The organism is Streptomyces sp. 7R007, assembly GCF_054850255.1.
This window is the reverse complement of the sequence record NZ_JBTWMV010000005.1, coordinates 57672-114818: the sequence shown is the minus strand read 5'-3', so window position 1 is coordinate 114818 and position 57147 is coordinate 57672. Positions and strand designations below refer to the sequence as shown.

48 protein-coding genes (1 of these 48 cut by a window edge) are annotated in these 57147 nt (G+C 72.1%); 23 read left to right on the top strand and 25 right to left on the bottom strand.

What is annotated here, in order from left to right; translation table 11 throughout:
• Positions 1-120: 120 nt before the first annotated feature.
• Positions 121-1239 (bottom strand): glycerate kinase, encoded by a 1119-nt coding sequence (locus tag ACYF6T_RS08835; protein WP_461695177.1) that lies wholly within the window; start codon positions 1237-1239, stop codon positions 121-123.
• Positions 1240-1450: 211 nt separating this feature from the next.
• Between ACYF6T_RS08835 and ACYF6T_RS08830 the strand changes: the two genes are divergently transcribed.
• Both ACYF6T_RS08830 and ACYF6T_RS08825 read left to right on the top strand, forming a co-directional pair.
• A complete protein-coding gene (locus tag ACYF6T_RS08830) occupies positions 1451-2524 on the top strand; it encodes an ADP-ribosylglycohydrolase family protein (RefSeq protein WP_461694895.1) in 1074 nt (357 codons plus the stop codon).
• 77 nt (positions 2525-2601) lie between these two features.
• A complete protein-coding gene (locus ACYF6T_RS08825; protein WP_461694894.1) occupies positions 2602-3099 on the top strand; it encodes an NUDIX domain-containing protein in 498 nt (165 codons plus the stop codon).
• Positions 3100-3125: 26 nt separating this feature from the next.
• On the opposite strand, the gene ACYF6T_RS08820 is transcribed toward ACYF6T_RS08825, so the two are convergent.
• Positions 3126-3908 (bottom strand): NPCBM/NEW2 domain-containing protein, encoded by a 783-nt coding sequence (locus ACYF6T_RS08820; protein WP_461694892.1) that lies wholly within the window; start codon positions 3906-3908, stop codon positions 3126-3128.
• A 161-nt stretch (positions 3909-4069) separates the two neighbouring features.
• Between ACYF6T_RS08820 and ACYF6T_RS08815 the strand changes: the two genes are divergently transcribed.
• Together ACYF6T_RS08815 and ACYF6T_RS08810 are read left to right on the top strand one after the other, a co-directional pair.
• Positions 4070-4840, top strand: coding sequence for an SIR2 family NAD-dependent protein deacylase (locus ACYF6T_RS08815; protein ID WP_461694890.1), 771 nt, complete (start codon positions 4070-4072; stop codon positions 4838-4840).
• Positions 4841-4921: 81 nt separating this feature from the next.
• On the top strand, positions 4922-7774 hold the full coding sequence (locus tag ACYF6T_RS08810; protein ID WP_461694889.1) for a COR domain-containing protein: 2853 nt from the start codon (positions 4922-4924) through the stop codon (positions 7772-7774).
• Positions 7775-7806: 32 nt separating this feature from the next.
• Here the strand turns inward: ACYF6T_RS08810 and ACYF6T_RS08805 are convergent, their stop codons facing one another.
• From ACYF6T_RS08805 to ACYF6T_RS08795, 3 genes are read right to left on the bottom strand one after another with little or no spacing between them, the layout of a single operon-like run.
• A complete protein-coding gene (locus ACYF6T_RS08805) occupies positions 7807-9285 on the bottom strand; it encodes an oxidoreductase (RefSeq protein WP_461695175.1) in 1479 nt (492 codons plus the stop codon).
• A gap of 41 nt (positions 9286-9326) precedes the next feature.
• Entirely contained in the window at positions 9327-9815 is a 489-nt protein-coding gene (locus ACYF6T_RS08800) for a methylated-DNA--[protein]-cysteine S-methyltransferase (RefSeq protein WP_461694888.1), read from the bottom strand.
• Between the two features lie 10 nt (positions 9816-9825).
• Positions 9826-11295, bottom strand: a complete 1470-nt coding sequence (locus ACYF6T_RS08795; RefSeq protein WP_461695174.1) for an AlkA N-terminal domain-containing protein — start codon at positions 11293-11295, stop codon at positions 9826-9828.
• A gap of 190 nt (positions 11296-11485) precedes the next feature.
• On the opposite strand from ACYF6T_RS08795, the gene ACYF6T_RS08790 reads away from it, so the two are divergent.
• Both ACYF6T_RS08790 and ACYF6T_RS08785 read left to right on the top strand, forming a co-directional pair.
• Positions 11486-11875, top strand: coding sequence for a BlaI/MecI/CopY family transcriptional regulator (locus ACYF6T_RS08790; protein ID WP_461694886.1), 390 nt, complete (start codon positions 11486-11488; stop codon positions 11873-11875).
• Positions 11876-11960: 85 nt separating this feature from the next.
• On the top strand, positions 11961-12872 hold the full coding sequence (locus ACYF6T_RS08785; protein WP_461694884.1) for a M56 family metallopeptidase: 912 nt from the start codon (positions 11961-11963) through the stop codon (positions 12870-12872).
• A gap of 410 nt (positions 12873-13282) precedes the next feature.
• Here ACYF6T_RS08785 and ACYF6T_RS08780 read toward each other — a convergent pair whose 3' ends face one another.
• On the bottom strand, positions 13283-14014 hold the full coding sequence (locus ACYF6T_RS08780; protein WP_461694882.1) for a GAF and ANTAR domain-containing protein: 732 nt from the start codon (positions 14012-14014) through the stop codon (positions 13283-13285).
• A gap of 162 nt (positions 14015-14176) precedes the next feature.
• Here ACYF6T_RS08780 and ACYF6T_RS08775 point away from each other — a divergent pair, with 162 nt between their 5' ends.
• Positions 14177-14545: a J domain-containing protein gene (locus ACYF6T_RS08775; protein WP_461694881.1), complete on the top strand. Its 369-nt coding sequence runs from the start codon at positions 14177-14179 to the stop codon at positions 14543-14545.
• Between the two features lie 44 nt (positions 14546-14589).
• On the opposite strand, the gene ACYF6T_RS08770 is transcribed toward ACYF6T_RS08775, so the two are convergent.
• Positions 14590-18453 (bottom strand): glycoside hydrolase family 2 TIM barrel-domain containing protein, encoded by a 3864-nt coding sequence (locus ACYF6T_RS08770; RefSeq protein WP_461694879.1) that lies wholly within the window; start codon positions 18451-18453, stop codon positions 14590-14592.
• A 305-nt stretch (positions 18454-18758) separates the two neighbouring features.
• Here ACYF6T_RS08770 and ACYF6T_RS08765 point away from each other — a divergent pair, with 305 nt between their 5' ends.
• Positions 18759-20603: a M1 family metallopeptidase gene (locus ACYF6T_RS08765; RefSeq protein WP_461694877.1), complete on the top strand. Its 1845-nt coding sequence runs from the start codon at positions 18759-18761 to the stop codon at positions 20601-20603.
• A 12-nt stretch (positions 20604-20615) separates the two neighbouring features.
• Here the strand turns inward: ACYF6T_RS08765 and ACYF6T_RS08760 are convergent, their stop codons facing one another.
• From ACYF6T_RS08760 to ACYF6T_RS08745, 4 genes are all read right to left on the bottom strand, one after another.
• Positions 20616-21125 carry an O-acetyl-ADP-ribose deacetylase gene (locus ACYF6T_RS08760; protein WP_461694875.1) on the bottom strand — a complete coding sequence of 170 codons (510 nt, stop codon included), beginning with the start codon at positions 21123-21125 and terminating at the stop codon, positions 20616-20618.
• Positions 21122-22531 carry a phytoene desaturase family protein gene (locus tag ACYF6T_RS08755; RefSeq protein WP_461695173.1) on the bottom strand — a complete coding sequence of 470 codons (1410 nt, stop codon included), beginning with the start codon at positions 22529-22531 and terminating at the stop codon, positions 21122-21124. The genes ACYF6T_RS08760 and ACYF6T_RS08755 overlap by 4 nt, the downstream gene beginning before the upstream one ends.
• Before the next feature lie 88 nt (positions 22532-22619).
• A complete protein-coding gene (locus tag ACYF6T_RS08750) occupies positions 22620-23468 on the bottom strand; it encodes an inositol monophosphatase family protein (RefSeq protein ID WP_461694873.1) in 849 nt (282 codons plus the stop codon).
• Between the two features lie 146 nt (positions 23469-23614).
• The gene (locus ACYF6T_RS08745) at positions 23615-25444 is read right to left on the bottom strand and encodes a gamma-glutamyltransferase family protein (RefSeq protein ID WP_461694872.1); all 1830 of its coding nucleotides are present in this window, start codon (positions 25442-25444) and stop codon (positions 23615-23617) included.
• Between the two features lie 222 nt (positions 25445-25666).
• On the opposite strand from ACYF6T_RS08745, the gene ACYF6T_RS08740 reads away from it, so the two are divergent.
• Positions 25667-26659 carry a phospholipase D-like domain-containing protein gene (locus ACYF6T_RS08740; RefSeq protein ID WP_461694870.1) on the top strand — a complete coding sequence of 331 codons (993 nt, stop codon included), beginning with the start codon at positions 25667-25669 and terminating at the stop codon, positions 26657-26659.
• Between the two features lie 18 nt (positions 26660-26677).
• On the opposite strand, the gene ACYF6T_RS08735 is transcribed toward ACYF6T_RS08740, so the two are convergent.
• Positions 26678-27340, bottom strand: coding sequence for a response regulator (locus tag ACYF6T_RS08735; RefSeq protein WP_461694869.1), 663 nt, complete (start codon positions 27338-27340; stop codon positions 26678-26680).
• On the bottom strand, positions 27337-28440 hold the full coding sequence (locus tag ACYF6T_RS08730) for a sensor histidine kinase (RefSeq protein ID WP_461694867.1): 1104 nt from the start codon (positions 28438-28440) through the stop codon (positions 27337-27339). The genes ACYF6T_RS08735 and ACYF6T_RS08730 overlap by 4 nt, the downstream gene beginning before the upstream one ends.
• Before the next feature lie 165 nt (positions 28441-28605).
• Between ACYF6T_RS08730 and ACYF6T_RS08725 the strand changes: the two genes are divergently transcribed.
• From ACYF6T_RS08725 to ACYF6T_RS08715, 3 genes are all read left to right on the top strand, one after another.
• Positions 28606-29607: a carboxymuconolactone decarboxylase family protein gene (locus ACYF6T_RS08725; RefSeq protein WP_461694866.1), complete on the top strand. Its 1002-nt coding sequence runs from the start codon at positions 28606-28608 to the stop codon at positions 29605-29607.
• Positions 29608-29631: 24 nt separating this feature from the next.
• Positions 29632-29850, top strand: coding sequence for a class I SAM-dependent methyltransferase (locus tag ACYF6T_RS08720; protein WP_461695172.1), 219 nt, complete (start codon positions 29632-29634; stop codon positions 29848-29850).
• Between the two features lie 196 nt (positions 29851-30046).
• Positions 30047-30706 carry a hypothetical protein gene (locus ACYF6T_RS08715; RefSeq protein WP_461694864.1) on the top strand — a complete coding sequence of 220 codons (660 nt, stop codon included), beginning with the start codon at positions 30047-30049 and terminating at the stop codon, positions 30704-30706.
• A gap of 21 nt (positions 30707-30727) precedes the next feature.
• Here ACYF6T_RS08715 and ACYF6T_RS08710 read toward each other — a convergent pair whose 3' ends face one another.
• The 9 genes from ACYF6T_RS08710 to ACYF6T_RS08670 form a co-directional block, all read right to left on the bottom strand.
• Positions 30728-32251 (bottom strand): NCS1 family nucleobase:cation symporter-1, encoded by a 1524-nt coding sequence (locus tag ACYF6T_RS08710; RefSeq protein WP_461694863.1) that lies wholly within the window; start codon positions 32249-32251, stop codon positions 30728-30730.
• Positions 32252-32363: 112 nt separating this feature from the next.
• Positions 32364-33386 carry a TIGR03842 family LLM class F420-dependent oxidoreductase gene (locus ACYF6T_RS08705; protein ID WP_461694862.1) on the bottom strand — a complete coding sequence of 341 codons (1023 nt, stop codon included), beginning with the start codon at positions 33384-33386 and terminating at the stop codon, positions 32364-32366.
• An 11-nt stretch (positions 33387-33397) separates the two neighbouring features.
• Positions 33398-34801: a dihydropyrimidinase gene (gene hydA, locus ACYF6T_RS08700; RefSeq protein WP_461694861.1), complete on the bottom strand. Its 1404-nt coding sequence runs from the start codon at positions 34799-34801 to the stop codon at positions 33398-33400.
• 31 nt (positions 34802-34832) lie between these two features.
• Positions 34833-35675, bottom strand: a complete 843-nt coding sequence (locus ACYF6T_RS08695; protein ID WP_461694860.1) for a nitrilase-related carbon-nitrogen hydrolase — start codon at positions 35673-35675, stop codon at positions 34833-34835.
• 155 nt (positions 35676-35830) lie between these two features.
• Positions 35831-37387, bottom strand: coding sequence for a PucR family transcriptional regulator (locus tag ACYF6T_RS08690; protein WP_461694858.1), 1557 nt, complete (start codon positions 37385-37387; stop codon positions 35831-35833).
• Positions 37388-37412: 25 nt separating this feature from the next.
• Complete coding sequence (locus tag ACYF6T_RS08685) at positions 37413-38696, bottom strand: aspartate aminotransferase family protein (RefSeq protein ID WP_461694856.1); 1284 nt, start codon at positions 38694-38696, stop codon at positions 37413-37415.
• Entirely contained in the window at positions 38693-39535 is an 843-nt protein-coding gene (locus tag ACYF6T_RS08680; protein ID WP_461694855.1) for a nitrilase-related carbon-nitrogen hydrolase, read from the bottom strand. The genes ACYF6T_RS08685 and ACYF6T_RS08680 overlap by 4 nt, the downstream gene beginning before the upstream one ends.
• A 191-nt stretch (positions 39536-39726) precedes the next feature.
• Positions 39727-41763 (bottom strand): hypothetical protein, encoded by a 2037-nt coding sequence (locus tag ACYF6T_RS08675; protein WP_461694854.1) that lies wholly within the window; start codon positions 41761-41763, stop codon positions 39727-39729.
• A 148-nt stretch (positions 41764-41911) separates the two neighbouring features.
• Positions 41912-42163 carry a helix-turn-helix domain-containing protein gene (locus ACYF6T_RS08670; protein ID WP_461694853.1) on the bottom strand — a complete coding sequence of 84 codons (252 nt, stop codon included), beginning with the start codon at positions 42161-42163 and terminating at the stop codon, positions 41912-41914.
• A 58-nt stretch (positions 42164-42221) separates the two neighbouring features.
• Here ACYF6T_RS08670 and map point away from each other — a divergent pair, with 58 nt between their 5' ends.
• The 4 genes from map (at position 42222) to ACYF6T_RS08650 (ending at position 46653) form a co-directional block, all read left to right on the top strand.
• On the top strand, positions 42222-43001 hold the full coding sequence (map, locus tag ACYF6T_RS08665) for a type I methionyl aminopeptidase (protein ID WP_461694852.1): 780 nt from the start codon (positions 42222-42224) through the stop codon (positions 42999-43001).
• Between the two features lie 318 nt (positions 43002-43319).
• Positions 43320-43565 carry a hypothetical protein gene (locus ACYF6T_RS08660; RefSeq protein ID WP_461694851.1) on the top strand — a complete coding sequence of 82 codons (246 nt, stop codon included), beginning with the start codon at positions 43320-43322 and terminating at the stop codon, positions 43563-43565.
• The gene (locus ACYF6T_RS08655) at positions 43532-44020 is read left to right on the top strand and encodes an ATP-binding cassette domain-containing protein (protein ID WP_461694849.1); all 489 of its coding nucleotides are present in this window, start codon (positions 43532-43534) and stop codon (positions 44018-44020) included. Before ACYF6T_RS08660 ends, ACYF6T_RS08655 begins: the two co-directional genes overlap by 34 nt.
• A 92-nt stretch (positions 44021-44112) precedes the next feature.
• Positions 44113-46653 carry an ATP-dependent Clp protease ATP-binding subunit gene (locus ACYF6T_RS08650; RefSeq protein ID WP_461694848.1) on the top strand — a complete coding sequence of 847 codons (2541 nt, stop codon included), beginning with the start codon at positions 44113-44115 and terminating at the stop codon, positions 46651-46653.
• Here the strand turns inward: ACYF6T_RS08650 and ggt are convergent, their stop codons facing one another.
• Positions 46654-48453: a gamma-glutamyltransferase gene (gene ggt / locus ACYF6T_RS08645; RefSeq protein ID WP_461694847.1), complete on the bottom strand. Its 1800-nt coding sequence runs from the start codon at positions 48451-48453 to the stop codon at positions 46654-46656.
• A gap of 141 nt (positions 48454-48594) precedes the next feature.
• Between ggt and ACYF6T_RS08640 the strand changes: the two genes are divergently transcribed.
• The gene (locus tag ACYF6T_RS08640; RefSeq protein WP_461694846.1) at positions 48595-49350 is read left to right on the top strand and encodes a hypothetical protein; all 756 of its coding nucleotides are present in this window, start codon (positions 48595-48597) and stop codon (positions 49348-49350) included.
• Positions 49351-49466: 116 nt separating this feature from the next.
• Entirely contained in the window at positions 49467-51035 is a 1569-nt protein-coding gene (locus ACYF6T_RS08635) for an alpha/beta fold hydrolase (RefSeq protein ID WP_461694844.1), read from the top strand.
• Positions 51036-51199: 164 nt separating this feature from the next.
• Here ACYF6T_RS08635 and ACYF6T_RS08630 read toward each other — a convergent pair whose 3' ends face one another.
• Together ACYF6T_RS08630 and ACYF6T_RS08625 are read right to left on the bottom strand one after the other, a co-directional pair.
• Positions 51200-51943 carry an amino acid ABC transporter ATP-binding protein gene (locus tag ACYF6T_RS08630; RefSeq protein WP_461694842.1) on the bottom strand — a complete coding sequence of 248 codons (744 nt, stop codon included), beginning with the start codon at positions 51941-51943 and terminating at the stop codon, positions 51200-51202.
• A gap of 126 nt (positions 51944-52069) precedes the next feature.
• On the bottom strand, positions 52070-52477 hold the full coding sequence (locus tag ACYF6T_RS08625; protein ID WP_461694841.1) for a DUF6278 family protein: 408 nt from the start codon (positions 52475-52477) through the stop codon (positions 52070-52072).
• A 110-nt stretch (positions 52478-52587) separates the two neighbouring features.
• On the opposite strand from ACYF6T_RS08625, the gene ACYF6T_RS08620 reads away from it, so the two are divergent.
• From ACYF6T_RS08620 to ACYF6T_RS08600, 5 genes are all read left to right on the top strand, one after another.
• Complete coding sequence (locus ACYF6T_RS08620) at positions 52588-53934, top strand: radical SAM protein (protein WP_461694840.1); 1347 nt, start codon at positions 52588-52590, stop codon at positions 53932-53934.
• Between the two features lie 102 nt (positions 53935-54036).
• Positions 54037-54195 (top strand): hypothetical protein, encoded by a 159-nt coding sequence (locus ACYF6T_RS08615; RefSeq protein WP_188290724.1) that lies wholly within the window; start codon positions 54037-54039, stop codon positions 54193-54195.
• Positions 54196-54392: 197 nt separating this feature from the next.
• Positions 54393-55865, top strand: a complete 1473-nt coding sequence (locus ACYF6T_RS08610) for a coproporphyrinogen-III oxidase family protein (protein WP_461694838.1) — start codon at positions 54393-54395, stop codon at positions 55863-55865.
• Between the two features lie 4 nt (positions 55866-55869).
• On the top strand, positions 55870-56583 hold the full coding sequence (locus ACYF6T_RS08605; protein ID WP_461694837.1) for an alpha/beta fold hydrolase: 714 nt from the start codon (positions 55870-55872) through the stop codon (positions 56581-56583).
• Positions 56584-56630: 47 nt separating this feature from the next.
• A protein-coding gene (locus ACYF6T_RS08600; RefSeq protein WP_461694836.1) for a class I SAM-dependent methyltransferase crosses the window boundary here: on the top strand, positions 56631-57147 show its 5' portion. 281 nt of this gene lie beyond the right edge of the window; the window shows 517 of its 798 coding nt (coding positions 1-517); the start codon lies at positions 56631-56633; its stop codon lies off the right edge, out of view.

Genomic DNA, 57147 nt, shown 5'->3' with positions numbered 1-57147 from the left:
CCGGCCGTCCCGGCGCCGCACGGTGACCGGCTGGCCCGGCGCCGCACGGTGCCCGGGTGTTCCGGCGGCGGGCGGTGGACGGCTGGCCACGCCGCCGGATGGTGATCGTGGTGTGGGGGTTCAGGTGAGGAAGTCGTGTGCGATTCGTTCCGCCACCCGTTCCAGGATGGGGCCCGCGTCCGCGATGCACTTGGCGACGTCCGGTTCGGCGTCGGTCAGCGGGTACGCCCGGCGGATGCCCGCCTGTCCCAGCGCCTGCGGCGGCAGCGCGAGGCGGCCGCAGACCGCGACGACCTCCTTGTCGGCGGCGCGGGCCGCGGCGGCGACGCCCGCGGGAGCCTTGCCGTGCAGGGTCTGCTCGTCCAGCGAGCCCTCGCCGGTGATCACCAGGTCCGCCCACTCCAGCGCGGGCGCGAAGCCCAGGACCTCCAGCATCACTTCGATGCCGGGGCGGAACCGCGCGCCCACCAGGAGCGCACCGAAGCCGATGCCGCCGGCGGCCCCCGCACCCGGCGCGGCGGCGTACTCGGCGGCCCGCGCGCCCAGGGACTCCTCCAGCACCTTGGCGTAGTGCGCGAGGGCGGCGTCCAGGGTCTCCACGTCGTCCGGCGTGGCGCCCTTCTGCGGGCCGTAGACCGCCGGTGCGCCCTTCGGACCGGTCAGCGGGTTGTCGACGTCGCTGGCCAGGACGAACTCCACCTGCCCCAGGCGCGGGTCCAGTCCCGACAGATCGGCCGAGGCCAGCTCGGCGAGCCCGCCGCCGCCCGGCGCCACCGGCTCCCCGTCGGCGTCCAGGAACCGGGCGCCCAGCGCGGAGAGCATGCCCGCGCCGCCGTCGGTGGTGGCGCTGCCGCCGACGCCGAAGACGATGGTGCGCGCCCCCGCGTCCAGGGCGGCCCGCAGCAGCTCTCCGGAGCCGTACGTGGACGCCGTGAGCGGCGCGAAGACGCCGGCCGGCAGCCGCTGCAGGCCGCTGGCCTCCGCCATCTCCACCACCGCGGTGCCGCCGCGCAGCGCGAACGCCGCCGTCACCTCGTGCCCGAGGGGCCCCGCGACCCGTACCTCCCGCCGCTCGAACCCGGCCGCGACCGCCGCCGCCACCGTCCCGTCGCCGCCGTCGGCCACCGGCAGGGACTCCACCTCCACGTCCGGCCGCACCCGGCGCAGCCCGGCCGTCACGCGCTCGGCGACCTGTACGGCCGTCAGCGACCCCTTGAACTTGTCCGCGGCGATGAGCACGCGCTGTGTCACCTGTATCCCCTTGCTCTCCGGGCCTCGCGCACGTCAAGGCCAGTCGCGCCGCTGTGACCTTAACCGGAGCACACCCCCGCCGTCATGCACCGCCCGGAGCCTGAGAGCGGCGTGGGAGCAACGTACGAGCGCCGTGCGAAGCGCCTGTGCGGACCACCGAAACCGCACACGCGCCCCCGGAATTGGGTAAACCGGAGCTATGACCCCTGTGGGTACCGAGCAAGAGCTCGCCGACCGCGTCCTCGGGGGCTGGCTGGGCCGGATCGCGGGCAACATGCTCGGCAAGCCGGTCGAGCAGGGCGACCTGTGGACGCGGGACCGGATCGACCGCTATCTGCGGCAGGCCGCCGCCCTGCCCCTGACCGACTACCTGCCCGAGCCGGCCGACGAGAGCGACGGCTTCGAGCTGCGGCCCGAGTGGCGCCAGTGCGTGCGCGGCCGCATCCACGGCAGCTGCCGGGACGACGACGTCGACTACGCGATCCTGGGCCTGGACCTGCTGGAGACCCACGGCTTCGGCTTCAGCACCGAGCAGGTCGGCGACCTGTGGCTGCTGAGGCTGCCGTATCTGCAGACGTTCACGGCCGAGCGGGCGGCGTACCGCAACCTCGCCAACGGGTTGAAGCCGCCGCTGACCGCCACGTACGACAACCCGTACCAGGAGTGGATCGGCGCGCTGATCCGCGCCGACATCTACGGCTGGACCTGTCCGGGCGCACCGCGCCGGGCCGCCGCCCTGGCCCGCCGGGACGCGGTGCTGTCGCACACCGGCAACGGCGTGTACGGGGCCATGTGGGCGGCGGCGCTGATCGCGGCGGCGTTCACGGCGCCGACGGTGCGGCACGCGGTGGACGAGGCGCTGGCCGTCATCCCCGCCTCCAGCCGGCTCGCCCGGATCGTGCGCCGGGTGGTCTCGCTCCACGACACGCGGATGACCTGGGAGGACACGCTCAGCACGGTCGCCGAGGAGACCGCCGGGCTCGGCTGGATCCACACCGTACCGAACGCGGCGGTGCTCACCGCCGGGCTGCTGTACGGCGACGGGGACTTCACCCGCACCATCACCCTCACCGTCCGCGGCGGTCTGGACACCGACTCCAACGGAGCGACGGCGGGTTCGGTGGCCGGGGTGCTGACGGGGGCCGAGGCGATCCCGCAGCAGTGGAAGGACCCGCTGGAGGACACGGTCCGCAGTGCGGTGTTCGGCTTCGACGGGGTACGGATCAGCGAACTGGCGGAACGGACCCTTCAGTTGGCGGCCTCCGAGAGTTGAGACGGTCTTGCGAAGCCCGGGCGTCGGCGCGTTCGAGCGTCCGAGGTGCGGGTGCGCGGACTGGTTACCCTTCCCCAATGACCACCACCCAAGACTTCGCCACGTACATCGCGGGCCTGCCCCGCGTCCTCGCCGGCGCCGCCGCGCTGCTGCGTGACGCCGAGGGCCGGGTCCTGCTCGTCGAGCCCAACTACCGCGAGGGCTGGGCGCTGCCGGGCGGCACGATCGAGTCCGACGACGGCGAGACCCCGCGGCAGGGGGCGCGCCGCGAGACGGCCGAGGAGATCGGCCTCGACCGCGAGATGGGCCGCCTCCTCGCGGTCGACTGGGTCCACGGCACGGGCCGCCCGCCCCTGGTGGCCTACCTCTACGACGGCGGCGTCCTCACCGACGCCGACCTCGCCGCCATCCACCTCCAGGAGGAGGAACTCCTCTCCTGGCGCCTGGTCCCCCGCGAGGACCTCCCCCACTACCTGCCGGGCGCCCTGGGCCGCCGCACCCAGGCAGCCCTGGACGTGCTGGCGGAGGGCACGGGGACGGCGGAACTGGAGAACGGCCACCGGGTGAACGCGTAGGCGTTCCCCGGTCGCAGGGCGCGCGGCTAACTCACCCGCGCGTCACCGGTCGTGCAGGGCCATGGCACCGGGTTTTCGACCCCTTTGGTCTGGGTCGCGATGATCGCCAGATGGACGACTCCGGAGATGTCCTTCGCCCCCGACTCGAAGTGGCTCCTTCTTGACGTGTCGGCCGAGAGCAACTCCCGGCCGTCGGCCAGGATCTGCCAATGGCACGCGGAGGGTCCGCCGTCCGTCTCCGGAGCGTCGTCCCTCAGTCCCAGCACCACGGAGAATTGCTTGTAGCGCCCCCCTAGATCATATTCCACCTTTTCGGTGGCCCCATCTCCGGAGTCCGTAGTCGCGAAATTCATTGCGTACGGATAGGTCACGCCGTCGATGTCCAGGGCACCCTTCTCGTCGAATGAGTTCTCGCCGCCCACGGGTTCCAGGTCATTGAGATAGGTGGAGGCCTCGCTCGCGGCGTAGGACGAGGCCGGAGGCGTTGACTCGACCGCCGGCGAGACCGCTTCCGCAGGCGACGACGTGCGTGACGCGACAACGGGGCCGTCGGCGTCCTTACTCGGCACCCCGTCTGCGGTCGCCTCCAGGCTGCCCTCACCGAAGAGATCCGAAGTGAACGGCACGACGATGCCGAGAGCCATCAAGAGGACTCCCGAGATGGACAGCATCCAGCGAGTTCGCGCCGACAGCGGGCCGGGCATCTTGATCAGCGCCGTTTCGGCTTCGCCGTTCGTGACGCCCACCAGAAAGAGATAGATCCCCAAAATCAAGAGCCCAACACCAGCTGTAACAAGCGCCCCGTTCATCACGACGCTCCCCCCTGTTGTCACCGGGAAGGCATCTTGACACGACAAGGACGACGATGTCCCAAGTTCAGCCAGGTTGATCTGTTCATGGCAGTGATGACGTCATGTCCATGTTTGGTATTCGTTCGCCCCGGGCGGCAAGGCGACCTACCCTCGGCACCATGACCAAGCCCCTCGTCGCCATTCTCAGTGGTGCCGGTGTCTCCACCGACTCCGGGATTCCCGACTACCGCGGGCCCAACGGGCTGTGGCGGAAGGATCCCGAGGCGGAGAAGCTGGTGACGTACGAGTACTACATGGGGGATCCGGAGATTCGGCGGCGGTCGTGGCAGATGCGGCGGGCGAACCGGACGCTGAACGCCGAGCCGAATGCCGCGCACGTGGCCGTGGCCGAGCTCGAGCGGTCCGGTGTACCCGTGCGGGTGATCACACAGAACGTGGACGGGCTGCACCAGCTCGCCGGGATGCCCGCCCGCAAGGTGCTCGAACTGCACGGCACCGCACGGCAGGTGGTGTGCACCGCGTGTCACGCCCGGGGGTCGATGGAGGACGCGCTCGCCCGTGTCGAGGCCGGGGAGGACGATCCGCCGTGCCTGGAGTGCGGAGGGATCCTGAAGTCGGCGACCGTGATGTTCGGGGAGCGGCTCGATCCCGTGGTGCTCGGCGAGGCGGTCGCCATCAGCAAGGCCTGTCAGGTGTTCGTCGCCGTCGGCAGCAGCCTGCAGGTGCAGCCGGCGGCCGGACTCGCCGGGGTGGCCGCCGACCACGGGGCACGGCTCGTCATCGTCAACGCCGAGCCGACACCGTACGACGAACTCGCCGACGAGGTGATCCGGGAGCCGATCGGTGACGCGGTCGGCCCGGCGTCGCCGCGCTGCCGGAGCATCTCCACCGGTTCCTCCCCGGACGCCCTGGTCGCATGGGGTTTCTGACCAACTCCCCTGCGTGAGAGCATGGTTGGCGACGATCCGGTGATCGGGTGCCGGGAGGCGCCTTGACGATGGGGGCAGCCGGTGTCCATCAGCGATCCCGACGCGGCGTCGCACCGCGTGGCACAGCCGACCAGATCAGGCGTACGGCTGCTGATCAGCGGCCGCACCACGTTCGAGCATCTGCTCGGCTCGTACCAACCGGGCCAGATCACCGAACTGGAGCTGGCCGATTACTCCGACCCCGAGCTTCCGGTCTGGCTCACCAGGCTGCCCCGCCTCGGCAGCCTGACCGTCCGCTACACCGGTGCCGAGCCGATCCGCTCGCTTCCGGCACCGCAGGCCCTGCACACCCTCACGCTCCAAGGGGTGAACGTCACGGCCCTGCCCCGGTTCGGCACGTGGGTGACCACCCTGCGCCGGCTCCATCTCGTCGGCACGGGCATCACGGCGTTCGGAAACAACATCACGGCTCTGGCGTCCCTGGAAGAACTGACCTTGGACGCGCCGTTGCTGACCAGCGTCACCTGGGAGATCGGTTTCCTGTCGAATCTCCGCAGCCTACGGATCAGCAGCCAGCGGCTGACCACCCTGCCCTCAGAACTCGGCCGCCTCCCCAACTCCCTGGACCTGTTCCTGGACTGTCCGAACCTCGCGGATCCCTTTCCGGCGCTTCTGGCGCGCGGAGTCTCGGACCTGCTGACCTATCTGCGCAGCCTGGAGTCCGACGCCCAGGAGCAGTACGAGGCGAAGGTCGTCCTGGTCGGCGAAGGCAACGTGGGCAAGTCGTGTCTCGTTTCCGCACTGCGTGGCGAGGAGTTCGTCGAAGGACGTCCCACGACGCACGGCATCGAGGTGTCCACGATCGACCTGCCCCACCCGGAGGCGGGCGACACGCTTCTGCGCCTGAACCTGTGGGACTTCGGTGGTCAGGAGGTCTACCGGATCGGCCACCAGTTCTTTTACAGCAGACGCTCTCTCTACGTCCTGGTGTGGCGTCCCCGCGAAGGGCAGGAGGAGAACGCCGTCGAGGGCTGGATACGACGGATCCGACTACGGGTGGGCAACGACGCGCGCATCCTCATCGTCTCCACCTACCGGGACACCGACGGCCGTCACCCGGAGTTGGACTATCCGGAGCTGCGCCGGCGCTTCGGCGAGATCCTGGTGGGGAACCTCGCCGTGGACAACCGTTCAGGTCACGGCGTCGAGGAACTGCGCCGGGCTATCGCCGCGCAGGCCGCCCAGTTGCCGCAGATGGGCCAACTGATCAGCCATGCCTGGCTGGCCGTACGGGAACAGCTGTACCAGCTGGCGGCGTCCACGCCCTATATCCCCCGGACCGAATACGACGACGTCTGCCGGGACCAGGGCCTCGACGGAGCCGAGACCGACACCCTGGCAACGCTGTTGCACGATCTCGGTCACATCATCCACTTCGGGCAGGAACACGGTCTCAGCGACGTCATGGTCCTGCAGCCGGAGTGGCTGACCAAGGCGATCGGATATGTCCTGGAGGACGGCGTCACCCGCACCAACGGGGGCATCCTCGACTACGCGCGACTACCGGACCTGTGGGGCGGCGGCGCGGGCCGCACGAGGTACCCCCGGCAGGTCTACCCGTACTTCCTGCGGCTGATGGAGATGTTCGACTTCTCCTACCGCCTGGACGACCAGGGTGCCGCGCTCGTCGCGCAGGTCGTCCCACACGATCGACCGGCGCTGCCCTGGGACGCCGATCGGCGCCCCGGCCCCGAAGAGCACGAAGCGTCTTTGCTGTGCACCTTCACCGAGCCCCCGGTCGGCCTGATGGCCTGGCTGACCGTGCGCAACCACCGCTACTGGACGGGCCCGAGCGGTGTGCACTGGCGTCGCGGCGCGTTCCTCACCTGCGCCGACTACGGGGCAACGGCCCTCGTCGAGTTGTCCTCCGACCTCGAACTGCGGCTGACCGTGCGCGGCCCGGCGCCCAACATGTTCTTCGCTCTGCTGAGGGATTCCGTGCAGCATCTGGTGAAGGAGCGCTGGAGCGGTCTCGGTCACGCCTTCCACATCCCCTGCCCGCACCGTTCGCGGTCCGGAACGCCGTGTCCCGGCCGTTTCCCGGTCGAGGCGCTGGAGCGGTTCTCGGCGCGCGGGAAGACCACCATCGACTGTTACGAGTGCGCCGAGACCCAGGACATCGTCACGCTCCTCACCGGTTTCTCCCCGGTGCCCGGGACGGCGACCGCCCTGCGCGAACTGGGGCAGAAGATCGACTCGTTGGAACGTGACAGCCGTGCCCGAGCCGAGGAGATCATCTCCGGCCAGGGCGAGCTGCGCCGAGAGCTCGAACGGGGCCTGTCGGAGGCGGCCTACCAGTTGCGTGCCGTGAAGAAACTGCTCTCGCGGGAACAGCAGGACTGCCCGAGTCTGTTCACTCTCGTCCCCTTGCGCAGCTGGAATCCGCTCGCCTCCCACTACCGCCTGACCTTGTGGTGCGAGGAGACCAGTCGCAGCCACCCCTGGGACCCGGCCAGTTACGATCTGCGTCTGCCCAAGGCGCTGGTGCGGGAGGCGCTGCCCTACTTCCGGTTGATCATCCCGCTCCTGGAGTTCGCCGTTCCGCTCACCGGTCGCTTGGCCGCGGAGGTGTTCCGAGAGGTGGACCAGAAGGCTGCCCAGGAACTCCTGGCCACGACCCGCGAGGTGCTCTCCCGTTTCGAGGCGAGCGACGACGCGGCCGCCGCTCTGGCCCAGCCGGAAGGCCCTGGCGGCGACGAGCCCCGGCGCGGCTACCGTACGGTGAGGTACCTCCTGCGAGAGGCCGACGGAGAGCGCTTCCCGCCCTTCGGAGGCATGGAGTGGCGCACCAACTCCGCCGGCGACCGGCTGTGGCTGTGTCCGGGCCACCTCCGAAGCTACGACCCCGGGCTCCCCGTACTGGGCACGTCATAAGCGATTCGGAGCCTGGCGGCTGTCGGGGCTGTTCAGTTCCGGTTCAGTGTGCGGGTCACGCCCGACAGGACCGCTGTCGTCAGGATCCAGCCCGTCGCGATGAAGGCGTAGGACAGCCAGGCGAGCGTGCCCGGGGGCCAGTACCAGGAGTCGCGTTGGCCCAGACCGCCGATGGGGATCAGGAGGTCGAGGGTGTAGACGAAGGGCTGGAAGGGGGGCACCTTGCCGGGGTCCGTGGGGTGGGGTGTGTGCGTGGCGAAGACCGCGGTGCCGACGAGGGTCAGCGCGGCCAGCCACAGGCCGGCCAGCCAGGGGCGGTAGCCGTAGCCGACGGTGGCGTCCAGCAGGTGGCCCCAGAGGCGGGCGGCCGGGCCCAGGGTGCGTCTGCGGCGGCGCTGTCGGGCCAGCAGGACGCGCCGGGCGTCGTCGTCGTGGCCGAGCTGCCGGTACCAGCTCGCCAGTTGTTCGTACGGCTGTGAGGCGTAGCCGGGATCCCGGTCCAGCCACGCCAGCCGTGCGGCCGCGGAGTCCACCCCGTCGACGTCGCGGTCGTGCAGCGAGCCGTAGGTGAAACCCCTCAGTCGGACGGTGCCGGGCCAGCAGGACGCCCGGTCCTCCAGCGAGGCCACATGGGCGTGTTGCAGGTCGACCGGGCTCGACGGCGGTTCGGCGGGGGTGAAGACGAGGGCGCCCGCCTGCATCCGCGCGAAGTCGACCGCCGTGCCCTCCGCCGCCAAGAAGCTGCCGTCGAACGTCAGTTGGTCCGCGATCCGGGCGTCCTGCAGACGGACGGCGCCCTCGACCGTGAAGCCGTCGGCCAGGTTCAGCGTGCGAACGCTCACGTGGTTGGCCAGCAGCGCGTCGGCGCGGCGGTGGTGCAGCCGCGCCCTCTCCATGTGCAGTCCGCCGGCCAGCTGCGCGCCCAGCAGGCGTATCCCGCCGTGGAAGGTGGTTCCGCGGCAGAAGAACCCTCCTTCCACCACGAGCCCGCCGCCGAAGACGGCCCAGTCCCCCGGGTTGCTGACCGTCGCGCCGCTGAGCAGGAGTTCACCGGCCACTCGCGCGTTGATCAGGGACAGCCTCCCCTGCACGACCGCGCTTCTGAGGAAGAGCGTTCCCTCCACGCGCGCCCGGGAGAGGTCGAGACCCGGGACCCTGCTGCCCTCGAAGACGACCGTGCGGGTCACGGTCCCGTTGAGGTCGACCGGCTCTTCCCACCAGCACTGCTCGAACCGCAGCTCATGCGGTATCTCCACGCCGCCCAGGTCGAGCCGGCCGGTGATGCGGGCGCCCGCGAGGCGCAGTGCGGGGGCGGCGCCGGGACGGGCCGGGTGGCCGCCGAGGAGGAGCGTGGTGACGACGTCGGCTCGGATCGTGCGGTCGGCGCCCCAGTCGGCCCCGTGCTCCACGTCGGCGTCCGCGCCTTCCGGGCGGAGGTCGACGCGGCGCCCCGTGGGGTAGGCGTCCCACAACTGGCGTTCCGCTGCCATCAGTTCGTCGTACGAGTACACGGCGGAAGCGTAACCGGCGGTGTCGGCGACGGCGGTGCAGGTCACATCGGGAACAGGGACGCTCCGTTCTCGAAGGCCAGCAGGCGGCGCTTGCGGTCGAGGCCGCCGCCGTAGCCGGTGAGGCTTCCGTCGGCGCCGACCACGCGGTGGCAGGGGACGATGATGCCGATGGGGTTGCGGCCGTTGGCGAGGCCGACCGCGCGCGAGGCGGCGGGGTTGCCGAGGGCGCCCGCGAGTTCGCCGTACGAGGTCGTCTCGCCGTAGGGGATCTCGCGCAGCAAGCTCCACACCCTGCGCTGGAACGGGGTGCCGTTCAGGCGCAGTTCGAGGCTGAACTCCTTCAACTCGCCCGCGAAGTAGGCCGCCAGCTGCTCCTCCGCCTCGGCGAAGAAACCGTCGTCCCGGCCTCCGAAGGTCTCCTGCGGTGGGCGGTGGCGCTGGTCGGTCATGTAGAGGCCGCACAGGACCCCGTCCTCGGCGACGAGGGTGAGGGGGCCGTAGGGGCTGTCGGTCACGGTGTGGTTCTTCACGTCGACGTCCTCACACGGGAAGGAAGTTGATCGGGTGGCTGTCGGTCGCCCAGAGGTACTGGACGGCGTACGCCCGCCAGGGGCGCCAGGCCGCGGCGCGGGTGGTGAGGGCCGCGGGGGTGGCGGGCAGGCCCAACTCCCGTGCCGCGCGGCGGATGCCGAGGTCGGTGGGGAGGAAGGCGTCGGGGTCGCCGAGGGCGCGCATCGCGATGACGTCGACCGTCCAGGGGCCGAAGCCGGGGAGGGCGAGGAGGCGGGTCCGGGTTTCGGCCCAGTCGCTGTCCGGTCCCAAGCGGAGGGATCCGTCGGCCAGTTGGCGGACCAGGGTGGTGAACGTGGTGCGGCGGGTGCGGGGCATCGCCAGGGTGTCGGGGTCGAGGGCCGCCAGCGCCTCGGGGGTCGGGAAGAGATGCGTGAGGCCGCCTTCCGGGTCGTCGACCGCCTCACCGTGCGCCAGGACCAGCCGTGCGGCGTGGGTGCGGGCGGCGGCCGTGGAGACCTGCTGTCCGAGCACCGCGCGGACGGCGAACTCCGCCTCGTCCACGGTGCGCGGCACGCGCCGGCCGGGGGCCTTGTCGACCAGGGGCGCGAGCAGCGGGTCCGTGCGCAGCTGGTCGTCGATGGCGACCGGGTCGGCGTCGAGGTCGAGCATGCGGCGGCAGCGGCTGATGGCGACGGGCAGGTCACGCAGGTCGCTGAGGGTGAGCCGGCAGGCGACGTGGTCGGAGGCGGGGGTGAGCGCCGCGATTGCGTGGCCGTAGGGCAGGCGGAGGGTGCGGCGGAAGGCGCCCTCGCGCCACTCCTCCACACCCGGCACCGCGGTCGCCGCGAGGTGGCCGAAGAGGTTGTCAGGGTTGAGGGGGGTGCGGAAGGGGAGGCGGAGCGTGAGGGCGCCGGCGGTGGGGCGGGACTGCCGCTTGGGCAGGCGGGCGCGCAGGTCGCTCGGGGCGAGGGCGAAGACCTCGCGCACGGTGTCGTTGAAGGTGCGGATCGAGGAGAAGCCGGCGGCGAAGGCGATCTCGGCCATCGGCAGCGCGGTCGTCTCGATCAACAGGCGGGCGGTCTGGGCGCGTTGGGCGCGGGCGAGGGCGAGCGGTCCGGCGCCGAGTTCGGCGCGGAGCTGGCGTTCGACCTGCCGGGTGCTGTAGCCGAGGCGGGCGGCGAGGCCGGGGACGCCTTCGCGGTCCACGACGCCGTCGGCGATCAGCCGCATCGCGCGGGCCACGAGGTCGGCGCGCTGGTTCCACTCCGGGGAGCCGGGGCTGGTGTCCGGGCGGCAGCGCTTGCAGGCCCGGAAACCCGCCTGCTGACAGGCCGCCGCGCTCGGGTAGAAGGTCATGTTCTCCGGCTTGGGCGGCACCACCGGGCAGCTGGGCCGGCAGTAGATGCGGGTGGTCAGGACCGCGGTGAAGAACCAGCCGTCGAAGCGCGCGTCCTTGGACTGGACGGCGCGCACACAGCGCTCCTTGTCGGTGTGCATCGCGTGGTGCGTCCCGTTCTGCATGCGTCCAGCATCGGGGACGCGGGCGGCTCGGGCTGGCGAGAATCCGACATCAACCCGGCGTGTGCTGGGCCTGCGGGGATCACGGGCCGTTCGGGGCGGTGACCCGGTATCGTCGAAGATGCCGTCTACCGCACTGTAGACGGCAGGCGAGGCGAGGAGCGTTCCCATGCCCGAGGGGCAGCAGGACCGGCGGCCGGCGGGCGAGCTGGAGGCGAGTGTGCTGGCCGCGCTGTGGGCCGCCGACGGGCCGCTGACGCCCGGTGCCGTCCAGGCGGAGCTGGGCGGCGGGCTCGCCCGGACCACGGTGACGACGATCCTGACCCGGCTGCACGCCAAGGGCGTGGTGACCCGCGCCCGCTCGGGCCGCGGTTACGCCTACGCGCCGGCCCAGGACTCCCCCGGGCTCACCGCCCGCCGGATGCACGCCGAGCTGGACAAGGACGAGGACCGCGGCACCGTCCTGGCCCGCTTCGTCTCCGAACTGAGCCCGGAGGACGAGCGGCTCCTGCGCAGCCTCCTGGACGGCGACCCGACGCCAGGGGACGACACGCGGTGAGGTCCGCGGGCAGGAACGCCCCGTCCATGGCCGTACGACCGCTGCCGGCGTCCGGCGAAGGCCCCGCACTCCTCGGAGGTGCCCCGTGATCTACGCCGTGTGGGTTCCCCTTCTCATGCCGCTCGTCGCCGTGCCGCTGGCCCGGCGCGGGGCGGAGCAGGTGCCGCCGCGGGTGGCCGCGTGGGGACTGGCGGTGCTCGGGGTGGTGCTCGGGCTGTTCAGTACGGCCGCGCTGGCGCTGCTCGCCTTCGCCGGCGCGCTGCGGGTGCCGTTCGTCGCGGCGCTCGGCCACCTCTCCGCGCACCTGTCCGGCGACGCCTCGCCCGCCGCGGTGCCGGCCGCCCTCGCGCTGGCCGGGCTCGGCGTCCTCGTGCCGTACCGGCTGCGGCGTCAGGTGCGGGAAGTGCGGGCCGCCCAGCGGGAGTTCGGCACGGTCGCCGGAGACCTGGCCGTACGGCACGACGACCGTCCCGACGCCTACGCCCTGCCGGGGCGGCCGGGCCGCATCGTCGTGACCACGGCCATGCTGCGCGCCCTCGACCCGGCGGAACGCGAGGTGCTGTTCGCCCACGAGCGGGCGCACCTCGCCGGCCGTCACCATCTCTTCCTCGCGGCCGGCGAGCTCGCCGTCACCCTGCATCCGGCGCTGCGCGGGCTGCGCGCGCCCCTCGCGTACGCCCTGGAGCGCTGGGCCGACGAGTGCGCGGCGCGGGTCACGGGGGACCGTGCGCTCACCGCCCGCGCCGTGGCCCGTGCCGCACTCGCCGCCCACGCGGCGCAGCCGGGCCCGCGCCCGCGCCTGTCCCTCACCGCCACGGCGGGCCCCGTCCCGCGCCGGGTCAGCGCCCTCCTGAACGGCACCCGGCCCCGCGCCCGCCTCCTCCCCCGCGTCCTGGCCTGCCTCCTCCTGACCTGCGCGGTCCTGTCAGCAACGGGCACCGCAGAAGCGGCGACCGACCTGCACGAGGGAATCGAGCTCGCCCAGGGAGAGGGCTAGGCGTATTGCCCTGGGACTGTTGGGGACGCGGCTGGCGGGTGGTTTGCCCGCGAGCGCGGTGTGTCCGCGGTGGTGATTGTGGGTGTGCAGCCAGCCGAGACCTGCATCACTGTCCACAACCTCCCCGGACAGAACAGCCAGGCCCCCGAAACCGACCGAGACCTCCGACGGCCGCCACCTGGGACCGCCGACATCCGGGACCGCCGCCACCTGGCACCACGATCCCCGGACCGCCGGCCCCTCCCACCGGCCAATCCCCCGCTCACCGATCCCCGCTCCCGCTGCCTCCCGACCTCTCCGCCCCCGGCCTCCCGAACCCCCGGTCTCCGGTCCCCGGCCCTGCGCCCCCGGTCCCTCGCGCCCTCGTTCACTCGCACCCCCATTCCCTCGCGCCGTCGCTCGTCGGCCCGTCACGGGCGGCGTTGTAGGGGTGGGCGGGGTTGGGGTTCCCGGCCGCCCATGTCCGTGAGCAGGTGGGCGCAGACGTCACGCAGCTTGGTGTTGGTCTGCTGGGACAGGTCGCGCAGGATGGCGAGCGCCTGGTCGGCGTCGCACTGGCGGCGGCCCATGACCACGCCGATCGCCTGGTCGATCACGGCCCTGGACTGCAGCGCGGCCTGCAGGTCGTGGGTGAACTCCTCCGCGTCGGAGAGCCGTTGCGCCAGCGCGATGCCGCCGCCGGCCTGCGCCGCGAACTGCGTCAGCCGCCGTTCGTCCGCTTCGGAGAAGGCGTCGGTGTCACTGGCGTAGAAGTTCAGCGCGCCGACGGTGTGCGCGCCCACGGGAACGGGCAGCGACAGCGCCGAACGGACGCCCAGGGAGACCGCGTAGGAGGGGTAGGACGCCCATCTGGTCTCGCCCGGCATGTCCGGCGCGTACACGACCTCCCCCGTGCGCAGCGCCTGCAGACAGGGCCCGTCGTCCTGTCCGTACTGTCTCTCGTCCAGCTTGTCGGCGGTGCCGCCGGTGCTGACGACCGTCAGCGGCCGGCTGCCGCGCTGCAGGGTCACCCCGCAGCCGTCGGCGTGCGAGACCTCGACGGCGTCCTCGACCAGGTGCCGGAGGAACTCGCGCAGGGAGGAGGTCTCCAGCAACCAGTCCACCACCGGGATCGCCTTGCTGCCCGAGTCGCGTCCGGGCACTGCATCCACCTCCTGCCGACAGGGATCGTTTCGGACATCGTTCCTTTTTCCCCGTGTTGCCGTATGAATGGCAGGGCCGGTCGTGACGCCCCCCTCACGGGCAGACTTGACAGCAGCGCACTCAAGTCTTAGTCAGTGTTCCGACGCGAGGAGGTGGCGGCGATGCACGCTGGGGACGTCCCGGGTGCCGCGCGGGACCTGTACGCGGTGCTGGGCGCGCGGCCGTCGGCATCGGCGGCGGAGATCACCGCGGCGTTTCGCCGCCGGGCCCGCGAGCTGCGGCCCGACAGCCGCGTGGACGCCGTGACGGCGGAGCGGTTCGTGCAGGTCAAGGCCGCCTACGACGTGCTGCGCGACCCGGCGGCGCGGGCGCGGTACGACCGTGAGCGCACCCCGCCCGCCCCGGCTCCCGCGCCGGCAGTCGCCCGCCGGGCCGGCGGCATCGTGGTCCTCGGCTCCGGCGCCCCGGCCGGCCCGGCCGCCCCGCTGCGGGCGGGGCCGGTCCGCGTCGAGCCTCTCGACGACCGCTGAAGGTGACGGGTCGGCGCCGGAGCCCGGCGCCGACCCATCCAGCCCTACTCCTGCGCGAACCCCGTCGCCGTCGGACGGCGGGCGGCCCGCGTGGCCCCGGTGACGTCGGTGAGGGGCCGCAGCCGGTAGGTGTAGGCGTAGTCGCGGTCGGCGAAGAGCTTGTACTCGTCGTGCGTGTGGGCGCCCCAGCTGTTGTCGCCGCCCACGCCCATCTGCCGGTGGTTCAGCCGCAGGACGACCTCCTCGCGCGGGGTGAGCTGGTAGTCGTGCCGGGCCCCGAGGGAGAGGTCCTCCGGAGTGAAGTGCGAGGCGTTGACCTCCAGCAGCGGTTCGCCGGACACCAGCAGGCCCCGGCCGCGGCGGTCGGTGAGGGCGGCCCAGCGGACGTCGGTCTTGTTGCCGTTCTCCTGCGGGCGGATGTAGGGCGTCCACTGCCCGGAGACGGTCCCGGAGTACAGGCCGACGTCGGTGCCGTCGTTGCGGTCCCAGTGGTTCTCCTCGGGGCCGCGCCCGTAGTAGTGCAGGTGCTCCAGCCGGGCGGGCAGGAACAGCAGGCTGCCGACCTCCGGGATGTACGGCAGGCTCGACGCGCCCGGGTGCAGGGTGTGGTCGACCTTGATCTCGGCGTTGCCGAAGACCGTGTAGGTGGTGGTGTACGACGAGCGCACGGTCGTCGGCAGCGTGCCGGCCACCTTGATCTCGACGGCCTTGTCGCGCAGGGCGCGCACGGTGACGCCGGTGACCTCGCGGCGGGCGCCGGCGTCGCGCCAGGTCTGGTTGCGGGTGTGCTGGCCGTTGCCGTGGTCGTTGTCGGTGGGCGCCCGCCAGAAGTTCGGCGCGGGGCCGGAGGTGATCAGGGCCATGCCCCGGGCCTCGTAGGAGGTGATGGTGCCGCTGTCCTTGGCGACGGTGACGGTGAAGTGCTCGCCGGTCACGGTGACGGCGGTGTCGTCCTCGTCGTACGTCAACGCCGGGACGTCCTCCAGCGGTTGGGGCGTGACGGCCGGGCTGCCGGTGTCCAACGCGAGCTGCGCCCTGGCCACCTCGAAGCCTGCGTCGGCCCACGGCGTGGGTTCCTTGGTGGTGAAGGACAGCTCCAGGAAGTACTCAGCGCCGGGCGCCGGGTCCGACGGCAGCCGTACGGGAACGTCGATCCGCTTGCTGGTGAGGGGCGCGAGGTCGAGCTGATCGCGCGTCAGCTTGCCGCGCTGGACGGGCTTTCCGTCGGCTACCAGCCGCCAGCTGCCGTCGAACTCCCGCAGGTTGGTGAAGAGGTACTCGTTGGTGAGGGTCACCGATCCCGAGGAACCGGTGGCGTTGATCGCCTGGTAGATCCGCTTGATCTCCGCCGCCTTGCCGGTGTGGCCGCGGTCGGCGGTGACGATGCCGTCGGAGCAGAAGTTCCCGTCGTTGGGGTTGTCGGCCCAGTCGCCGCCGTACGCCAAGTACGTCTTCTCGTCGGGTCGTTGCCGCGTCACGCCGACGCTCGCCGCGTCGAACCAGAACCGCACGCCGTCGTCGCCGGGGCCGCGGTCGTCGGAGGCGAGTTCGGCGGCGCTCAGGGCGCGGGCGTAGACGCGGGCCCGGCGGATGGTGCCGCTGAACTCCCGGGTGATGTTGTCGACGTCGGTGGCGAGGGCGAGCGGCGCGGTGTTGCGGCTCGGCACCCGGGTGGTGGTGCGGGTGGCTCTGACCGTGCCGTCGACGTACAGCGTCAGCGTGCCCGCCTGCGCGTCGAAGACGCCGGCGATGTGGTGCTCGGTGCCCGTCCAGTCGTCGGGCAGGCCCCAGGAGGCCGTGATCCACTGGCCGCCGCCGTAGATGAAGAACTCCAGTGTCCTGTCGGTCTGTTTGAGGGCGTACTGGGTGTCGCCCTTGGCGAGGATCGGCTGGTGGTAGCCGAGGACGTGCGGGGTGACCCAGGCCTCCAGGGTGAGGGAGCCGGTGAGGTCGAGGCTGTCGTCGCGGGCGAAGACCGTGGCACCGAAGACGCCCTTGCCGCGGTCGAACGAGCCGCCGGGGGCGAGGAGTTCGCCGTCCAGCGCGGCGGGCCCCTCCTCGGTGAACCGTGTCCTCACCGGGGTGGCCTCGGTGAGCGCCTGGTCGACGAAGTCCCAGATCCAGCCGCCCTGGAGGACGTCGTGGCGGCGGACGAGGTCCCAGTACGTCTTGAAGTTGCCGTTGGAGTTCCCCATCGCGTGGCAGTACTCGATCATGACGTACGGCCGGGTGTCGGTGGTGTCCTTGGCGCGGGCCTCCACGGTGGCCGGAGACTCGTACATCGCCGAGCGGATGTCGCTGATCGTGGGCCTGTCGTCGCCCTCGTACTGGATGACGCGGGTGGGGTCGTAGGAGCGGATCCAGTCGTGCATGGCGACGAAGGTGCTGCCGCCGCCCGCCTCGTTGCCGAGCGACCAGATGACGACCGAGGCGTGGTTCTTGTCGCGGTGGACCATGTTCTTGGCGCGCTGCACACAGGCCGCGGTCCACTCCGCGTGGTCGCCGGGGTACTGGCCGCGGATGCCGTGCGTCTCCAGGTTGGTCTCGTCGACCAGGTAGAGGCCGTACTCGTCGGCGAGTTCGAGCCAGAGCGGGTTGTTCGGGTAGTGCGAGGTGCGGACGGAGTTCATGTTCATCCGCTTGATGATCTCGATGTCCCTGACCATGTCGGCGCGGGTGAGGGAGGTGCCGCGGTCGGGGTGCATCTCGTGGCGGTTGGTGCCGCGGAGGGAGACCGGCTTGCCGTTGATGCGCATCAGGCCGTCCTTGAGGGCGAACTCGCGCAGGCCGACCCGGTGGGAAAGGGTTTCGATCACCTTTCCGGCGGGGTCGCGCAGGCGCAGGACGGCGGTGTAGAGGTTCGGGTGCTCGGCCGACCACAGCCGGGGGGCGGGCACGGCCTTGGCGGCCTGTACGGTCGCCTCGGCGCCGGAGTCCAGCTCGACGGCCTGCTGCAGGGGGCGGGACCACACCGGGTGCCCGCCGGCGTCGTAGAGCTGGGTCTCGACGGTGTAGCGGCCCGCGTTGCCGCCCTCGTAGTCGCGCACGCTCGCGGTCACCGACAGGCCGGCGGAGGTGTGGTCGTCGCCGAGCGGGGTGTCGAGCTTGAAGTCGCGCAGGTGCACGGGGGGCGTGGAGTACAGGTAGACCGAGCGGAAGATGCCGCTCAGCCGGATCATGTCCTGGTCCTCCATCCAGTCGCCGTCGGAGAAGCGGTATACCTCGACGGCGATGTGGTTGGTGCCGGGCCGGAGCCGGTCGGTGATGTCGTACTCGGCCGGCGTGTAGGAGTCCTCGTGGTAGCCGGCCAGTTCGCCGTTGATCCACACGTAGTGGGCGGACTTGACGCCCTCGAAGTGCAGGAACGTGCGGCGCCCGGCCCAGGCGCGGGGCACGGTGAAGGTGCGTCTGTACTGCCCGACGGGGTTGAAGCGGGTCGGCGCGGCCGGCGGCTGGGCCTCCTCGCCCAGGCCGTTGGCGCCCCACCACGGGTAGGTGATGTTGACGTAGATCGGGCGGTCGTAGCCGTGCACCTGCCACGGGGAGGGGACGGGGATGGTGTCCCAGTCGCTGTCGTCGACGTCGGTGCGGTAGAAGTCCGTGTCCCGGTCCTCGGGGCGGTCGGCGTGCGCGAACCGCCACGTGCCGTCCAGGTCGAGCCGGTACGGGGAGTCCGTGCGGTCGGCGGCCAGGGCCTGGCCGAGTCCGGCGTAGGGCATCAGTGTGCTGTGCGGTGGCTCGGTGCCCAGCTGGAAGACGCCGACGGCGCCGTTCCACTCGGGTGTGCCGTCGGCCGCGCGGGCGGTGCCCGAGGGCCGGGACAGGGCGAGGGCGCCGAGGACGGCGGCGCCGCCCTCCAGCAGCCGGCGGCGGCTGACGAGAGGGCCGGCGAGGGACGGGTGCGGCATGATCGTGGCCTTCCTCGGGACGACGGTGCGGGTGCGCGTGCTGAGGGTGCGTCAGATCTTGTCGGAAGTTGTGGGATACGGGAGTTGCACCCTAGGACTCGAACAGAAACGAAGCAATGACGCCTTCGGAGTCTGTTCGGTTCTGAGTTTCCACAGTTGGCCGTCCCGCCAACCCCCATTCCCTCGGTCGCTATGGCATGCTCCGGTCAATCGAGACACGCAGCCCAGGCCGTCCGCCGGCGCACCCCAGCCGGACGGGCGGTCTACGAGCAGGCCGGGATCCCGGCCGCGCAAAGGAGTTTCGCGTGAGAACGACCCCCCACAGCACCCTCGCCGTGCGCGCGCTGACCGTCGCCGCACTGGCCGCGGTGTCCCTGCTCCCCGTCACCCGGGCATCGGCCGCCGCACCGAGCGCCGCCGACGCGTGCACGCCCACCCAGGCGGTCGTCAACGGCGGCTTCGAGAGCGGCACTTCGCCCTGGACCCAGTCCTCGGCCGGTGTCATCACCAGCCGCACCGGCCAGACCGCGCACGGCGGCGGTTCCTACGCCTGGCTGGACGGCGTCGGCACCACCCACACCGACACCCTCTCCCAGAGCGTCAGCGTCCCCTCGGGGTGCGCCAGGGCGACCCTGTCGTTCTGGCTCCACATCGACACCGCCGAGACCACCTCCTCCACCGCCTACGACAAGCTGACCGCGAAGATCGGCTCCACGACGCTGGCGACCTACTCCAACCTCGACGAGAACACCGGCTACGTGCGGAAGACCCTCGACGTGTCGGCGTACACGGGCCAGACCGTGACGCTCGCCTTCACCGGCACCGAGGACTCCAGCCTCCAGACCAGCTTCGTCCTCGACGACATCGCCCTCGACACCGCCCCCGCCGCGGACAGCACCCGCACCCCGGCCGCCCCGTCGTACACCGTCGCCCTCACCGGCAACACCAGCGGCACGGTCTGGACCGGCCACGAGAGCGTCACCTTCACCAACGCCTCCTCGACCGCGCTCGGCGAGGTGTACCTGAGGCTGTGGGACAACTACCACGGCACCTGCGACGCCATGCCGATCAGCGTCACCAACGTCACGGGCGGCACCGCCGGGGCCCTGTCCGTCGGCTGCACGGCCCTGCAGATCTCCCTGCCGGCGCCCCTCGCCCAGGGACAGTCCGCCACGATCGGCTTCGACCTCGGCATCACCGTGCCCAGCGGCGCCGACCGGTTCGGCCACGACGGGGCGTTCAGCTTCGTCGGCAACGCCCTGCCCGTCCTCGCCGTCCGGGACGCGGCCGGCTGGCACCTGGACCCGTACACCAACAACGGCGAGTCCTTCTACTCCCTGGCCGCCGACTTCAAGGTGACCCTCGACCACCCGAGCACCCTGCTGGTTCCGGCCACCGGCACCTCCGTCGACACCCCCGGCTCCAGCGGACGCACGGTCACCACGGCGACCGCGGGCAAGGTCCGTGACTTCGCCTGGGCGGCCGGTCCGTTCAGCAAGATCTCCGGCACCTCCGCCGCCGGGACGGCGGTCAACGTCTACTCCGTCTCGGGCATCAGCTCCTCCGACGCCCAGTCGATGCTCAGCACGGCGAAGACGGCCGTCGACGCGCACGCCTCGCGCTTCGGGGCGTACCCCTACGGCGAGTTGGACGCGGTGATCGACAACAACTACTGGTTCGGGGGCATGGAATACCCCGGCTTCGTCCTCGACGTCGTCAGCACCACCGCGCTCACCCACGAGATCGGCCACCAGTGGTGGTACGGCATCGTCGGCGACGACGAGTACACCAGCCCCTGGCTGGACGAGGCGTTCACCGACTACGCCACCGACCTGGCCCTCGGCAAGACCGGCACGAACTGCTGGAACAACGTCTCCTGGGCCTCGTCCGCGGAAAGGATCACCAACTCCATGGCGTACTGGGACGCCCACTCCTCCCGCTACTCCACCGTCGTCTACGGCTACGGCAAGTGCGCGCTGCACGACCTGCGGCGGCTCATCGGCGACACGGCGATGAGCAAACTGCTGAAGGACTACGCCACTTCGCACTGGTACGGCGTCTCGACCACGTCCGAGTTCAAGGCCGCCGCGCAGGCCGCGACGACCACGGACCTGACGTCCTTCTGGAGCACGCACCGCATCGACGGCTGAACCGAAGGGAGTTCAGCGGGCCTGCGCGGCGAACGCCTCGTAGGCCCGCTGGTCGAAGAGCACGAACCGGACCTCCTCGACCGAGGTGTCCGCGGCCCGCACCGTCTCCACGGCGATGCGGGCCCCGTCGTCGATCGGCCAGCCGTAGACGCCGGTGGAGACGGCGGGGAACGCGACCGTCCGCGCGCCCAGTTCGTCGGCCACGCGCAGGGACTCGCGGTAGCAGGAGGCGAGCAGCTCCGAGCGGTCCTCGGTGGCGCTGTGGACGGGGCCCACGGTGTGGATCACCCAGCGGGCGTCGAGATCGCCCGCGGTGGTGGCGACCGCCTGGCCGGTGGGCAGGCCCCCGCCGTACCGGGAGGCGCGCAGCCGGCGGCACTCGTCGAGGATCGCCGGGCCGCCCCGGCGGTGGATGGCGCCGTCGACGCCTCCGCCGCCGAGGAGGGAGGAGTTGGCGGCGTTGACGACGGCGTCGACCGACTGCCGGGTGATGTCGCCCTGGACGAGGGTGATGGTGGTCATGTCTGCCTCAGCCTCCGCCAGACGGCCTTCGCCGCGTTGTGCCCCGACATGCCGTGCACGCCGGGGCCGGGCGGGGTGGCCGACGAGCAGATGAAGACGGACGGGTGGGGGGTCGTGTACGGGAACAGGGAGAGCCTGGGGCGCAGCAGGACCTGGAGTCCCGCGACCGCGCCGGTGGCGATGTCGCCTCCCACGTAGTTGGCGTTGCGGGCGGCGATTTCGGGCGGTCCGGCCGTGGCGCGGGCCAGGACGCGGTCGCGGAAACCCGGGGCGAAGCGCTCCAGTTGGCGTTCCATGGCGTCCGTGAGGTCACCGGTCCAGCCGCTGGGGACGTGGCCGTAGGCCCAGAAGACGTGCTTGCCCGCGGGGGCGCGGGTGGGGTCGACGACACTGGGCTGCACGGTGATCATGAACGGTCGCTCCGGCGCGCGCCCCTGCCGGGAGGCCGCGCGCAGGGCGGTGCCGATCTCCGCGCTGTCCGCGCCGATCTGCACGGTGCCGGCGACCCGTGCCTCCTTCGCCCGCCACGGCACCGGGCCGTCCAGCGCATAGTCGATCTTGAAGACGCCGGGGCCGTACCGGTAGCCGGCGTAGTGGTCGCCGAGACCAGCGATGCGGGCCAGGGCGGTGGGCGAGGTGTCGAAGACGTAGGCGCGGGCGGGCGGCAGGTCGTCCAGGCGCTTGACCTCGTAGTCGGTGTGGACCATCCCGCCGAGGTCCTTCAGGTACGCGGTGAGCGCGTCCGAGAGGGACTGGGAGCCGCCGCGGGCCACGGGCCAGCCGCGGGCGTGCGCGGCGAGGGCGAAGACGAGGCCGATGGCGCCGGTGGCGAAGCCGTTCAGGGGGGCCATGACGTGGGCGACGAGTCCGGCGAACAGGGTCTTGGCCCGCTCGTCGCGGAAGCGGCGGGTCAGCCAGGTCGACGGGGGCAGACCGACCAGGCCGAAGCGGGCGAGGGTGACCGGGTCGCGGGGCAGCGCGGTCAGCGGCAGGGACATGAAGTCCCGGACCAGGGTGTCCCACTTGGGCAGGAAGGGCGCGACGAGCCTGCGGTACGGTCCCGCGTCCCGGGGGCCGAAGGAGGCGGCCGTCTCGGCCACCGAGCGGGCCAGCACGGCCGCGGTGCCGTCGGGGAAGGGATGCGCCATGGGGAGCTCGGGGTGCAGCCACTGCAGGCCGTAGCGCTCCAGGGGCAGGGCGCGGAACGCCGGGGAGTTGACGGCCAGCGGGTGGGCCGCGGAGCACGGGTCGTGCCGGAAGCCGGGGAGGGTGAGCTCCTCGGTGCGGGCGCCGCCGCCGACGGTGCCCTGGGCCTCGAAGACGGCCACGGAGAAGCCGCGGCGGGCCAGCTCGACGGCGGCCGTCAGGCCGTTCGGTCCCGCACCCACCACGACCGCATCGAGCATCGACGGCACGTTCGGACTCCTTTGTCAGCCGATGGGCCCTTGGCATCAGGATATGCCGGGGGACTGACAGGGGTGGGTGGTGGGAGGTTCACCTCCCGGGCTGCCGCAACAGTGCCGCCACCCTGCGGGCCGTCGCCGCGTCCCGGGCCGTGGTGAAGGGCAGGGCGTTGCCTCCGGTGATGCGGAACGCCTCCCCGGTGCGGGTCAGGCTGGTGCCGCCCGCCTCCTGGACCAGGAGGATGCCGGCCGCGTGATCCCACGCGGCCTCCCAGCTGAAGGCGGTGGCGTCCAACTCGCCACGGGCGACGGCGAGATACTCAAGGCCCGCGGAGCCGCAGGCGCGGGGGCGCACGCCGTCGGTCCACAGGGCGAGCAGCGCCCGCTTCTCCTCGTTAGTCGTGTAGTCCGGGTGGGACGTGGCCACTTCGAGGTCGCGGTCGGGGGCGGGCGGGCCGGCGTGCAGCCGCCGGCCGTCGAGGTAGGCGCCCCGGCCCCGTATCGCCGTGGCGAGCTGGTCCCGGGCGGGCGCGTACGTCCAGGAGGCGAGCAGGACTCCGCGGTGGGCCAGCGCGACGAGCGTGGCGAAGCCGGACTCGCCGCGCACGAACTGCCGGGTGCCGTCGACCGGGTCGACGATCCAGACCGGCGCCTCGCCCCGTATCGCCTCGTACGAGGCGGGGTCCGCGTGCACCGCCTCCTCGCCGACCACCACCGAGCCGGGCAGCAGGTCGCCGAGCGCCTCGGTCAGATACCGCTCGGCGAGGCGGTCGGCGTCCGTCACCAGGTCGTGCGGGCCGCTCTTCTGGTCGACCTCGTGCGCGGCCAGGCGGCGGAAGCGGGGCAGGATCTCGGCCGCGGCGGCCTTGCGGACCGCCTCCTCCACGTCGGCCGAGCGGCGGGCGAGAAACTCGTCGATGGTTTCCGTCTCTTCGATCATGCCTCCATGAGAGCACGCGCCACTGACATTCCCCGCCCGTCCGGTGTACCGCGGGTGGAATCGCCGTGACATCGGAGTTTTAGGGATCAACAGCCGCGATCCGGGATCAGCCGCCCTGCTTCCGGATCGGTGGCCGTGATCCCTGGTCAGCGGCCCACCGCGTATCCCTGCATCCCGCGCGGGTTCGCCGCCGCCGACAGGATTCCGGTCCGCGGGTCCCGGGCGACCGCGCACAGGCGCCCCTCCGACCAGGGGTCGCCGGCGGTGACGTCGTGGCCGCGGCGGCGCAGTTCCGCCACGACGGCGGCGGGCATCCGGGACTCCACGGTCACGCTGCCCGGGCGCATCCCGCGCGGGTAGAAGGAGCCCGGGAAACCGTCGTTGTGCCAGTTCGGGGCGTCGATCGCGCCCTGGAGGTCGAGGCCGCCGCGGGCGGGGGCGCCGAGGGCGACGGCGAGGAAGAAGTGCAGCTGCCACTGGTCCTGCTGGTCGCCGCCGGGAGTGCCGAAGGCCAGCACCGGGACGCCGTCGCGCAGGGCGACGGAGGGCGTGAGGGTCGTGCGGGGGCGGCGGCCGGGGGTGAGGGAGTTGGGCAGGCCCTCCTCCAGCCAGGTCATCTGCAGCCGGGTGCCGAGCGGGAAGCCCAGCTCGGGCACGACGGGGTTGGACTGGAGCCAGCCGCCGCTGGGAGTGGCGGCGACCATGTTGCCCCAGCGGTCGACGACGTCCAGGTGGCAGGTGTCGCCGCGGGTGGCGCCGTCGCCGGCGACCTCCGGCTCCCCGGGCACCGGGGAGGTGGGGTGTTTGGCGACGGTCGGCTCCCCGGCGCCCATCGGGTCGAAGCCCGGGTCGCCGGTGGCCACCACGTGCGCGTGCGCGCTCAGCCGCGGGACGCGTCCGCCGGGGCTGCCGGGACGCAGCTCGCGGGAGGCCCGCGCGCCGACGAGCCGGCGCCGCTCGGCGTTGTACGGCGCCGACAGCAGCTCGTCGAGCGGCACCTCGGCCGCGTCCCCGTACCAGGCCTCCCGGTCGGCCATGGCGAGCTTGCAGCCCTCGACGAGCAGGTGGACGTACTCGGCCGACCCGTACTCCGGCAGCTCGGGCGGCAGCAGGGCCAGCTGCTGGAGCAGCACCGGACCCTGGCTCCAGGGGCCGGCCTTGCACACCGTCCAGCCGTTCCAGTCGTACGTCGCCGGGGCCTCGTAGGTCGCGGACCAGCCGGCGAGGTCGGCGGCCGTGAGGGTGCCGGTGTGGCGCTCGCCGCTGGTGTCCATCGTGGGGCGCTCGGACTGCCGTATCAGCGCCTCGGCGATGAAGCCGGTGCGCCACACCTCGCGAGCGGCCTCGATCTGCGCGACCCGGTCGCCGGCCCCGGCCACCTCGGCCAGCAGGCGCTTCCAGGTGGCGGCGAGGGCGGGGTTGCGCAGCCGTTCGCCGGGGCGCGGGGAACGGCCGCCGGGCAGGTAGACGTCCGCCGACGAGGTCCACTCCGTTTCGAACAGGCGCCGTACGGACTCCACGGTGGCGCCGACGTTCTCCACGGGCGGGTGGCCGTGTTCGGCGTATCCGACGGCGTACCGGAGGACGTCGGCGAGGGGCTTGGTGCCGTGGTCCCGCAGGAGCAGCATCCAGGCGTCGAAGGCGCCGGGCACGGCGGCGGCGAGCGGGCCGGTGCCGGGGACGAGGTCCAGGCCGAGGGAGCGGTAGTGCGCCACCGTCGCCCCGGCGGGCGCGACGCCCTGGCCGCACAGCACCCGCACCTCGCCGTCCGCGGGGGCGAGCAGGATCGGCACCTCGCCGGCGGGGCCGTTGAGGTGCGGCTCGACGACGTGCAGCACGAAGGCGCCGGCGACGGCGGCGTCGTAGGCGTTGCCGCCGTCCTCCAGGACCGCCATCGCGCACTGCGAGGCCAACCAGTGGGTGGAGGAGACCATGCCGAAGGTGCCCTGGAGGGTGGGCCGGGTGGTGAACTGCATCTCTCTCCTCGCCGGTCGGGCGCCTCGGCCGGTCCGAAGCGGGCACGTCCACGGAGCATGTCATTCCGCGGCGCCGCGTGGTGCCGCCCGGGGCCTACGAAGATTTTGCGAACTCGCGGGCTGCGCATGAGCCCTCCGCCATCCCGCCGTTCTACGCGCGTGGTGTCATGCTCACGCTCACCCCACCCCCCACGTGGGCACCAACTCGACTAGGAGTCACCCATGTTGTGGAAGGTCCTCGGCCGTGCGGGCGTCGCCCTGGCCGCCGGTACCGCCGTGCTCGCCACCGCCGTCCCCGCGAACGCCGCGAGCTACTCCGCCTTCGCGTTCTCGCTCGGCGGCAGCGAGCCCACGATCTACGACTTCATCACCTCGGCCACCACCTCGCTCGACATGACCATGTACGAGCTGGAGGACACCACCGCCGTCGACGACCTCATAGCCCTGAAGAACAAGGGCGTCACCGTGCGGGTGGTGCTGGACCAGGCCCACAAGTCCGCCGACAACGCGGCGTACACGGCGCTGACGAACGCGGGCGTGGGGGTGGCGTGGTCGCCGACGAGCTTCGTCTACACCCACCAGAAGACGATCACCGTGGACGGCACCAGGTCGCTGGTCCTCACCGGGAACCTGACCTCGCAGTACTACTCGACCGGACGGGACTACGGCGTCTTCACCGACGACACCCGTGACGTCGCCGCGATCGAGAAGGTCTTCAACGCGGACTACGCCGGAACGTCCGTCACGCCCACCGACGGCGACCACCTGCTGTGGTCCCCCACCGACTCGCGCAGCCGACTGCTGTCCGTGATCAACGCGGCGACGAAGACCCTCGACGTCGAGGAACTGGAGTTCAGCGACAGCACCGTGGTCAACGCGATCGTCGCCAGGGCGAAGGCCGGGGTGAAGGTGCGGGTGGTGCTGGAGACGCCGGGGGACTACTCCAGCGAGGTCTCCGCGGTGAAGGCGGCGGGCGGCACGGTGGTGGGGTACTCGGACCCCGGCGGCTTCTACATCCACGCCAAGGCCATGGTCGCCGACTACGGTCTGTCCACCCAGGAGGTGGAGGCCGGTTCGATGAACATCAGCAGCAACTCGCTCAGCAACAACCGGGAATTGGGGATCATCCTGACCGGGACCGGGGTGGCCCAGTCGGTCGCCACGACCATCGAGACGACGTTCGGCAGCGACTACGCGGGGGGTACGGCGGCGTAGTGGCCGGCTGACGGCCGGTCAGGTGTTCCGGGCGACCACCAGGCCCGACTCGTAGGCGAAGACCACGAGTTGGGCCCGGTCGCGAGCGCCCAGCTTCGTCATGGCGCGGCTGATGTGGGTCTTGGCGGTGAGGGGGCTGATGACCATGTGCGCGGCGATCTCCTCGTTGCTCAGGCCCCGCGCGGCGAGGGCGGTGACCTCGCGTTCGCGGCGGGTGAGGCACTCCAGGCCCGGGGGTGTGGCACGGTCCGGGGGCCGGGAGACGAACTCGCCGATGAGGGTGCGGGTGACGGACGGGGAGAGCAGGGCCTCGCCGCGGGCGACGACCTCGATGGCCTGCAGCAGGTCCGCCGGTTCCGTGTCCTTGAGGAGGAAGCCGCTCGCACCCGCCCGCAGGGCCTCGAAGACGTACTCGTCCAGGCCGTAGTTGGTGAGGATCACGACGCGGACGGCGGACAGGGACGGGTCGGCGGCGATGTGCCGGGTGGCCTCGATGCCCGTCATGACCGGCATCTGCACGTCGATCAGCGCGATGTCGGGGACCCCGGCGCGGATCATCCTCAGGCCCTGCTCGCCGTCGGGCGCCTCGCCGACCACCTCGATGCCGTCCTCGGCCTCCAGCAGGGCCCGGAACCCGGCCCGCATCAGCGCCTGGTCGTCGACCAGGGCGACCCGGATCACGGCGCCTCCCCCAGCGGCAGCCGGGCGAGCACCTCGAACCCGCCCTCCGCGCGCGGGGCCGCGTGCAGCGTGCCGCCCAGGGCCGTGACCCGTTCGCGCATGCCGGTGAGGCCGACGCCGGGGGTCGGCGGGCTCGCCGGGTCGGCGGTACCGTCGTCGGCGACCCGTATCGTCAAGTCGGCCTCTCCGTAGTCGAGTTCCACGGCCACCTTGGCCGGGCCCGCGTGCCGGGCCGCGTTGGTCAGGGCCTCCTGGACGATCCGGTAGACGGCGCGGTCGAGCGTCGCCGGCAGGGGCCGCTCCGCGCCGGTCACCGTGAGGTCGGCGGCGAGGCCCGCCGCGCAGGCCCGCTCCACCAGCAGCGCGGGCGTGCCGGTCGGCTCGTCGGTGCGCAGCACCTCCAGGGTGGCCCGCAGCTCGCGCATCGCCTCGCCGCTGGCGTCCTGGATGGCGAGCAGGGCCTCGGGTATCTCCTCGCCGCGTTTGCGGGCGAGGTGGACGGCGACGCCGGCCTGGAGCTTGACGATGGAGATGCTGTGGGTGAGGGAGTCGTGCAACTCCCGTGCGATGCGCAGGCGTTCCTCACCAGCGCGGCGCAGCGCCGCCTCCTCCCGGGTGCGCTCGGCCTCCAGGGCGCGCTGTTCGGTCTGGCGCAGGTACGCCTGCCAGTTGCGGTCGGCCATGCCCGCGACGACCGCGCACAGGAACCAGCCCGCGAGCAGCACCGTGCGCTCGACGACGCGGTGGGTGGCCGGGCCGGTCGCGAGGTACGCGGCCAGGTACCCGCCGCTCGCCGCCGCCGCGTAGCCGCGGTGGCCGGTGCGGACCGCCGTGAGCACGGCGGCGAAGACGGGCAGGGCGGAGACCGGACCGGGGTGGGCGTGCAGGACGTACAGGCCGGTGCCGGCCGTGGCCACGGCCAGGACCGCGAGCGGCGCCGCCCGGTAGCAGGCCAGGGCGGCCGAGCCCACCGCGATCAGCGCGTAGTCCACGGCGGTGGTGTCCGCGTCGAAGGCGGCCGTGGCCAGGACGATGCCGCCGACGACCACCGCGAGGACCCCGTCGGCGAGCCACCTGCCGACGCCCTGGTGTCCGCTCATGCACGCACAGTAGACGCCGCCACCGACAACGGCGTCCGACCTGCGGACGGCTCCCGGACTACTCCCCGCGCAGTAGAGCCCGCCGCCGGGCACTCCGCGGTCGCAGCGCGGACTGCCTTCGGCCGTACGACGACGGCGCCCGCCCCCGCGGCGCACGCTGCTGCCATGCCCACACCTTTCCGGTTCACCGCACCCGAGCCGCCCCAGGCGGCCACCGGCCGCGTCGCCGAGGTCTACGAGCAGCTCGCCCGCGACTTCGGCATCGACCGGGCGCCCACCTTCGTCGTCCTGTCCTCGGCGCCCGACATCCTCGCGCCCGCCTGGGCGTTGACCCGTGAGTCGCTGATCGCCGGCGCGGGCAGCCGCACCGGCAAGGAGCTGGCGGCCTACGGGGTGTCGCTCGCCAACCAGTGCCCGTTCTGCGTGGACGCGCACACCGTGCTGCTGCACGCCACCGGTGACCACGCCCTGGCCGAGCGGCTGGCCCGGGGCGAGGCGCCCGAGGACGAGGAGCACGCGCGCGTGCTCGCCTGGGGCCGGCACACGCGCGTGCCGGGCGCCGGCCTGATGCCGTACCCCTTCCCGCGCGAGCACGCGCCCGCCTACATCGGCACCGCGCTGTGCTTCCACTTCGTCAACCGGATCGTGTCGGCCCTGCTGACCGAGCGGCTGCTGCCGGGCAACGCGCAGCGCTGGCGGCCGGTGCGGAGCCTGGCGGGCCGCACCCTCGCCCGGACCGTGCAGCGCCCCGTCGTGCCCGGCGCGTCCCTCGCCCTCCTCGACGACCCGGCCCCCGGGCCCGCGTGGGCGGCCGGCACGACCGTCGGCCCGGCCTACGCGGCGCTGCGCTCGGCGACCGCGTCCGGCGCCGGTCTCCTCGACGCCGACGACGAGGCCCTCGTACGGGAGGCGCTGTGGGACTGGGACGGCTCGCACCCGCCCCTGGCCTGGCCCGGGCTGCCGGACCGCCGTGAGCGTCCGGCGGCGCGGCTGGCGCTGCTGGCCGCGCTGGCGCCGTACCGCATCACGGAGGACGACGTGGCGGCCTGGCGCCGGCCGGAGCACACCGACGGCCAGCTGGTCCGGCTGGTGGCCTACGGGGCGTTCGCCGCCGTGGACCGCGTCGAGAGCGCCTTCTCCCTGCACGCGGCCCGGGAGCGGGCGTGACCACCGTCGCCGACGTCCGCGGCCATCGCGCCCTGCGACCGTGTCCTGGACGTGGGCTGCGGCACCGGGACCCGGACCCGGACCGCCGCCCGGCCGGCCTCGCGGGGACACGCGGTCGGTGTCGACATGTCGGCCCCGCTGTTACGTCGGGCCGGTCGCCGCACCGCCGCCGAGCGGGTGCGCAACGTCACGTACCGGCATGCCGACCTTTACCCACGTAAGGCACCTTTCGCCCGGATATGAGAATGTCACGGTTACCCAAGTCGCCCTGCCGCCGCACCGCGTGTGGCCGCTGACACCCCGTCAACCGTGCGCCACAGTGACCGCACAGGTACGGAGCGAGTTCACACTTCCGTCTCACAGGCAGTCGTGTGAGACTGGCGCCCGTCCACAGTGTGGACCAGTACCGCACCCGCGTCCCCCACCGAGAAGTGTGCCCGTGCGTGATCTTCCCCTGCCGGTCGCTCTGACCGCTCGCCTGTCCCCCGTCGTCGTCCTCGCGGCCGCGGGCTGGGCCCTGACGTCCGGCCCCGCGGCACCGGCCGACCAGCACCAGGAGACCCAGCAGACCGGCACCGCGTCGCCCTCGACCGCGCCCTCGGCGACGACCGCCGCGAAGACGTACAGCGCCTCCCCCGCCCCCTGCGGCAGCGTGACCGCGGCGACGGTCAAGTCGCTGGTGCCGGGCGCCAAGACGGCCGGCAAGGAGATCCGGTCGACCGACGAGAAGCTGCGCCGCACCTGTTCGTGGAACGCGCTCAAGGGCTACGACTACCGCTGGCTCGACGTCTCCTTCGAGATCACCGACTCGGACGCGGCGGCGCAGAAGTCCTACGAGGAGCAGATCGCGCAGAAGAGCGGCGGAGGGGCCGTGCCGGGGCTCGGTGACGCGGGCTACTCCGTGGTCAACCTCACCACCGAGGACAAGCAGCAGACCCGTGAGGGCGTGGTGGTGGCCCGGGTGGCCAACGCGCTCGTGGTCGTCACCTACAACGGCAGCGACTTCGAGACCAAGAAGGCCCCCAGCACGGACGTGATCAACAAGGGTGCCATCAAGGCGGCCAAGGACGCGGTGACGGCGCTGAAGGGCAGCCGGTAGGACCGGCTGCCCCGGTGGCGGTCACGCTTCCAGCCGTTCCCTTCCGCGCAGCAGCATCAGGACCAGGTAGACGGCCATCGAGGTGCCGAGGCCGACCGCCCAGCCGTAGTCGGCGAGGGGCTTCAGCGCCGGGACGGGCCGGCCGTCGAGCAGCGGTTTGAAGCTGGCGCCGCCGATGGCGAGCACTCCGCCGGCGGCGAAGGCGACGACGGCCCGCCAGTTCCAGCCGCCCTCGTACCAGTAGCGGCCGCCGGCGCGGTACAGGTCGACGAGGTCCAGCCGGCCGCGGCGCAGGATCCAGTAGTCGGCGATGAGGATGCCGGCGACCGTGCCCAGCAGACCGCCGACCAGGCCGAGCCAGGTGAAGATGTAGCCCTGCGGGTCGGAGTACAGCTTCCACGGGAAGATCAGCACGCCGATGACGCAGGTGGCCAGGGCGCCGGCGCGGAAACTGACCTTGCGCGGCGCGATGTTGGAGAAGTCGAAGGCGGGCGAGACCAGGTTGGCCGCGATGTTCACGGACAGGGTGGCCACCAGGACGGTGACCAGGGCGAAGAGCAGGCCGATGACGTTGTCCGTCTTGGCGGCCAGCTGGACCGGGTCCCAGATGGTCTCGCCGTAGACGGCCTGCGAGCCGGAGGTGACCAGGACGGACAGCAGCGCGAAGAGCGTCATCGTGGTCGGCAGGCCGAGGGCCTGCCCCCAGGTCTGCGCCTTCTGCGACCTGCCGTAGCGGGTGAAGTCGGGGATGTTCAGCGACAGCGTGGACCAGAAGCCGATCATGCCCATCAGGGAGGGCCAGAACAGCTTCCAGAAGCCGCCGCCCCAGCCGAGCTTGGAGGGCTGGTCCAGCAACGGGCCGAAGCCGCCCGCCTTGTTGCTCATCCAGATCAGCAGCACGATCGCGCCGACGAGCACGAAGGGCGCGGCCCAGTTCTCGAAGCGGCGGATCGTCTCCATGCCGCGGTAGATGACGGCCACCTGGATCGCCCAGAAGACCGCGAACGACAGCCACATCGTCCAGGCGTAGCCGCCGATCTTCCCGGCGTCGGACCAGCCGTTGCCGATGAGCTTGCCGGCGAGGAAGTAGATCGCCTCGCCGCCGATCCAGGTCTGGATGCCGAACCAGCCGCACGCCACCAACGCCCGTACGACGGCAGGGAGGTTGGCACCGCGGATGCCGAAGGAGGCGCGGGCGAAGACCGGGAAGGGGATGCCGTACTTGGGTCCCGCGTGCCCGGTCAGCAGCATCGGCACCAGCACGATCACGTTGGCCAGGGCGATGGTGAACACCGCCTGCTTCCAGTCCATGCCGACGGCGATCAGGCCGGAGGCGAGGGTCCAGGAGGCCGTGTTGTGGGCCATGCCGACCCACAGGGCGGAGAAGTTGTACGTGGTCCACGTCCGCTTCTCGACGGGGACCGGCAGCAGGTCCTCGTTGGCGTACGGGCCACTGGGCGGCGTGGATCCCGGCGCGATCTCCACGCGCCCGTCGAGGGTGACGTGCGAGGTCGGCGGTATGGCCGTGGGAGCGGTGTCGGTCATGGGCAGGCCAATCAAACGAGGAATGGGTCCGGAAAGGCCGTGCGGGTCTCCGGCCCCCTCCCCGGGGAGGTGGGGAGGGGAGAACTGGAGTGGGGGGATGGGGAGTTGCCGGTCAGGCGTTGACCGCGGGGATGACCTTCTGGCCGTACGCGTCGATCACGGCCTCCTGCGCGTCGTGCATGTCGTAGACGGCGAACTGGTCGACGCCCAGCTCGCGCAGCGCGTTCAGCTTCTCGATGTGCTTCTCGACCGGGCCGATGACGCAGAACCGGTCGACGATCTCGTCGGGGACGAACCGGGTGTCGGGGTTGTCCGCCCGGCCGTGGTGGGAGTAGTCGTACCCTTCCCGCGCCTTGATGTAGTCGGTGAGTTCCTCGGGGACCTGGGCGGAGTGCTCGCCGTACTTGGCGACCAGGTCGGCGACGTGGTTGCCGACCATGCCGCCGAACCAGCGGCACTGGTCCCGGGCGTGGGCGAGGGCCTCGGGCGAGTCGTCCTCGGTGACGTAGGCGGGCGCGGCGACGCAGATCCTGACGTCGGCGGGGTCGCGGCCGGCCGCGACGGCCGCGTCCTTGACGGCCTTGACCATGTACTCCGTCAGGTACAGGTCGGCCAGTTGCAGGATGAACCCGTCGGCCTCCTCGCCGGTCATCTTCAGGGCCTTGGGACCGTACGCCGCCATCCAGACGGGGAGTTCGGCGCCGGGCCTGATCCACGGGAACTTGACGACGGTGCCGCCGCCGAGGTCGGCCGCCTCGCCCCGGCCCAGCGCCCGGATGACCTTCATGGCCTCGCTGATGCGGGCCAGCGTGTTGGGCTTGCGGCCCGCGACGCGCATCGCGGAGTCGCCGCGGCCGATGCCGCAGACGGTGCGGTTGCCGAACATGTCGTTGAGGGTGGCGAAGGTGGAGGCGGTGACCTCCCAGGTGCGGGTGCCGGGGTTCGTCACCATCGTGCCCACGGTCAGCTTCTGGGTGTTCGCCAGGATCTGACTGTAGATCACGAACGGTTCCTGCCACAGCACGGCCGAGTCGAAGGTCCAGCCGTGGGTGAAGCCGTTGCGCTCGGCGCGCTTCATCAGGCTGACGACCTTCGAGGCCGGCGGGTCGGTCTGCAGGACGAGTCCGAAGTCCATGGGCGCCACTCCTAGTTGAGGTACTGACAGGTGGAGCGCGGGGTGTAGACGCCGTGTCCGGCGCGTCCGGTGTACTCCCGCTCGGTGATGACGGGTTCGCCGCGTGAGAGGACCGTCTCGACCCGGCCGGTGGTGCGCTTGCCCTCGTACGCCGAGTAGTCGACGTTCATGTGGTGGGTCTCGGCGGACATGACCTGTTCGGCGCGGGGGTCGTAGATGACGATGTCCGCGTCGGCTCCCGGGGCGATGGTCCCCTTCTTGGGGTACATGCCGAACATGCGGGCCGGGGTGGCGCAGGCGATCTCGATCCAGCGGCGGCGGGAGATGTGCCCGTCGACGACGGCCTGGTGGAGCAGGTCCATCCGGTTCTCGACGCCCGGCAGCCCGTTGGGAATCTTGGAGAAGTCCCCGCGGCCCAGCTCCTTCTGGCCCACGAAGCAGAAGGGGCAGTGGTCGGTGGAGACCACCTGGAGGTCGTTGGTGCGCAGGCCCCGCCACAGCCGGGCCTGGTGCTCCCGGGGCCGAAGGGGCGTGCTGCACACGTACTTGGCGCCCTCGAAGCCGGGCTCGGCGAGGTTGTCCGTGGACAGGAACAGGTACTGCGGGCAGGTCTCGCCGAAGACGTTGAGGCCCTCGTCGCGTGCCCGCGCGAGTTCGGCGACCGCCTCCATCGCCGAGACGTGCACGACGTACAGGGGCGCGCCCGCTACCTGGGCCAGCCTGATGGCGCGGTGGGTGGCCTCGGCCTCCAGCAGCGCCTTGCGCACCTCACCGTGGTAGCGGGGGTCGGTCTCGCCGCGGGCCAGCGCCTGCTCCACCAGCACGTCGATGGCGATGCCGTTCTCGGCGTGCATCATGATCAGGCCGCCGTTCTCGGCGGAGCGCTGCATGGCGCGCAGGATCTGGCCGTCGTCGGAGTAGAAGACGCCCGGGTAGGCCATGAACTGCTTGAAGGAGGTGACGCCCTCCTCGACGAGGAGGTCCATCTCCTTGAGCGTCTCCTGGTTCACGTCGGAGACGATCATGTGGAAGCCGTAGTCGATGGCGCAGTTGCCCTCGGCCTTGGCGTGCCAGGCGTCCAGGCCCTCGCGCAGGGAGTGGCCGACGCTCTGCACGGCGAAGTCGACGATCGTGGTCGTACCGCCCCAGGCGGCGGCGCGGGTGCCGGTCTCGAAGGTGTCGGAGGCGAAGGTGCCGCCGAAGGGCAGCTCCATGTGGGTGTGGACGTCGACGCCACCGGGGATGACGTACTTCCCGGTGGCGTCGATGGTCCGGTCGGCGCTGAAGGCCTCGGCGGCGGGCGTGCCGGAGGCGGCGAGGGCGGCGATGCGGCCGTCCTCGATCAGCACGTCGGCGTGGATCTCGTCGGACGCGGTGATGACGAGGCCACCGCGGATGACGGTACGGCTGCTCATGGTCCCTCTCCTGCCGGGGTGAACGGTGTGATCAGGGTGCGGTGATCGGGGCGTACGCGTCGGGCCGGCGGTCCCGGAAGAACTGCCAGCGGTCGCGGACCTCCCGCAGCTTGGCCAGGTCCAGGTCGCGCACGACGAGTTCGGTCTCCTTGTCGGAGGCCACCTCGCCGACGAACTGGGCCTCGGGGTCCACGAAGTAGGAGGTGCCGTAGAAGTCGTTGTCGCCCAGCTCCTCCACGCCCACCCGGTTGATCGCGCCGACGAAGTACTCGTTGGCGACGGCCGCCGCGGGCTGCTCCAACTGCCAGAGGTAGCCCGACAGTCCGCGTGAGGTGGCCGAGGGGTTGAAGACGATCTCGGCGCCCGCCAGGCCCAACGCCCGCCAGCCCTCCGGGAAGTGGCGGTCGTAGCAGATGTAGACGCCGATCCGGCCGACCGCCGTGTCGAAGACCGGCCAGCCGGCGTTGCCGGGCCGGAAGTAGAACTTCTCCCAGAAACCGGGGACTTGGGGGATGTGGTGCTTGCGGTACTTGCCCAGGTAGGAGCCGTCCGCGTCGATCACGGCGGCCGTGTTGTACAGGACGCCGGGCTGCTCCTCCTCGTACACGGGCAGGATCAGCACCAGGCCCAGCTCCCGGGCGAGCGCCTGGAAGCGCTGGACGACGGGGCCGTTTGGGACCTGTTCGGCGTACTCGTAGAACGCCTTGTCCTGGACCTGGCAGAAGTAGGGCCCGTAGAACAGCTCCTGGAAGCACAGGACCTGGGCACCCTGCGCGGCCGCGTCCCGCGCCGCCTGCTCGTGTACCTGGATCATCGACTCCTTGTCGCCCGTCCACGCGGTCTGGAAGAGGGCGGCACGGATCACTCTGCTCATCGGGACCTCCGGTCGCTCGGTGTGCGAGAAGACTAGGAAGTCCGAAAACCGGCTTTGAGTGGCACGGTGTCACGTCTGCGGGGGCGTGGCGTGCCACCGTGTCACCCTGTCGCGGGCCCATGTTTCACCGCCGTTTTCCCAGGTCGTCGCATGTTTCACCCCTGTTGCGCGTCGTGCGCGAGGAGCGCGATGTGCACCGAGGCCGCCTGCTCGAAGTCGTCGAGGTCGACGCCGAGGCGGGCCTGTATGGCCTCCAGGCGGCGGTAGAGCGCGGGCCGGGAGACGTGGTGGAGCTGCGCCGTGCGGGACTTGTTGCGGCCGGTGGCGAGGTAGGTGCGCAGCACGGACAGCAGGTCGTCGTCGGCGCACAGCAGTCCGTCCAGCTCCCGCTCGGCGAACGACTGCACATGCGGGTCGTCCCGCAACAGCCGGATCAGGCCGCGCAGATGGACGTCCTTCAGGCGTACGACGGCCGGGAGGTCGAGGACCGCCGAGGTGTCCGCCACGGCATCGGCGACGTGCTGCGCCTCGCGCAGTCCGGCCGGCACGTCGTCCCAGTCGGTGCGCGGGTCGGCGGCGGCGACCACCGTGCGGGGCGCCTCCGAGCGCGTCCGGGCGGCGAAGTTGGCCACGAGCACCGAGGCGTCCTGGTCGCGGGCGAGGCTCAGCAGCACCGCGGTGGCGCCGTCGGCGAGTTCGGCGACGAGCCCGGGCAGCCCCAGCATCCGCAGGGTGCGGTCGAGTGGGGCCGCGGCCACGTCCCGTACGACGAGCGGGACGAAGGTGCGCCGGTTGACGGGCAGTCCGGCGGCGCGGGCGCGGGGCAGCAGGTGCCGGGCCGGTACGACGCCGCTGACGAGGTCGGTGAGCAGGCTCTGCGCCGACTGCTCCTCCCAGGTGTGGGCGGGGTTGCCGCCGAGCATGCGGTGCAGGACGAGGGCCTCGGCGGCGCGGTCGGCCAGCAGCCGTCCGGTGGCGGTGTCCCCCCGGTAGCCGCACAGCACGATCCGGCCCCAGCGCTCCCCGCGCCCGCCCAGCTCGGCGCGGATCCAGCCGTCGCCCTCGCCGCCCCCGGCCTGCCGCGAGATGCGCTCCCAGTCGCGCAGCACGTCGTCCACGGCCGGCCGCTCCCCCGCCGTGGCCAGGACGCGGTGGGCGAGGTTGGTGACGACGACCGGGCAGGCGCTGTGCTGGGCGACCTCGTCGAGGAGCCGCTGCAACGGGACGCCCGCGGTGATCAGGCCGGTCAGCGCGGTGCGCACGGCCTCCGACAGGCTGACGGCGGCGAACTTCCGCCGCACCAGCCGGGCCTGGACCTCCTCCGTCAGCTCGGCGAAGGGGAAGGGCCGGTGCAGGACGACCATCGGCAGCCCGCACCGCTCGGCGGCCCGGCGCATCACGTCCGGGGGCGCGGGGAAGGCGCGTCCCAGGCCGAGGACCACGGCCGCCGCCTCCGCGCGGTGCAGGGAGCGGATGTACTCGGCCTGCTTCTCCTCGTCGCCGGCCAGCAGCACGCCGGTGGTGAGCACCATCTCGCCGCCGCTGAGCATCACCCCCACGTCGGGGGCCTCGGCGACGTGCACCCAGCGCACCGGCCGGTCGAGCTGGCCCGCGCCGGCCACCACCTCGGGCTCCCCGGCGAGCACCCTCTCCAGCGCGAGGACCTGACGGACCGACAGGGCGGGTTCCAGGGTCCCGAAGGTGGCGGTCATGGCTGTTCCCTTGCTCAGCGCACGGCTACGACAGGCTCCTCAGAGCGGATTCGAGGATCGCCGCGCCCTCCTCGGCCTCCGCGACCGTGAGCGACAGCGGCGGGGCGATGCGCAGGGCGCTGGTGTTGTGACCGCCGCCCTTGCCGATGAGCAGCCCGTCCGCGCGCGCCGCCTCCAGCACGGCGGCCGCCGCCTGCGGATCGGCCTCGTCGGTGCCCGGCCTGACCAGTTCCACGCCGATCATCAGGCCGCGGCCACGCACCTCCCGTACGTGCGGAACCTGCGCGGCGACCGCGCGCAGCCGCTCGATCAGCAGCCCGCCGACCCGCCGGGCGTTGCCCTGGAGGTCGTGTTCCAGCAGGTAGGTGAGGTTGGCGAGGCCGGCCGCCATGGTGATCTGGGTGCCGCCGAAGGTCGAGATGCTGTTGGCGTCCAGGCAGTTCATGATCTCGGCGCGGGCGACGACACCGCCGATGGACATGCCGTTGCCGATGCCCTTGGCGAAGGTGAGGATGTCCGGCGGGCCGCTCTCGCCGTGCGCCTGCCAGCCCCAGAAGTGGTCGCCGGTACGGCCCCAGCCGGTCTGCACCTCGTCGGCGATCCACAGGATGCCCCGCTCGGCGAGGACCTCGCGGAAGGCGGCGTACAGGCCGTCGGGCGGTGAGGTGAAGCCGCCGACGCCCTGGACCGGCTCGGCGATCAGGGCGGCGGGCGGGCGGGTGTGGCCGAGCAGGTCCTTCAGGTCGTCGACGCAGGCGGCGATGAAGTCGGCGTCGTCGAGGGCGGCGTACGGGCCGCGGGTGCGGACGCCGCCGTGGACGTACAGCGTCTGCAGCGGGGACAGGGAGGTCGGGGACCAGCCGCGGTTGCCGGTGATGCCGACCGCGCTGAAGGAGCGGCCGTGGTAGCTGTTGCGCATCGCCAGGATCGTGTTGCTGCGCCGGTGGGTGGTGGCGAGCAGCAGGGCGGTGTCGTTGGCTTCGGTGCCGGAGGTGGTGAAGAAGACGCGGGCGTCCGGGATGCCGCTCAACTGGGCGATGCGCTCGGCCAGTTCGACCATCGGGCGGTTGAGGTACAGGGTGGAGGAGTGGATGATCCGGCCGGCCTGCTCGCTGACCGCCTTGGTGACCTCGGGCAGGGCGTGCGCGGTCATCGTGGTGAGGATGCCGCCGAAGAAGTCGAGATACCGGTTTCCGTCGGCGTCCCAGACGTGGCGGCCCTCGCCGTGGGTGATCTCGATCGGGTCCTCGTAGTAGAGGGCGAGCCAGTCGGGCAGGACCGCGCGGTGGCGGGCGTAGAGGTCGCTCACGGCTGCACCAGCCCCTCGTAGGCGTCGGGCCGGCGGTCCCGGTAGAACGCCCACTGCTGCCTGACCTCCTCGATCAGGTCGAAGTCCAGGTCGCGGACCACGAGTTCCTCCTTGCTGTCACTGGCGACGTCCCCCACGAACTGTCCACGCGGGTCGACGAAGTAACTCGTCCCGTAGAAGTCGTTGTCGCCGTACTCCTCCTGGCCCACCCGGTTGATGGCGGCGACGAAGTACTCGTTGGCGACGGCTGCTGCGGGCTGCTCCAGGCGCCAGAGGTAGGAGGACAGGCCGCGGTGCGTGGCCGACGGGTTGTACACCAACTGGGCGCCGTTGAGGCCGAGTTGCCGCCATCCCTCGGGGAAGTGGCGGTCGTAGCAGATGTAGACGCCGACCTTGCCGACCGCGGTGTCAAAGACGGGCCAGCCGAGGTTGCCGGGCTTGAAGTAGTACTTCTCCCAGAAGCCCCTGACCTGCGGGATGTGGTGCTTGCGGTACTTGCCGAGGACGGTGCCGTCGGCGTCGATCACGGCGGCGGTGTTGTAGTAGAAACCGGACTGCTCGACCTCGAAGACCGGGACGACGATCACCATGCCCGTTTCGCGGGCGAGCTGTTGCATACGAGTCACGGTCGGGCCGTCGGGCACCGGCTCGGCCCAGCGGTAGTGCTCGGGCTCCTGGACCTGGCAGAAGTAGGGGGAGTTGAAGACCTCCTGGAAACCGATGATCTTCGCACCCTGGCGGGCCGCCTCGCGGGCGTGCTCCTCGTGTTTCGCCACCATGGACTCGGTGTCGCCGGTCCAGGTGGCCTGGACCAGAGCGGCGCGTACGACGTTGGCCATGAGCTGCTCCTTCGGCGGGACGTCAGAGCCTCTACGCCCGTAGACGCAGGTCGTAGAGGCACGAACGTAAGCCTCCGGGGCGGCCTTGCCAAGACCATCGCCGTTAACCCGCTGAGTCGATCGCGTTTCGCACCCCTGTGGGTGAGCGGTGGGGCCGGCGGGACGGATGGGAGTGCGGGGGAAGGGGTGGTTCAGGTGGCGAAGCCGGCCACCCGGAGGGCGTGGACCAGGTCCCATTGTCGCTCGTCCGAGACGCCCCGCGCCGCGTCGAGCAGCAGCGGGGCGAGGGTCTGCGGGTCGGGTGCGGCGCTGCGGGCGGCCTCCTCGGGGGTGCGGACGCGGACGTACGCGTCCAGCAGCGCGCGGACCTCGCGGTGGCGGCCGTCGGCGACGAGCGCGAGGACGGCGTCGCCGATCTCGGTGGCGGGCCGGACGACGCCCTGGCGCAGGATCTGCTCGCCGTCGGCCGTGCGACCGGCGGCGACCAGGGCGTCCGCGGCGGCCACGAGGCGGTCGGCGGGCAGGGAGGCGGCCTCCCACAGCAGGGTGGCCCAGTCGGCGCCCAGGCCGGCGCGCTGCAGTTCGGCGGCGAGCAGGGGGAAGCGGGCGGGGGGCCAGTGGGCGGCCTCGACGAGCAGGGCGTGCGCCTCGCCGCTGCGGCCTTCGGCGCGCAACCGCACCAGCGACTCCACGGCCCGGCCGACCTCCGCCACCGCACCGGCGTCGACCGGCACGGCCTCGGGCTCCGGCCGCCTGACCGCCGCGCCGGCCCCGGCGAACCGGGCCCCTCGCGGGGTGCGGCCCGCCGCGTCGGGCACGGGCACGACGGGCTCCGCGGTGGGCGGTACGACGACGGCCGCGGCCTCCTCCTGAACCACCATCCCGGCGAACCGGGCACTGCCCCGCCGCCGCTTGCGCTGCTTGGACGCCGGTTCGGACACACCGGCCGAGGGACCCTGCCCGGAGACGTCGACGACGGCATCGCCCCTCACCGCCCGGACGCCGTGCGGGTGCTCCACGGCCGACCCGACGGTTTGCTGCGACGCGCCGGACACACCGGAGACAGGACCGCCGCCCAGGACGGTGGGCGCATGACCGGGGCCGGGGGCGTCCGGGGCGTGACCGGAAGGCGGGGCGGCGGGGGCATGCGCCGAGGCGTCCATGGCGTGACCGGAAGACGGGGCGGACACATGGCCGCCGACCGCCGCGGCAGGGACATGACCGGAAGCCGGGGCGTGAGAGAGACGGCCGCCGTCCGCGGCAACGGGGGCATGGCCGGGAGCAGAGGCGTGAGAGAGACGGCCGCCGTCCGCGGCAGCGGGGGCATGGCCGGGAGCAGAGGCGTCCGGGGCGTGACCGGGGGCCGCGGGAACGGGCGCATGGTCCCAGGCCGACGATCCGGCGCCGTGGTCACGGGCCGGACCGAAGGCATTCCAACCGCCTGACCTGCCCTGCTCCATCGGCCACCGCCCGCCAGACACCCCCTGCTCCATCGGTCGCTGTCCGCCAGGTCCTCCCGGACCCATCCGCCGCTGCCCGCCAGGTTCCTCACGAACCACCGGCCGCCGCCCGCCCGCTCCTGCGCCGTCCGTCGGGCGCGAACCGGTCGGTCCGGCCTGCGCCTTCGGGTGGGACTCGTCGCTCAGGGGGTCGGCGTCCAGGCGGAACGCTCCCGCGTCGATTCTGTCGCGGCGGATCGAGGCCGCGTGGTCGGCTGCCTCGCGGTGGTCCAGGTCGGCCAGACGGCTGCGGAGTTCCGCGCAGCGGGCCGTCGCGCGTTCGTGGTCGTCGCGGGCCCAGGCGAGGTCGAGGCGGATCGCGTCGGCCTCCTGCGGGGTGGCCGCGGAGGCGAGCGACCGGCCCAGTTCCGCCTGGCGCTCGGCGGCGTAGCGCTGCTCGCGGAGCATGACGTCGAGCCGGTCGCCGAGGGCGTCGCGGCCGCCGGGCCGGGCGTCGTACGCGGCGACGGCGGACAGGTGCAGCGCCCGGGCCCGCTCCCGCTCCTGGGCCGCGACCGCCGGCCCGAGTGCCGAGGCCAGGTCCTGCAGCAGCGCCTCCAGCACGTCCCAGGGCGGCATCTCACGTCCGTCGAGACAGGCCCGCATGCCGTCGGGGTCGCGCTGCCAGAACACCGCGCACCAGCCGCGCGAGGAATCCAGGCGCGCCAGCAGGCCGTTCAGGTAGTTCGCGAACTCCCGCACCTGGGCCGGGAGTTGATCCACAGCCATCGCCCAACTCCCGCCAGACCGGAACACTCCGCTTCCGTAGGCAACACCAGTCGTGTTACGGGCCTGCTACGGGGAGTTTTCAACGGACGCGCAGGGACCTCATTGCACGATCTTGACCGATGGGCGGCGGGCGAGCGACCGACGGGCGTCAGACGGCCACCAGCGCGCACCGCTGCACCAGTTCGTCCATCGACAGCCCGAGCGCCCGCGCGAGCGCCGCGATCGTGAAGAACGCCGGCGTCGGCGCCCGGCCGGTCTCGATCTTGCGGAGCGTCTCCGCGGAGATGCCCGCCTCGGCGGCGACGTCCGTCATGCTCCGCCCGCCGCGGGCCTCGCGCAGCAGCTGCCCGAGCCGCTCGCCGCGTTCGCGCTCTTCCGGCGTGAGAGGGGTGCGCACCATGCCGACGAGTCTAGTCCGGGATTTCAATCCGGTCTAACAAGCCGGTATATTAATTGGCATGGTGGAACTGAAGACGGACACATCGATCGATGACATGTACGAGGCGGGGCAGGTGGTCGCCCGGGCCCTGACGGCCGTACGGGAGGCCGCCGCCGTGGGCGTCTCCCTGCTGGAGCTGGACGAGGTGGCGCGCGGGGTGCTGCGCGAGGCGGGCGCGTCCTCGCCGTTCCTCGGCTACCGGCCCTCCTTCGCCCCGGTCCCCTTCCCGGCCGTCATCTGCGCCTCCGTCAACGACGCGATCGTGCACGGCATCCCGACCGCCTACCGGCTGCGCGACGGCGACCTGGTCTCCATCGACTGCGGCGCCGAACTCGGCGGCTGGACGGGCGACTCGGCGATCAGCTTCGTCGTCGGCCGGCCCGACCCGGCGGACGTACGACTGGTGGAGACGGCGGAGCGGGCGCTGGCGGCCGGCATCGAGGCGGCGGTGGTCGGCAACCGCATCGGCGACATCGCGCACGCGATCGGCACGGTGTGCAGGTCGGCGGGCTACGGCATCCCGCAGGGCTTCGGCGGCCACGGCATCGGCCGCCGGATGCACGAGGACCCCGGCGTGCCCAACGAGGGCCGCCCCGGCCGCGGTTTCCCGCTGCGCGCCGGCATGGTCATCGCCATCGAGCCCATGCTGATCGGCGGCGGCACGGACGGCTACCACGCGGCGCCCGACGGCTGGACCCTGTGCACGGACGACGGCTCCAGGGCGGCCCACGCGGAGCACACGGTGGCGATCACGGAGGCCGGGCCGCGCATCCTGACGGAACGGAATTCAAAGAACTGACACAGCCCGCTCACACCCCTTTCCCATCCCGGCGTGCCGGTCCATGAACTCCGTATGGCGTCCATGAATTCCCTGTGACGCTGAGCGGCTCCGAACAAGCGACCCGTATTCGTCTCCGAGACGGGCGCGAAAAACCGCCTCGGTTCAGTCGCCTCATCGGCGAAGGAGTTCTCATTGGCGAAGGAGTTCTCATTGGAAAGCGTGCGCATGCGCATGCCGGTTCCCCGGCCCCCGCGGCGGCGCCCGGTGCCTCCCCCGCCGCCTCCCCAGGGCCCGCGCCCGCCCCGGCCCAACGCCGCCGGGCGCTGATCGTATGACGTGACCCTTCCCGCCGGCCCGGACGACGCGCCCCCGCCGCACGCCGCCGGTCCGGGTGTCGTCACCCTGGAGAACGTGGGCTTCCGCTGCCCCGGCGCGGACCGCCGCGTCCTCAGCGGCCTGCACTTCACCGCGTACCCGGGCCTGCCGGTCCTCGTCGACGGCCCGAGCGGCGCGGGCAAGTCGACGCTGGCGAAACTGCTGCTGCGCTCGTGTCGATCCCGCCGCGCCGGCTGCGCGAGCTGATCACCCTGGTCCCGCAGGCCCCCATGCTGCTGGACGGCACCATCCGCGAGAACATCGCCTGCGGCCACCCCGGCGCCGGCGAGGCGAGCGTGCGGCGCGCCGCCGAACTCGCCGACGTCGACGGCTTCGCCCGCGCCCTGCCGCAGGGCTACGACACCCCCGTGAGCCCCGGCGGACGGCAGCTGTCGGGCGGGCGGCGCCGGCGGGTGGCGATCGCCCGGGCGCTGGTGCGCGACACGCCGCTCCTGGTCCTGGACGAGCCGACGGCCTGCCTGGACGCCGCCGCGGCCGGGCGGGTGACGGGTCCGCTGCGCCGTCTGACGGCCTCCCGTACGACGTTCCTCATCACCCACGCCCCCCAACTGGCCGCCTGGGCCGACGTCGTCCTGCCCGTCGGCCCGCCGCCCGGACCGCTGGACGTGCCGGCCTCCCGGGGCCGTGCGAAGGTGGTGTAACCGGGCCCTGCCGGGGCACCCGCGTGGACCGGCACGTCGATCAGCGAGCGCGTCCCGCCAGGCGCCGGGACGCCGGAACGGAACGAACGCTCATGACCAGCGGTTTCCCCGGACCAGGCGACTTCGGATCGGATCCCTTCCAGGAGTTCTTCGCCCGCTTCTTCGGCGGACCGCGCCAGGGCCCGCGCCAGATCGACATCGGGCGGCTGCTCAGCCAGCCCGCGCGGGAGCTGGTGCGCGGCGCCGCCCAGTACGCCGCCGAGCACGGCAGCCGGGACCTGGACACCCAGCACCTGCTGCGCGCCGCGCTGGCCACCGAGCCCACGCGCAGTCTGCTCAGCCGCGCCGGCGCGGACCCCGACTCGCTGGCCACGGAGATCGACGAGCGCTCCGGTCCCGTCCAGCACCCGCCCGGCGAGTCCCCGGCGCCGACCTCGCTCTCCCTGACGCCGGCCGTCAAGCGGGCCCTGCTCGACGCCCATGAACTGGCGCGCGCGAACGGCGCCGGCTACATCGGCCCCGAGCACGTGCTCAGCGCGCTGGCCGCCAACCCCGACTCGGCCGCCGGGCACATCCTGAACTCGGCGCGTTTCGCGCCGGCCGGCCCGCCGGAGGCGCCCGAGGCACCCCAGAGCCGCACCGAATGGCCCCGGCCCTCCGGCACCCCCACCCTGGACAAGTACGGGCGCGACCTGACCGACCTGGCCCGGCAGGGCCGGATCGACCCGGTGATCGGGCGGGAACAGGAGATCGAGCAGACCATCGAGGTGCTCTCCCGGCGCGGCAAGAACAACCCGGTGCTCATCGGCGACGCGGGCGTCGGCAAGACCGCCGTGGTGGAGGGGCTCGCCCAGCGCATCGCCGACGGGGACGTACCAGACGTCCTGATCGGGCGGCGGGTGTTCGCGCTGGACCTGACCGGGGTCGTCGCCGGCACCCGCTACCGGGGCGACTTCGAGGAGCGGATGAACACCATCGTCGGCGAGATCCGCGCCCACTCCGACCAACTGATCGTGTTCATCGACGAGTTGCACACCGTCGTGGGCGCCGGCGGGGGCGGCGAGGGCGGGGCGATGGACGCGGGCAACATCCTCAAACCGGCGCTCGCGCGCGGGGAGTTGCACATCGTCGGGGCGACGACGCTGGAGGAGTACCGCCGTATCGAGAAGGACGCGGCGCTGGCCCGCCGCTTCCAGCCGATCCTGGTGCCCGAGCCGTCCGTCCCCGACACGATCGAGATCCTGCGCGGGCTGCGCGACCGGTACGAGGCCCACCACCAGGTCCGCTACACCGACGAGGCCCTGGTCGCCGCCGTGGAGCTGTCCGACCGCTACCTCACCGACCGCCGGCTGCCCGACAAGGCCATCGACCTGATCGACCAGGCCGGGGCCCGGGTGCGGCTGCGCGCCCGCACCAAGGGCACGGACGTACGGGCCATGGAGCACGAGGTCGAGCAGCTGACCCGGGACAAGGACCAGGCGGTCGCCGACGAGCAGTACGAGCAGGCCACCCAACTGCGTGACCGCATCGCGGAGTTGAAGGACCGCATCGCGCAGAGCAGCGGCGACGGGAAGGCCGACGAGGGGCAGTTGGAGGTGACCGCTGAGGCGATCGCCGAGGTGGTGTCCCGGCAGACCGGCATCCCGGTCAGCAGCCTCACCCAGGAGGAGAAGGAACGCCTGCTGGGCCTGGAGGAGCACCTGCACCAGCGGGTCGTCGGCCAGGACGAGGCCGTGAGCGTCGTCGCCGAGGCGGTGCTGCGCTCCCGCGCGGGCCTGGCCAGCCCCGACCGCCCGATCGGCAGCTTCCTCTTCCTCGGCCCGACCGGCGTCGGCAAGACGGAACTGGCCCGCGCGCTCGCCGAGGCGCTCTTCGGCAGCGAGGAGCGCATGGTCCGCCTCGACATGAGCGAGTACCAGGAACGGCACACCGTCAGCCGCCTGGTCGGCGCCCCGCCCGGCTACGTCGGCCACGAGGAGGCGGGCCAGCTCACCGAGGTCGTGCGCCGCCACCCGTACTCGCTGCTGCTCCTGGACGAGGTGGAGAAGGCCCATCCGGACGTCTTCAACATCCTGCTGCAGGTGCTGGACGACGGCCGTCTGACCGACTCCCAGGGCCGCACGGTCGACTTCACCAACACGGTGATCGTGATGACCAGCAACCTCGGCTCCGAGGCCATCACCCGCCGCGGCGCCGGCATCGGCTTCGGCCCGGGCGGCGCCGAGGCGGACGAGGAGGCGCGCCGCGAGCAGATCCTGCGGCCGCTGCGTGAGCACTTCCGCCCCGAGTTCCTCAACCGCATCGACGAGATCGTCGTCTTCCGCCAGCTCACCACCGACCAACTGCGCCGGATCACCGACCTGTTGCTGGAGAAGACGCGGCGTCTGCTGCACGCCCAGGGCATCACGGCCGAGTTCACGGACGCGGCGGTGGACTGGCTCGCGGAGCACGGCTACGAGCCGGAGTACGGCGCCCGGCCGCTGCGCCGCACGATCCAGCGGGAGGTCGACAACCGCATGTCCCGGCTGCTGCTGGACGGCACGGTCGCGGAGGGCAGCCGGGTGACGGTGGACGTCGAGGACGGGCGGCTCGTCTTCCGTACGGAGGATCTGCCGCCCGCTCCCGAGCTCTGATCAGGGCGCCGGGTGCACGACCATGGCCGAGCCGCCGCCGCGGCGCACCTTCTCCGCGGCGGCCAGCCACTTGCCGTCGGGCAGTCGCTGCACCCCGGTGGCCGCGCCGATCTCCGGGTTCAGTGAGAAGGAGTGCCCGATGGCCTCCAGCCGGGTCCGCAGGTCGCTGTCGTACAGGCCGGGTTCGAGCTCCGTCTTGGCCGCGTTGCGCTGGCTGGCGCGCGGGGCGGCGATCGCGTCGACGAGCGGCAGTCGGCGGTCGAGGAACTCGGTGAGCGTCTGCAGCACGGTGGTGATGATCGTGGCCCCGCCGGGTGAGCCCAGCGCCACCACCGGCCGGCCGTGCCGGTCCAGCACGATCGTGGGTGAGATCGACGACCGCGGCCGCTTGCCCGGGCCGGGCAGGTTCGGGTCGTGGACGGCCGGGTTGGCGGGCGCGAAGGAGAAGTCGGTCAGCTCGTTGTTGAGCAGGAACCCGCGCCCCGGCACGGTGATCGCGCTGCCGCCGGTCTGCTCGATGGTGAGCGTGTAGGAGACGACGTTGCCCCACTTGTCGGCGACGGTCAGGTGCGTGGTGTTCTCGCCCTCGTACGTGGTGGGGGCGGCCGTCCCCCCGGAGGAGCAGGCGGCGGGGTCGCGCGGATCTCCCGGCGCGAGCGGGCTGGTCAGCACCGCGTCGTCCTTGATAAGGCAGGCGCGCGAGTCGGCGTACTTCTGCGACAGCAGTTCCTTCGTCGGTACGTCCTCGAAGGCGGGGTCGCCGACCCACCGCCCCCGGTCCGCGAACGCGATCCGGCTGGCCTCGATGAAGTGGTGCAGGTACTGGACCTCGCTGGCCTTGGAGAGGTCGGTGTCCTCAAGGATGTTGAGGGCTTCTCCGACGGTGGTGCCGCCGGAGGAGGAGGGGGCGATGGAGTACACGTCCAGGCCGCGGTACGACGTCTTCGTCGGGGCCTGGAGTTTGGCGCGGTAGGCCGCGAGGTCCTTGTCGGAGAGCCGGCCCGGACGGGCGTTCCACCCCGAACCGGGGTCGACGGGCGGCTTGTTGACGGTGTCCACGATGTCCTGGCCGAGGTCGCCGTGGTAGATGGCGCCGACGCCCTTCTTCCCCAGCTCCTCGTAGGTCTGGGCGAGTTCGGGGTTCTTGAAGGTGGAGCCGACCACAGGCAGCTGCCCGCCGGGCAGGAACAGCTTCGCCGTGTCCGGGAAGTAGCGGAACCGTGTTTCGTTGGCGGCCGTCTGCGAGCGGAAGGTGTCGTCGACGGTGAAGCCGTCCCGGGCGATGCGCTCGGCCGGCTTCAGGACGGTGCCGAGCCGTCTGCTGCCCCACTGCGTCAGCGCCGTCTGCCAGGTCGCGGGCGTGCCCGGGGTGCCGACGCTCAGGCCGCTGCTGACGGCGTCGGCGAAGGCGAGCGGCTTGCCGTTCTCCAGGAAGAGGTCGGAGCCGGCGGTCAGCGGGGCGGTCTCGCGACCGTCGATGGTGTGCACCGTACGGGACTTGGCGTCGTAGTAGACGAAGTAGCCGCCGCCTCCGATGCCGGAGGAGTAGGGCTCGGTGACGCCGAGGGCCGCCGCCGTCGCCACGGCCGCGTCGACCGCGTTGCCGCCCTTTCTCAGCACCTCGATGCCGGCCGCGGTGGCGTCCGCGTCGACGCTCGCGACGGCGCCGCCGTAGCCGACGGCCACCGGCACCTTGGCGGGCGTGGAGCTCCCGGCGGCGGGCGGCGCCGCCGCTCCCACCGACACGACGGCGGCCGAGACCGCCAGGACCGACAGTTTCCGCGCGACGGGACGACGCATCCTCAACCTCCAGGGGAAAAGGCCGTCCGCGCAGCCTATTGCATCCCTCAGGCCACGTCAGGAGCGCGCGACGGCCACGTCAGGAGGTCGCGACGGCCGTCTCGAACACGGGTTTGCGTTCGCCCGCTACGATGCGCGCCCATGAACGACGACGTGCGCAACATCGTCCTGGGCGTGGTCGCGGCGGGCATCAGCGCGGCACTGGGCTGGCTGGCCCGTACGTACCTGTGGAAGCGGAAGCTCCGCCGCAAGCAGGCGTTCTTCGGTCTGCCGGACAACTCCGAGTCGCTGCTGGTGGTGAACCGGGACGCCGGCAGTCCCGATCTGGCGGTGCACCGCCATGACGTGTTCGCACTGCTGGAGTTGTCCGCCCTCATCAAGGACTGCGGGGCCAACGCGCAGGTCGTCACGCAGGACGCGGCCCAGCAGGGCTTCGGCGAGCGGACCGAGTTCTGTGTGGGCGGCCCCGGGTCCAACCGGCGGATGCTCGCCCACATGTCGGCGATGCTGCCGGGCGTGCGGGTGAACATCGATCCCGAACCGGGGCCGGACCGGGGCGCGTTCCAGATCGGCGGCGAGCGCTACCGCATGGAGCCCGGCGTCACGGAGTACGTCCTGCTGGCGCGGATCACCGCGGGACAGCTGCGCCCGGTGTTCCTCTTCTGCGGCCAGCGCGCGATCACCAACCAGGCCGCCACCCGCTATCTGGCCCGTCACCACGAGCAGTTGGCGCGCAAGCACGGCAACAAGACCTTCGTACTGCTGCTCAAGGTCGTCAACTCCCAGGCGTACGGCCCCGATGTCGTCGAGCTGGTCGCCGACGTGACCCGAGCGGCGCAGACGCCGCTGCCGGCCGCCGCGGAGCCCGCTCCGCGCAACTCCCACCGCGCGTCCTGAACTCATTCATCCCCCAACAATCGTTACTGGCACGTAACTTACCGACGGGTTACTTCCAGTAAACGGCCGCGGTTACCGTCGGGTCACTTTGCTCGGACACCAGTGAGGAGTGACCCGTGGGACACCCGCGCAAGGCCCTGCGCACGACCGCCGTCGGCGCCGTGTCGGCGACGCTGATCGCCGGCAGCGCCCTCGGACTCGCCCCCACCGCCCAGGCCGCCGAGCCCGCCGTCCGCTTCGTGGACATCGCCGGCGACGGCGGCACGGTCCTCAAGGCGAACGTCGTCACGCCCGCGGACGCCGACGGCACGCACCGCCACCCGCTGCTCGTCCTCGCCACGAGCTGGGCCTTCCCGCAGGTCGAGTACCTCGCGCAGGCGCGGCGGCTCGCCGACGCCGGTTACGTCGTGGTCGCCTACAACGTGCGCGGATTCTGGCAGTCCGGCGGCGAGATCGACGTGGCCGGCCCCGCCGACGTCGCCGACGCCTCCAAGGTCGTCGACTGGGCGCTCGCCCACACCCCCGCCGACGCCGACCACATCGGCATAGCGGGCGTCTCCTACGGCGCCGGCATCAGTCTGCTGGCCGCCGCGCACGACCGGCGGATCAGGGCCGTCGCCTCGCTCAGCGGCTGGGCCGACCTGGTCGGCTCGATCTACTCCGGACGCACCGAGCACGTCCAGGCCACCGCGATCCTCGACGGCGCGAGCCTGGTCACCGGCCGGCAGAGCGCCGAGACCCGCCAGGTCTTCGACGACTTCTACGCCTCCAACCTGGCGAAGGAAGAGGACCTGATCGCCTGGGGGAAGAAACGTTCTCCCTCGACCTACGTGGACCAGCTCAACGCCAACGACACCGCGGTCATGCTCGCGAACGCCTGGGGGGACACGGTCTTCCCGGCCAACCAGGAGGCGGACTTCTACCAGCGGCTGACCGGTCCCAAGCGGCTCCAGCTGCGCCCGGGCGACCACGCGACCGCCGAACTGCCGGGGCTGTTCGGGCTGCCCAACGACGTGTGGACGGACACCCGGCGCTGGTTCGACCACTACCTGAAGAACGAGGACAACGGGGTCGACCGCGAGCAGCCGGTGCGGATCAAACCCCGTTCCACGGGCGGCTACGAGGGCTACCCGGACTGGAAGTCCCTCGCCGCCACCGACCGCAGGCTCGCCCTCGCCGGCACGACCACCATCCACACCAACGTGGACTCGGGCGCGGACGGCGGGATCGTGTTCCTGTCCAGCATCCTCGACCAGGTGGCCCAGCTGCCGCCTGTCGCCCCGGTCCCGCTGCTCCCCCGCCGCTGGGCCGCCGTATGGCAGTCGGAGAGGTACGTCGCCGCCCAGCGGGTGCGCGGCACGGCCAGGTTGCACACCACCGTCACGCCGACCGCCGAGAGCGGCACCCTGGTCGCCTACCTCTACGACGTGGGGCCGCTGGGCCTGGGCAAGCTGGTCACCAACGCGCCGTACACCTTCCACGGGCGCACGCCCGGGCAGCCGTTCGGCCTCGATCTGGACCTGTTCTCCACGGCGTACGACGTCCCGGCCGGGCATCGGCTGGCCCTCGTCGTGGACACGGTGGACCCGCTCTACATCGAGCACAACCCGTCCGGCGCGCGGCTGACCTTCTCCTCGCCGGCGAACGACCCGTCGTACGTGTCGGTCCCGCTGCGCGAGCAGTGATCTCCGGCCGGCGCCGGGCGGGTATGGCTCTGTGACTGCCGCCCCTCCCACCGGGGAGGCCCCCCAGGGGTGCGGGTCCGCCGGGGGTTCCGCACCCGGCGGCAGCGTCCCTGGGACGGACGGAACAGCCTAGTCCACGTTCGCGGACAGGGCGCTCGGCGCGGTCAGTGCTGGAGGATCTTGGAGAGGAAGTCCCTGGCGCGGTCGCTGCGCGGGTGGGTGAAGAACTCCTCCGGGCTGCGGTCCTCGACGATGCGGCCGTCGGCCATGAAGACCACACGGTTGGCGGCCGAGCGGGCGAAGCCCATCTCGTGGGTGACGACGACCATCGTCATGCCCTCGCGGGCGAGTTGCCGCATCACCTCCAGCACCTCGTTGATCATCTCCGGGTCGAGGGCCGAGGTGGGCTCGTCGAACAGCAGCGCCTTGGGCTCCATGGCCAGGGCGCGGGCGATGGCCACGCGCTGCTGCTGGCCGCCGGAGAGCTGGGCGGGGAACTTGGGCGCCTGATCGGCTAGTCCGACGCGGCCGAGCAGCTCGCGGGAGCGCCGGTCTGCCTCCTCCTTCGTGCGGCGGCGGACCTTGACCTGGCCCAGCGAGACGTTCTGCAGGACGGTCTTGTGGGCGAAGAGGTTGAACGACTGGAAGACCATGCCGACGTCGGCGCGCAGCCGGGCGAGCTCCCTGCCCTCCGCGGGCAGTGGTTTTCCGTCGAGGGTGATGGTGCCGGAGTGGATGGTCTCCAGCCGGTTGATCGTCCTGCACAGGGTCGACTTGCCCGACCCCGACGGGCCGATGACCACGACCACCTCCCCCCGGCCCACGGTGAGGTCGACGTCCCGCAGGACATGCAGCTCCCCGAAGTACTTGTTGACGTCTCGCAGTTCGATCAGCGGATCGACGGCCATACGCAGCCCTACTCACTCTCAGCTGTGTCGTGGTTGCCGCAACCTATCGGGGCGGGAATGCCGCTACGGAACGACACGCACTTTCCGGGCATTAGCCGTATTTACGGCGCCCCCTGGGCCAGAGGCTCACGCTTCGGCGACCTCGCCGTACAGCTGCGACAGCTCGGGCACCCCGCTCTCGACCCACTCCCGGCCGGAGGCGACGACGTCGAACTCGCGCCCGGAGGCGAGCCGGACGACGGGCTGGCCGTCGGGCCAGATCTCCCAGGCGGCCCCCGGCACGGTGCGCACGATCACGGTGCCCAGGTAGAGGCCCACGTCGTTGCCCAGCCAGTCCATCGTCTCCTCGTCGTCGCGCCAGCGCGGCAGCACCTGGTCGAGCGCCTCCAGCGAGGCGGCGGAGTCGTCGAGCCGCACACCCTCCCGCGCGGCCTGGGTGCGCAGCAGCTCGCACTCGGCGAGGAGGTCGGCGAGGCCCTCGGGATCACGGGGACCGGGCCCCTCGTGGCGATGCCCCAGGAAAGGGATGTTCATACGTTCAGCCTCGCATCGACCCCCGTCCGCGCACCACAGGCGCGCGCACCGGACCGATCACCGAGCACCCCTTGCCAAGGTTATTCATTCTTCGTAGAGTTCATCACATCATGAGTTCAACGGACGTTGACTTCGGCCCGGGAGAGGCAGGACTCGTGCAGAAGATCCCCTTCCAGACGAACGAAGGCGGGCTCGTCGCTCTCCTGCCCAACGGCCACGTCGAGTTCCTGGCCGGCTCCGCGCGGGAGCTGATCCTGCGTCACAACTCCGGACGGCCCGTCGCCGCCGAGGAGTTGATGGCCCACGCGATCAGCGACCCACTGGTGACGCTGGACCGGTTCCATCTGCCCGCCCCCGCCATCGCGTTCGTCGAGACCACGAACCTGTGCAACCTGCGCTGCAAGCACTGCTACGCGGACTCCGCGCTCAAGCGGCCGAACGAGATGTCCACCCCGCGCATCAAGGAACTGCTCGACGACTTCGCCGAGATGGGTGTCCTGCAGGTCTTCCTGACGGGGGGTGAGATCTTCTCGCACCGGGACGCGGTGGAGATCATCCGGCACGCGCGCGGCAAGCCGTTCAGCACACAGATCTTCACCAACGGACTGCTGGTGACCGACGAGAAACTCGCCGCGATCCCGCCCGGCCAGTCCTTCTTCATCAGCTTCGACACCGCCGACCCCGAGCGCACGGTCCGCGGCCGGATGGACTTCCCCAAGCTGGAGCGCGCGTTCGAGACGATGCGCCGGCACGGGCACGTCTTCCGCACCGCGATCTCCGTCCACCGCAACAACATCCAGGACGCCGAGGAGATCTTCCAGTGGTGCGCCGAGCGCGGCTATCCGCGCCCGCAGTGGATCGAGACCCACCCCGTGGGCCGCGCCCTGCTCCACCCGGACATGCTGCTGCGGCCCGAAGACGTGGACGAGGTCTTCGACGTCTACCGGCGCTGCATGGAGCGCTACTCCGCCGGACCCGACGACATGGCAGCCGAGGCCGCCGAGGCGCCGGTCAGGCGGGCCGCGGACGAGATCCGCGGCGTGGACACGATCCAGTTCTGCCAGCGTCTGGAGCGGGCCGTCGGACAGGAGAAGTGCGGGCGCTCGGTCGTCTACGTCAACAGCCGCGGCGACGTCTACCCGTGCAGCAACTGCATGTCCGGCCAGCTCTACCGGGCCGGGAACATCACCGAGCGGCCGTTCGCCGAGATCTGGGAGACAGGTTTCGACGACTTCCGCGACATCCGCTTCGAGGACCACTCCGTGTGCGGGACCTGCCCGGTGGCCCGCGAGGACTTCTGGTGCCAGTTCCGGTGCCCGCCGCTGGCCCGCAACCTCACCGGCGACCCGCGCGGCTGCGGAGCCACCGAGTACCTCCAGGAGTTCATGCTGCGCGCCGGCCGCTACTGGCGCGAGCGCAAGCGGCGCGACGTACGCCTGACGCTCACCCCGCGCTAGCCCGGCCACCCGCCGGGCCCCACCGCCCCCGCTCCCGACGACGCGAGCGGGCCCCGTCCGCGGGCGGCCCAGCCGCCGCCCCCCAGTGAAGGGAACACCGACATGCCGGAAGAGAAGAAGGTCATCCGCATCCACCTGGAGCCCGGCGAGGAGGGCGTCACCCTGAGCGCCGTCGGCGCCGCCTCCGCCACCGCCCCGGCCGAGACGATCGTGGAGGCCACCAACATCACCGAGGCCACGGTCATCGAGGTCGAGATCTGACCCAGGCCCGTGACGACGAGGACCGGAGCGGTGCACGACCTCCCGGGCCCGTAGAGGGACGGGTCCGAGGAGCGCGCGCCCGAGGGGCCCCCGGCCGGTGGACGAGCCGGGGGCGGGCGCCGCACGGCCTTCCCGGCCCGTAGAGGGACGGGCCGGGAAGGGCCGAGCCCGAACAGGTGTGAGGAGACGAGGTCGCGATGAGCAAGACGGTTGCTTCAGCCGGCACCACCGCCGTGCGCCCCGGCACAGGACTCGCGCGGCTGCTCCGGGAGAACCCCGCGCTGCGGATCGGCCGGGATGACTACAACATCAACGTGACGGCCAACTACGGCGAGCGGCTCACGCCCGCCGAGGTCGCCGACGCCCTGCGCGACCACCCGGGCGCCGGCCGGCCCACCCATCTGTACTTCCACGTGCCGCTGTGCGCGTACATCTGCCACTTCTGCAACTACGTCAAGCGCAAGGTCCCGAGCGGCGCCGAGGGCGAGCGGGCGCCGCGGGTGTGGACCGACCTGCTGATCAGCGAGTCCGGCCGCCGCCTGGTGCACGCACCGTGGCTGGCCGGGGCCTCGGTCGAGTCCGTCTACCTCGGCGGCGGCACCGCCTCCCTGCTTGGCACCGCGCAACTGCGGCGGCTGGTCGGCCACATGAGGGCGTGTTACCTGCTGACCGAGGACTGCGAGATCTCCCTCGAAGGCAACCCCGACAACTTCCAGCACGACGAGCTCGCCGAGGCCTGCGAGATCGGCTTCAACCGGTTCAGCGTCGGCGTGCAGTCCCTGCAGAGCGAGGTCAACGCCTTCGCCGGACGCGGCCACGACGCCGCCATGTCGGTGCGGGCGATCGAGAAACTGCGGGCCACCGGCAAGCCGTTCAACGTCGACATGATGTTCGGCCTGCCCCACCAGACCCCGGCGAAGGTCGCCGACGACATGCGGCGCCTCATCGACCTGGGGGTGCCCACCATCACCATCTACCGGCTGCGCAACGCCGACCGGGCCAAGATGGGCATCGGCAACCGGGCCCTGTGGAACGTCGAGAGCGTCCGCGACCGGCTGCACGAGGAGCACGCCTTCCCCGGCCTCGACGACACCTACGCGATGCGCGAGGCGATCGTGGAGCTGCTGCAGGACGCCGGCTACCACCCGAGCCCGTGCGGCTGGTGGAACAAGCCCGGCGTCTACCCCGACGGCAACATCCCGCGGGTCTCGCGCAACAAGTGGCAGCGCCACGACACGATGATCGCCTACGGCCCCGGCGCGTACGGCTGGCTCACCCGCGACGACGACACGGTGGTGCAGACCCACAACACCGCCGACATCTCCGGCTACGCCCGCCAGCTGCAGGACGGGAGCACGCTGCCGCTGGCGTTCGGCCGCCGGCTCGCCGGCCTGGAGGCGATCGGGCTCGTCCTCGGCTTCAACTTCAAGGCCAACCAGCCCATCGAGGCGGCCCGGTTCAGGCGCCGGTTCGGCGTCGAGCTCTTCCACGACGAGCCGTTCGCCTCCGTCTTCGCCGAACTCCTGGAGCGGGGGCTGGTGGAGCCGGTGCCCGGGATGCCGCAGAGCGTGATCCCGACCCTGGACGGCGAGGCGCTGCACGAGGAGATCATCAGCGTCTACTTCCACCAGCGCGTCGGCAGCTTCGCCGACGCCGTGTGCCGGAGGTGACGCGGTGAGCCCGCACCGGCACGTCCAGTGGCGCAGGGACCCGGGCGGGGCGGAGTACCGCACCAGGCGGTCCTTCCCCGCCGGCCCGGCGAGCTCCACCGTGGTGCTCGCCGGCCCCGGAACCGTCTCGGCCCTCGACGGCGAGGGCCGGGACGACCTGCTGCTCGCGCGGCTGACGGCGGGCCTGGTCGCCGCGGGTGCCCAGGTGCTGGAGTGCGACATGCCCGCCCGGGACGCGAACGCGCCCGCGGAGGAGTCGGACGAGCTGGCCCGCGCCGCACGGCTGCGCCGGCTCATGGCCTCCACCAGGCACCTGACGACCGGCCCGCTGATCCTCATCGGCTTCTCGCTCGGCGGACAGGCCCTGCTGCGGCTGCTGGAGTCGGGGGCGCCGCCGCGCGCGGACCGGGTGGTCCTGGTGGGCACGGTGGTCGACGCCGACGTCTTCCTCACCTCGCGCATCCCGGCGATCGAACTCGTCTACGGCGGCCACGACCTGCTCGGCTTCCTCGACGACACGGACACCAGCCTGCCGCCCGCCGTCTTCGAACCCTCCGTCTACGCCGACTGGTCCGCCCGCCACCTCATCGGCTCCCCCACCCCCGCGGTCCGCGTCCACGTGCTCGAAGGGCTCGGCCACACCCTCCACCCGTGCGGCGCCGGCCCGTCCCGGGACCCGCTCGCCGCGCTCACCTCGCTGGCGGCCGCCGAATGGTGACGGTCCGTCAGCTCCGCCTCCCGCTCAGCCGACCGAAAGAGGACGCCATGCCCGCCACCGAGACGCTCTCCAGCCGGCGTTTCGACAAGATCGCCGACAACTTCGCCCGGAGCGAGGTGCACCGGTCGAGCCCGACCATGGAGGCGCTGCACGAGACGCTCGGCCCGCAGACGGGCAGCGCGATCTGCGACGTCGCCTGCGGTGCCGGCCATCTGGCGCTGTCCTTCGCCGACGAGTACCCGGCCCGGCTGGTGGGCGTGGACCCCGCGCCCTCGATGCTGGAGTCCTTCCGCAAGCTGGCCGCCGAGCGCTCGGCGACCGTGGAGACCGTGCAGGCCGCCGCCGAGGAACTCCCCTTCCCGGACGCCTCGTTCGACCTGGTCGTCTCCCGGCTCGCCCCGCACCACTTCCAGGACATCAGGCAGGCCGTCGGCGAGATGGCGCGGCTGCTGCGCCCCGGCGGACGCCTCGCCGTGATCGACCTCGAAGGGCACGACGACCCCGAGACGGACGCGCTCAACCACGAGCTGGAGATCCTGCACGACCCCACCCACGTGCGCAGCT

Coding starts and splice junctions, on each gene's coding strand:
- ACYF6T_RS08830 (WP_461694895.1), top strand. CDS start 1,451: ATGACCCCTGTGGGTACCGAGCAAGAGCTCGCCGACCGCGTCCTCGGG.
- ACYF6T_RS08825 (WP_461694894.1), top strand. CDS start 2,602: ATGACCACCACCCAAGACTTCGCCACGTACATCGCGGGCCTGCCCCGC.
- ACYF6T_RS08820 (WP_461694892.1), bottom strand. CDS start 3,908: ATGAACGGGGCGCTTGTTACAGCTGGTGTTGGGCTCTTGATTTTGGGG.
- ACYF6T_RS08815 (WP_461694890.1), top strand. CDS start 4,070: ATGACCAAGCCCCTCGTCGCCATTCTCAGTGGTGCCGGTGTCTCCACC.
- ACYF6T_RS08795 (WP_461695174.1), bottom strand. CDS start 11,295: ATGCACACCGACAAGGAGCGCTGTGTGCGCGCCGTCCAGTCCAAGGAC.
- ACYF6T_RS08790 (WP_461694886.1), top strand. CDS start 11,486: ATGCCCGAGGGGCAGCAGGACCGGCGGCCGGCGGGCGAGCTGGAGGCG.
- ACYF6T_RS08775 (WP_461694881.1), top strand. CDS start 14,177: ATGCACGCTGGGGACGTCCCGGGTGCCGCGCGGGACCTGTACGCGGTG.
- ACYF6T_RS08770 (WP_461694879.1), bottom strand. CDS start 18,453: ATGCCGCACCCGTCCCTCGCCGGCCCTCTCGTCAGCCGCCGCCGGCTG.
- ACYF6T_RS08760 (WP_461694875.1), bottom strand. CDS start 21,125: ATGACCACCATCACCCTCGTCCAGGGCGACATCACCCGGCAGTCGGTC.
- ACYF6T_RS08755 (WP_461695173.1), bottom strand. CDS start 22,531: ATGCTCGATGCGGTCGTGGTGGGTGCGGGACCGAACGGCCTGACGGCC.
- ACYF6T_RS08750 (WP_461694873.1), bottom strand. CDS start 23,468: ATGATCGAAGAGACGGAAACCATCGACGAGTTTCTCGCCCGCCGCTCG.
- ACYF6T_RS08745 (WP_461694872.1), bottom strand. CDS start 25,444: ATGCAGTTCACCACCCGGCCCACCCTCCAGGGCACCTTCGGCATGGTC.
- ACYF6T_RS08740 (WP_461694870.1), top strand. CDS start 25,667: ATGTTGTGGAAGGTCCTCGGCCGTGCGGGCGTCGCCCTGGCCGCCGGT.
- ACYF6T_RS08730 (WP_461694867.1), bottom strand. CDS start 28,440: ATGAGCGGACACCAGGGCGTCGGCAGGTGGCTCGCCGACGGGGTCCTC.
- ACYF6T_RS08725 (WP_461694866.1), top strand. CDS start 28,606: ATGCCCACACCTTTCCGGTTCACCGCACCCGAGCCGCCCCAGGCGGCC.
- ACYF6T_RS08710 (WP_461694863.1), bottom strand. CDS start 32,251: ATGACCGACACCGCTCCCACGGCCATACCGCCGACCTCGCACGTCACC.
- ACYF6T_RS08705 (WP_461694862.1), bottom strand. CDS start 33,386: ATGGACTTCGGACTCGTCCTGCAGACCGACCCGCCGGCCTCGAAGGTC.
- hydA (WP_461694861.1), bottom strand. CDS start 34,801: ATGAGCAGCCGTACCGTCATCCGCGGTGGCCTCGTCATCACCGCGTCC.
- ACYF6T_RS08695 (WP_461694860.1), bottom strand. CDS start 35,675: ATGAGCAGAGTGATCCGTGCCGCCCTCTTCCAGACCGCGTGGACGGGC.
- ACYF6T_RS08690 (WP_461694858.1), bottom strand. CDS start 37,387: ATGACCGCCACCTTCGGGACCCTGGAACCCGCCCTGTCGGTCCGTCAG.
- ACYF6T_RS08680 (WP_461694855.1), bottom strand. CDS start 39,535: ATGGCCAACGTCGTACGCGCCGCTCTGGTCCAGGCCACCTGGACCGGC.
- ACYF6T_RS08675 (WP_461694854.1), bottom strand. CDS start 41,763: ATGGCTGTGGATCAACTCCCGGCCCAGGTGCGGGAGTTCGCGAACTAC.
- ACYF6T_RS08670 (WP_461694853.1), bottom strand. CDS start 42,163: ATGGTGCGCACCCCTCTCACGCCGGAAGAGCGCGAACGCGGCGAGCGG.
- map (WP_461694852.1), top strand. CDS start 42,222: ATGGTGGAACTGAAGACGGACACATCGATCGATGACATGTACGAGGCG.
- ACYF6T_RS08650 (WP_461694848.1), top strand. CDS start 44,113: ATGACCAGCGGTTTCCCCGGACCAGGCGACTTCGGATCGGATCCCTTC.
- ggt (WP_461694847.1), bottom strand. CDS start 48,453: ATGCGTCGTCCCGTCGCGCGGAAACTGTCGGTCCTGGCGGTCTCGGCC.
- ACYF6T_RS08640 (WP_461694846.1), top strand. CDS start 48,595: ATGAACGACGACGTGCGCAACATCGTCCTGGGCGTGGTCGCGGCGGGC.
- ACYF6T_RS08630 (WP_461694842.1), bottom strand. CDS start 51,943: ATGGCCGTCGATCCGCTGATCGAACTGCGAGACGTCAACAAGTACTTC.
- ACYF6T_RS08625 (WP_461694841.1), bottom strand. CDS start 52,477: ATGAACATCCCTTTCCTGGGGCATCGCCACGAGGGGCCCGGTCCCCGT.
- ACYF6T_RS08620 (WP_461694840.1), top strand. CDS start 52,588: ATGAGTTCAACGGACGTTGACTTCGGCCCGGGAGAGGCAGGACTCGTG.
- ACYF6T_RS08615 (WP_188290724.1), top strand. CDS start 54,037: ATGCCGGAAGAGAAGAAGGTCATCCGCATCCACCTGGAGCCCGGCGAG.
- ACYF6T_RS08610 (WP_461694838.1), top strand. CDS start 54,393: ATGAGCAAGACGGTTGCTTCAGCCGGCACCACCGCCGTGCGCCCCGGC.